Annotated in this window: 43 protein-coding genes, 1 tRNA gene and 1 rRNA gene; 17 read left to right on the top strand and 28 right to left on the bottom strand. The window is 71.9% G+C overall.

The features are described from left to right. Positions 1–95 precede the first annotated feature (95 nt). The 4 genes from Sri02f_RS39495 to Sri02f_RS39510 form a co-directional block, all read right to left on the bottom strand. The gene (locus tag Sri02f_RS39495) at positions 96–830 is read right to left on the bottom strand and encodes a class III extradiol dioxygenase subunit B-like domain-containing protein (RefSeq protein ID WP_109006122.1); all 735 of its coding nucleotides are present in this window, start codon (positions 828–830) and stop codon (positions 96–98) included. A 117-nt stretch (positions 831–947) separates the two neighbouring features. Further along, positions 948–2,477, bottom strand: coding sequence for a tRNA (N6-isopentenyl adenosine(37)-C2)-methylthiotransferase MiaB (miaB, locus tag Sri02f_RS39500; RefSeq protein WP_109006123.1), 1,530 nt, complete (start codon positions 2,475–2,477; stop codon positions 948–950). 65 nt (positions 2,478–2,542) lie between these two features. Then, the gene (locus Sri02f_RS39505) at positions 2,543–3,250 is read right to left on the bottom strand and encodes a response regulator (protein WP_109006124.1); all 708 of its coding nucleotides are present in this window, start codon (positions 3,248–3,250) and stop codon (positions 2,543–2,545) included. Further along, the gene (locus Sri02f_RS39510) at positions 3,247–4,248 is read right to left on the bottom strand and encodes a sensor histidine kinase (protein WP_109006125.1); all 1,002 of its coding nucleotides are present in this window, start codon (positions 4,246–4,248) and stop codon (positions 3,247–3,249) included. The genes Sri02f_RS39505 and Sri02f_RS39510 overlap by 4 nt, the downstream gene beginning before the upstream one ends. A 267-nt stretch (positions 4,249–4,515) precedes the next feature. Between Sri02f_RS39510 and Sri02f_RS39515 the strand changes: the two genes are divergently transcribed. Both Sri02f_RS39515 and Sri02f_RS39520 read left to right on the top strand, forming a co-directional pair. Then, positions 4,516–5,001: a cation:proton antiporter regulatory subunit gene (locus Sri02f_RS39515; protein ID WP_109006126.1), complete on the top strand. Its 486-nt coding sequence runs from the start codon at positions 4,516–4,518 to the stop codon at positions 4,999–5,001. A gap of 4 nt (positions 5,002–5,005) precedes the next feature. Next, entirely contained in the window at positions 5,006–6,232 is a 1,227-nt protein-coding gene (locus Sri02f_RS39520; protein ID WP_245971008.1) for a cation:proton antiporter, read from the top strand. 303 nt (positions 6,233–6,535) lie between these two features. Here the strand turns inward: Sri02f_RS39520 and Sri02f_RS39525 are convergent, their stop codons facing one another. After that, positions 6,536–6,931, bottom strand: a complete 396-nt coding sequence (locus tag Sri02f_RS39525; protein ID WP_109006127.1) for a pyrophosphohydrolase domain-containing protein — start codon at positions 6,929–6,931, stop codon at positions 6,536–6,538. 96 nt (positions 6,932–7,027) lie between these two features. Between Sri02f_RS39525 and Sri02f_RS39530 the strand changes: the two genes are divergently transcribed. Further along, the gene (locus Sri02f_RS39530; RefSeq protein WP_109006128.1) at positions 7,028–8,029 is read left to right on the top strand and encodes a TAXI family TRAP transporter solute-binding subunit; all 1,002 of its coding nucleotides are present in this window, start codon (positions 7,028–7,030) and stop codon (positions 8,027–8,029) included. Positions 8,030–8,044: 15 nt separating this feature from the next. On the opposite strand, the gene Sri02f_RS39535 is transcribed toward Sri02f_RS39530, so the two are convergent. Continuing rightward, positions 8,045–9,454 carry a sensor histidine kinase gene (locus Sri02f_RS39535; RefSeq protein ID WP_109006129.1) on the bottom strand — a complete coding sequence of 470 codons (1,410 nt, stop codon included), beginning with the start codon at positions 9,452–9,454 and terminating at the stop codon, positions 8,045–8,047. Positions 9,455–9,466: 12 nt separating this feature from the next. Continuing rightward, entirely contained in the window at positions 9,467–10,153 is a 687-nt protein-coding gene (locus tag Sri02f_RS39540) for a response regulator transcription factor (RefSeq protein WP_109006130.1), read from the bottom strand. Positions 10,154–10,473: 320 nt separating this feature from the next. On the opposite strand from Sri02f_RS39540, the gene Sri02f_RS39545 reads away from it, so the two are divergent. From Sri02f_RS39545 to Sri02f_RS39575, 8 genes are all read left to right on the top strand, one after another. After that, positions 10,474–11,250, top strand: coding sequence for an amino acid ABC transporter ATP-binding protein (locus tag Sri02f_RS39545; protein ID WP_109006131.1), 777 nt, complete (start codon positions 10,474–10,476; stop codon positions 11,248–11,250). Between the two features lie 64 nt (positions 11,251–11,314). After that, entirely contained in the window at positions 11,315–12,178 is an 864-nt protein-coding gene (locus Sri02f_RS39550) for a glutamate ABC transporter substrate-binding protein (RefSeq protein ID WP_109006132.1), read from the top strand. A 112-nt stretch (positions 12,179–12,290) separates the two neighbouring features. Then, on the top strand, positions 12,291–12,956 hold the full coding sequence (locus Sri02f_RS39555; protein ID WP_109006133.1) for an amino acid ABC transporter permease: 666 nt from the start codon (positions 12,291–12,293) through the stop codon (positions 12,954–12,956). Further along, on the top strand, positions 12,953–13,861 hold the full coding sequence (locus Sri02f_RS39560) for an amino acid ABC transporter permease (RefSeq protein ID WP_109006134.1): 909 nt from the start codon (positions 12,953–12,955) through the stop codon (positions 13,859–13,861). Before Sri02f_RS39555 ends, Sri02f_RS39560 begins: the two co-directional genes overlap by 4 nt. 176 nt (positions 13,862–14,037) lie before the next feature. Next, entirely contained in the window at positions 14,038–15,729 is a 1,692-nt protein-coding gene (locus Sri02f_RS39565; protein ID WP_109006135.1) for an FAD-dependent monooxygenase, read from the top strand. A gap of 255 nt (positions 15,730–15,984) precedes the next feature. After that, positions 15,985–16,056: a putative leader peptide gene (locus Sri02f_RS44310; RefSeq protein WP_309544753.1), complete on the top strand. Its 72-nt coding sequence runs from the start codon at positions 15,985–15,987 to the stop codon at positions 16,054–16,056. 99 nt (positions 16,057–16,155) lie between these two features. Continuing rightward, positions 16,156–16,698: a cupin domain-containing protein gene (locus tag Sri02f_RS39570; RefSeq protein WP_174855803.1), complete on the top strand. Its 543-nt coding sequence runs from the start codon at positions 16,156–16,158 to the stop codon at positions 16,696–16,698. Between the two features lie 137 nt (positions 16,699–16,835). After that, on the top strand, positions 16,836–17,219 hold the full coding sequence (locus tag Sri02f_RS39575; RefSeq protein ID WP_109006160.1) for a rhodanese-like domain-containing protein: 384 nt from the start codon (positions 16,836–16,838) through the stop codon (positions 17,217–17,219). A 159-nt stretch (positions 17,220–17,378) separates the two neighbouring features. Here the strand turns inward: Sri02f_RS39575 and Sri02f_RS39580 are convergent, their stop codons facing one another. From Sri02f_RS39580 to recA, 4 genes are all read right to left on the bottom strand, one after another. Beyond that, positions 17,379–19,925, bottom strand: a complete 2,547-nt coding sequence (locus Sri02f_RS39580) for an ABC transporter permease (protein ID WP_109006137.1) — start codon at positions 19,923–19,925, stop codon at positions 17,379–17,381. Continuing rightward, positions 19,922–20,602 (bottom strand): ArsR/SmtB family transcription factor, encoded by a 681-nt coding sequence (locus Sri02f_RS39585; RefSeq protein WP_109006138.1) that lies wholly within the window; start codon positions 20,600–20,602, stop codon positions 19,922–19,924. Before Sri02f_RS39585 ends, Sri02f_RS39580 begins: the two co-directional genes overlap by 4 nt. Positions 20,603–21,083: 481 nt before the next feature. Beyond that, positions 21,084–21,875, bottom strand: coding sequence for a recombination regulator RecX (gene recX, locus Sri02f_RS39590; RefSeq protein WP_109006139.1), 792 nt, complete (start codon positions 21,873–21,875; stop codon positions 21,084–21,086). Between the two features lie 3 nt (positions 21,876–21,878). After that, positions 21,879–23,009, bottom strand: coding sequence for a recombinase RecA (gene recA / locus Sri02f_RS39595; protein WP_109006140.1), 1,131 nt, complete (start codon positions 23,007–23,009; stop codon positions 21,879–21,881). A 384-nt stretch (positions 23,010–23,393) separates the two neighbouring features. On the opposite strand from recA, the gene Sri02f_RS39600 reads away from it, so the two are divergent. Beyond that, positions 23,394–24,161 carry a hypothetical protein gene (locus Sri02f_RS39600; protein WP_245971010.1) on the top strand — a complete coding sequence of 256 codons (768 nt, stop codon included), beginning with the start codon at positions 23,394–23,396 and terminating at the stop codon, positions 24,159–24,161. Between the two features lie 37 nt (positions 24,162–24,198). Here Sri02f_RS39600 and Sri02f_RS39605 read toward each other — a convergent pair whose 3' ends face one another. Next, a complete protein-coding gene (locus Sri02f_RS39605; protein WP_109006141.1) occupies positions 24,199–25,467 on the bottom strand; it encodes an AI-2E family transporter in 1,269 nt (422 codons plus the stop codon). A 60-nt stretch (positions 25,468–25,527) separates the two neighbouring features. Then, positions 25,528–25,722, bottom strand: coding sequence for a DUF3046 domain-containing protein (locus tag Sri02f_RS39610; RefSeq protein ID WP_109006142.1), 195 nt, complete (start codon positions 25,720–25,722; stop codon positions 25,528–25,530). A gap of 78 nt (positions 25,723–25,800) precedes the next feature. Here Sri02f_RS39610 and Sri02f_RS39615 point away from each other — a divergent pair, with 78 nt between their 5' ends. Further along, positions 25,801–26,745, top strand: coding sequence for a hypothetical protein (locus tag Sri02f_RS39615; protein ID WP_109006143.1), 945 nt, complete (start codon positions 25,801–25,803; stop codon positions 26,743–26,745). A gap of 124 nt (positions 26,746–26,869) precedes the next feature. Here the strand turns inward: Sri02f_RS39615 and Sri02f_RS39620 are convergent, their stop codons facing one another. Genes Sri02f_RS39620 through Sri02f_RS39630 form a run of 3 tightly spaced genes read right to left on the bottom strand, consistent with a single transcriptional unit; the run spans position 26,870 to position 28,859 of the window. Continuing rightward, positions 26,870–27,178 (bottom strand): AzlD domain-containing protein, encoded by a 309-nt coding sequence (locus Sri02f_RS39620; RefSeq protein WP_109006144.1) that lies wholly within the window; start codon positions 27,176–27,178, stop codon positions 26,870–26,872. Then, positions 27,175–27,945, bottom strand: coding sequence for an AzlC family ABC transporter permease (locus Sri02f_RS39625; protein ID WP_109006145.1), 771 nt, complete (start codon positions 27,943–27,945; stop codon positions 27,175–27,177). Before Sri02f_RS39625 ends, Sri02f_RS39620 begins: the two co-directional genes overlap by 4 nt. Then, on the bottom strand, positions 27,867–28,859 hold the full coding sequence (locus Sri02f_RS39630; protein WP_109006146.1) for an AraC family transcriptional regulator: 993 nt from the start codon (positions 28,857–28,859) through the stop codon (positions 27,867–27,869). The genes Sri02f_RS39625 and Sri02f_RS39630 overlap by 79 nt, the downstream gene beginning before the upstream one ends. A 189-nt stretch (positions 28,860–29,048) precedes the next feature. On the opposite strand from Sri02f_RS39630, the gene Sri02f_RS39635 reads away from it, so the two are divergent. The 3 genes from Sri02f_RS39635 (at position 29,049) to Sri02f_RS39645 (ending at position 35,905) form a co-directional block, all read left to right on the top strand. Then, positions 29,049–33,980 (top strand): ATP-dependent helicase, encoded by a 4,932-nt coding sequence (locus Sri02f_RS39635; RefSeq protein WP_109006147.1) that lies wholly within the window; start codon positions 29,049–29,051, stop codon positions 33,978–33,980. A gap of 236 nt (positions 33,981–34,216) precedes the next feature. After that, positions 34,217–35,059, top strand: a complete 843-nt coding sequence (locus Sri02f_RS39640; protein WP_109006148.1) for an Fpg/Nei family DNA glycosylase — start codon at positions 34,217–34,219, stop codon at positions 35,057–35,059. 81 nt (positions 35,060–35,140) lie between these two features. Beyond that, entirely contained in the window at positions 35,141–35,905 is a 765-nt protein-coding gene (locus Sri02f_RS39645; RefSeq protein WP_109006149.1) for an SDR family NAD(P)-dependent oxidoreductase, read from the top strand. Between the two features lie 736 nt (positions 35,906–36,641). Here the strand turns inward: Sri02f_RS39645 and Sri02f_RS39660 are convergent. The 9 genes from Sri02f_RS39660 to Sri02f_RS39700 all read right to left on the bottom strand — a co-directional run bounded on the left by Sri02f_RS39660 (position 36,642) and on the right by Sri02f_RS39700 (position 51,257). After that, positions 36,642–37,112, bottom strand: a complete 471-nt coding sequence (locus tag Sri02f_RS39660) for a Dps family protein (protein ID WP_109006150.1) — start codon at positions 37,110–37,112, stop codon at positions 36,642–36,644. Between the two features lie 310 nt (positions 37,113–37,422). After that, positions 37,423–37,803, bottom strand: coding sequence for a helix-turn-helix domain-containing protein (locus Sri02f_RS39665; protein ID WP_057575292.1), 381 nt, complete (start codon positions 37,801–37,803; stop codon positions 37,423–37,425). Positions 37,804–37,912: 109 nt separating this feature from the next. Then, positions 37,913–38,458, bottom strand: a complete 546-nt coding sequence (locus Sri02f_RS39670; protein ID WP_109006151.1) for a CinA family protein — start codon at positions 38,456–38,458, stop codon at positions 37,913–37,915. Then, the gene (pgsA, locus tag Sri02f_RS39675; RefSeq protein ID WP_109006152.1) at positions 38,455–39,282 is read right to left on the bottom strand and encodes a CDP-diacylglycerol--glycerol-3-phosphate 3-phosphatidyltransferase; all 828 of its coding nucleotides are present in this window, start codon (positions 39,280–39,282) and stop codon (positions 38,455–38,457) included. The genes Sri02f_RS39670 and pgsA overlap by 4 nt, the downstream gene beginning before the upstream one ends. Next, positions 39,279–40,748: a 30S ribosomal protein S12 methylthiotransferase RimO gene (rimO, locus tag Sri02f_RS39680; protein ID WP_109006153.1), complete on the bottom strand. Its 1,470-nt coding sequence runs from the start codon at positions 40,746–40,748 to the stop codon at positions 39,279–39,281. Before rimO ends, pgsA begins: the two co-directional genes overlap by 4 nt. 88 nt (positions 40,749–40,836) lie before the next feature. Continuing rightward, a complete protein-coding gene (locus tag Sri02f_RS39685) occupies positions 40,837–41,676 on the bottom strand; it encodes a helix-turn-helix domain-containing protein (RefSeq protein ID WP_109006154.1) in 840 nt (279 codons plus the stop codon). Positions 41,677–41,932: 256 nt separating this feature from the next. Next, positions 41,933–44,668, bottom strand: a complete 2,736-nt coding sequence (locus Sri02f_RS39690) for a DNA translocase FtsK (RefSeq protein WP_109006155.1) — start codon at positions 44,666–44,668, stop codon at positions 41,933–41,935. A gap of 162 nt (positions 44,669–44,830) precedes the next feature. Beyond that, positions 44,831–45,520: a response regulator gene (locus Sri02f_RS39695; protein WP_109006156.1), complete on the bottom strand. Its 690-nt coding sequence runs from the start codon at positions 45,518–45,520 to the stop codon at positions 44,831–44,833. Positions 45,521–45,794: 274 nt separating this feature from the next. Beyond that, on the bottom strand, positions 45,795–51,257 hold the full coding sequence (locus Sri02f_RS39700; protein WP_109006157.1) for a HAMP domain-containing protein: 5,463 nt from the start codon (positions 51,255–51,257) through the stop codon (positions 45,795–45,797). Between the two features lie 375 nt (positions 51,258–51,632). Here Sri02f_RS39700 and Sri02f_RS39710 point away from each other — a divergent pair, with 375 nt between their 5' ends. Next, on the top strand, positions 51,633–54,374 hold the full coding sequence (locus tag Sri02f_RS39710; RefSeq protein ID WP_109006158.1) for a SpoIIE family protein phosphatase: 2,742 nt from the start codon (positions 51,633–51,635) through the stop codon (positions 54,372–54,374). A 57-nt stretch (positions 54,375–54,431) separates the two neighbouring features. Here the strand turns inward: Sri02f_RS39710 and Sri02f_RS39715 are convergent. The 3 genes from Sri02f_RS39715 to rrf form a co-directional block, all read right to left on the bottom strand. After that, positions 54,432–54,504 (bottom strand) — tRNA-Thr (locus tag Sri02f_RS39715). A 75-nt stretch (positions 54,505–54,579) separates the two neighbouring features. After that, complete coding sequence (locus Sri02f_RS39720; protein ID WP_167467707.1) at positions 54,580–55,242, bottom strand: DegT/DnrJ/EryC1/StrS family aminotransferase; 663 nt, start codon at positions 55,240–55,242, stop codon at positions 54,580–54,582. A gap of 114 nt (positions 55,243–55,356) precedes the next feature. Then, a 5S ribosomal RNA gene (gene rrf / locus Sri02f_RS39725) occupies positions 55,357–55,473 on the bottom strand. Positions 55,474–55,541: the final 68 nt, after the last annotated feature.

A 55,541-nucleotide genomic window follows, 5' to 3' on the forward strand; every position in this document is an offset into this window, starting at 1 on the left:
GCTCGCGGCCGCCCGCCGGTCCACGCCAGGGCCGCTCCACACCCCGGGGCCGGTCCACACCGGGGCCGCCGATCCACGCGCGCGGTGCGGATCGGCTACGTCCAGGTCGCGACCACGTAACCCACGCCGTAGGGCGCGTCCTCGTAGAGCAGCGCGCCCGTCAGCCCGGCGTCCTCGGCGGCGCCCGCGAGTACCTGCCACGGCGCCCGGCCGCAGGCCTTGAGCTCGTACGCCAGCTCCGCGTCCAGCGCCTTGAGCGCCGCCACGTCCGCCGTGCCGAGCGCGCGGACGATCTCCGCGTCGAAGGGCTCGGCGCGCTCGTCGAGATAGCCGGGGGCCTTCAGCGTCCGGCACGCGCTCGCGTCGCCCATCACCAGCAGGGCGACCCGTCCGGGCGCCGCGCCGATCTCCCGGCCCGCCTCGACGCACCGCTCGGCCGCGAGCGGCTCCCCGACACCGAGGCCCTCGACCGGGGCGGCCGACCATCCGGCCCGCTCCAGCAGCCAGGCGCCGACCGCGAGGGACGGCGGCAGATCGCGCGCGGACGACGCGTCCGGTGCGGCCGGGGTGGCCTCGCCGCCGCGGCCGAGGCGTACCCGGACGTCCACGCCGAACGCGCGGAACGACCCCTGCGCGCCTTCGGGGTGGGCGCCTCGTCCGGCCTTCTCGGCGGGACCGACGACGACGAGCCGGTCCGGCCGGGCGGCCGCCAGCACGGCCAGCGCGTCGGAGCAGGCGGTACGCGCCGCGTCCAGCTCGGGCGCGGCGCCTGCGGCGACCTCGGGCACGAGCAGAGGCGGACAGGGGCAGACTGAGGCGGCGACAAGCATGATCGGCAGGGTAACCCCGCAGGCTCACCACGGGGCACCCCGCCGGGGTGTCCTCAGCGGGGTGTCCCCAGCGGGACGCCCCTCGGCCGGCACCGCCTTCCGGGGCCCCTGACGCCGTCAGTCGCAGCCGCAGCCGCTGCCCGTGGCCACCGGAAGCGGAGCGGGCACGCCGATCCCGGGCAGGCCGAGCAGGACGCCCGCCGGCTTGGCCGCCTGCTCCGCGGTGCGCTTCTCCCAGGCGTCACCCGCGCGCGTGCGGCGCACGTCCAGGACGGCGCCCTCGGCCAGGAGGTGGTGCGGGGCGGCGTACGTGATCTCGACCGTCACCACGTCGCCCGGACGCACCTGCTGCTCCGGCTTGGTGAAGTGGACCAGACGGTTGTCGGGGGCGCGGCCGGACAGTCGGTGCGTGGCGCCGTCCTTGCGGCCCTCGCCCTCGGCCACCATCAGCTCCAGGGTGCGGCCGACCTGCTTCTTGTTCTCCTCCCAGGAGATCTCCTCCTGCAGGGCGACGAGACGCTCGTAACGCGCCTGGACGACCGCCTTGGGGATCTGGTCCTCCATGGTCGCGGCCGGGGTGCCGGGGCGCTTGGAGTACTGGAAGGTGAACGCCTGCGCGAAGCGGGCCTCGCGGACAGCGTGCAGGGTCTGCTCGAAGTCCTCCTCGGTCTCGCCGGGGAAGCCCACGATGATGTCGGTGGTGATCGCCGCGTGCGGAATGGCGGCGCGCACCTTCTCGATGATCCCGAGGTAGCGCTCCTGCCGGTAGGAGCGGCGCATCGCCTTCAGGACCGTGTCCGAGCCGGACTGCATCGGCATGTGCAGCTGCGGCATCACGTTGGGCGTCTCGGCCATGGCGGCGATGACGTCGTCGGTGAAGTCCCGCGGATGCGGGGAGGTGAAGCGGACGCGCTCCAGGCCGTCGATCGCGCCGCACGCGCGCAGCAGCTTGCTGAAGGCCTCGCGGTCGCCGATGTCGGAGCCGTAGGCGTTGACGTTCTGGCCGAGCAGGGTGATCTCGGAGACCCCCTCGGACACCAGGGCCTCGATCTCGGCGAGGATGTCGCCGGTGCGGCGGTCCTTCTCCTTGCCGCGCAGCGCCGGGACGATGCAGAACGTGCACGTGTTGTTGCAGCCGACGGAGATCGACACCCAGGCCGCGTAGGCGCTCTCGCGCCGCGTCGGCAAGGTGGACGGGAAGGCCTCCAGCGACTCGGCGATCTCGACCTGGGCCTCTTCCTGCACGCGCGCGCGTTCCAGCAGGACCGGCAGCTTGCCGATGTTGTGCGTGCCGAAGACGACGTCCACCCAGGGCGCCCGCTTCACGATGGTGTCGCGGTCCTTCTGCGCGAGGCAGCCGCCGACCGCGATCTGCATCCCGGGCCGGCTCGCCTTCCGCGGCGCGAGACGGCCGAGGTTGCCGTAGAGCCGGTTGTCGGCGTTCTCGCGCACCGCGCAGGTGTTGAAGACGACGACGTCCGCGTCGCCGTCCGCGCCCTCGGGGGCGCGCACGTACCCGGCCTCTTCGAGCAGCCCGGACAATCGCTCGGAGTCGTGGACGTTCATCTGGCACCCGTAAGTGCGGATCTCGTAGCTCTTGGGGGCTTGGACGTCCACTGCGAGGCTCCGGTCGCTGCTGCTGGTCATGGCTCAAGGGTAGGCGCTCCCCGGAGAGCGCCCGCCGCGCCCGTGTCACCAGGGCCGCACCGGGCTCAGGGGTCGATGAGTCCGGCGCGGATCGCGTAGCGGGTGAGCTCCAGCCGGTCGCGCATGCCGAGCTTGTGCAGGAGGTTGGCGCGGTGCCGTTCGACCGTCTTGGCGCTGATGAAGAGCAGCGCGCCGATCTCCTTGGAGGTGTGCCCCTCGGCCACGAGCTTGAGTATCTCCTCCTCGCGCTCGGTGATGGGCCGCTCGGGCAGGCCGTCGACGTCGCCGCCGCGGTGCAGCCGCTCCAGGTACGAGCGGACGAGCGCACGCTCCGCGCCGGGGTAGATGAACGGCTCGTCGCGCACGACCGCACGGCAGGCCTCGACCAGGTCCCGGTCGGCGACCGACTTCAGCACGTATCCCCCGGCCCCGGCCTTGAGGGCCTCGAAGAAGTACTGCTCGTTGTCGTACATCGTCAGGATGAGGATGGGCAGCGCCGGGAGTCTGCGGGAGAGTTCACGCGCCGCCTGCAGCCCGGTCATCCGGGGCATGGCCACGTCCAGGACGGCCAGATCGACGTCCCCCTCCCGCGCGCGTTCGACCGCCTCGGCCCCGTCGCCGGTCTCGGCGACCACGGTCAGGTCGGGCTCACCGTCCAGGATGAGCCGTACTCCCCGGCGTACGAGCGTGTGGTCGTCGGCGAGCAGGACGCGGATCGGTGCGGACGGCTCAGTGCGTGGAACCGATGCCCGCGAGGGGGTGGAGTGGGTCATCGGAGGCCTCCGGGGGAGGCCTGAGCGGCTGCCTCCCGAGCCGCCGGGGCGGTGCCCGCCGTCGCCCGCAGCCGTACGTCCGTCCCGCCGCCGCTGCCGTCCGCCCTCGACGAGACGGTGAGGGCCGCGCCGACCAGCAGGGCCCGCTCGCGCATCCCGCGGATGCCGGCGCCCTCCCCGGTCTGCGCGCCCAGGCCCGTGCCGTTGTCCCGTACGAGGAGTTCGACGCCGTCGGCGGCGGGGCGCAGACGGAGTTCGGCGCGGTCGGCGCCCGAGTGCCGGGCGGTGTTGGTGAGGGCTTCCTGAGCCACGCGGTAGAGCACCAGTTCCGTCTCCTCGGTCAGCGGGGGCAGCCCGGCGCGAAGGTCGTGGCGCACCGTCAGCCCGTGGGTGGTGAACTCGGCGGCCAGGGAACGCAGGGCGCTGAGCAGGCCCAGTTCGTCGAGGACGCCGGGGCGCAGCCGACGGGCGATGCGGCGGATCTCGTCCAGACCGGCCCGGGTGGCCTCCTGCGCCTGGCCCAGTTCCTCGCGCAGGTCCTTGGGAGCCAGGTCGGCGACACGTTTGAGCTGGAGCAGCACGGCGGTCAGCGTCTGCCCGACCTCGTCGTGGAGCTCGCGGGCGATGCGGTGGCGCTCCCGTTCCTGCGCGGACAGCGCCCCCGCGGCGCTGGCGGCGCGTTCGGCCTCCAGCCGGTCCAGCATGGCGTTGTACGTGGTGATCAGCTCGGCCGTCTCCACCGGCCCCGAGACCACGGCGCGGGCCCCGGGGTGCAGCAGGTCGGCGTCGGCCATGGCCCGGCCCAGCCGTCCCAGCGGCGCCAGGCCGACCCGCAGCACGACCGCGTCGACGGCCAGCAGCGCGGCCAGGCCGGCCACCACGACGAGCACCTCGCCCGGCAGTACCGGCGTGGAGACGGTCACCGGGCCCAGGAGCAGCGCGGCCGCCACGGCCAGGCCGACGGCGTCGAGGACGAAGATCCGCCAGAACAACGACACGTGCGCGGGTCCTCCTCCCCTGCCTCGTCTGCCTCGGCCGTCCCGTCCGCCGCGGCCATCCCGGCCGTCCCGTCCGTCGGCGCCGGAGCCCTCCCGCCCGTGTCTCCATGGCACCGCCGTGACCAGCCTCTCCGCCGGCCGACGGCCCTGTCCATCCGTCACGACACCCATGTCGTCACCGTACGGGCAGGTGGCAGCATGGCGGCTCCGGGCACTCGTCCGTAGACGTCACCGAACCACCGACCACGACCAGCAAGGGGAAGAAACGTGTCTGCTCCACGCCTGCGAACGACTCCGCTGCCAGGCATCGGAGTCCAGTACGACCTCGTGACGCGGGAGCAGCGCCATCTCTCCGTCGTGGCGCACCGCGACGGCGCCCGCACCGTGAACGTGTACCGGACCGACGACCCCGACTCCTGCGCGCAGTCGCTGCGGCTCACCGGCGCCGAGGCGGGCGCGCTGATCGACGCGCTGGTGCCGTCCCACCACAGCGCGAGCCTGCTGTACACGACGGACCTGGGGCTGGTCGCCGAACGCGTGGAGGTGGCGGCGACCTCCCGCTGGAACGGGCGGCTTCTGGGCGACACCCGGATGCGCACGGAGACCGGCGCCTCGATCGTGGCGGTGCTGCGGCGGGCCGAGGCTATACCGTCCCCGACGCCGGACTTCCGTCTCGCGGGCGGTGACACGCTCATCGTCGTCGGCACCCGCGAGGGCGTGGACGCGGCCGCGGCGATCCTCGGCCGGGAGTGATCGGGTGCACTCCGCCGTCCTGCTGATCGAGTTCGGTTCCATCATCCTCGGCCTCGGCCTGCTCGGCCGGTTCGCGGCCCGGTTCCGGTTCTCGCCGATCCCGCTCTATCTGCTGGCCGGGCTGGCCTTCGGCGAGGGCGGGCTGCTGCCGCTCGGCGCGAGCGAGGAGTTCGTGGCGACCGGCGCCGAGATCGGCGTCATCCTGCTGCTGCTGATGCTCGGCCTGGAGTACACGGCGAGCGATCTGGTCTCCAACCTCAAGGCCCACTATCCGTCCGGCCTCGTCGACTGCGCCCTCAACGCCCTGCCGGGCGCTGTCGCCGCGCTGCTGCTGGGCTGGGGGCCGGTGGCGGCCGTGGTGCTGGCGGGCGTCACCTGGATCTCGTCCTCCGGGGTGATCGCCAAGGTGCTGGGCGACCTGGGGCGGGTCGGCAACCGGGAGACGCCGGTGATCCTCAGCGTGCTGGTGCTGGAGGACCTGGCCATGGCCGTGTACCTGCCGATCGTCACCGCTCTCGTGGCCGGGGTGGGGCTGGCGGCCGGCAGCGTGACCCTGGCGATCGCGCTGGGCGTCGCGGGGCTCGTGCTGTTCGCCGCGGTGCGCTACGGCCGGGTCATCTCGCGCTTCGTGTCGAGCGACGACCCGGAGAAGCTCCTACTGGTCGTGCTCGGGCTGACGATCCTGGTCGCCGGCGTGGCACAGCAGTTGCAGGTGTCCGCGGCGGTCGGGGCGTTCCTGGTGGGCATCGCGCTGTCCGGGGAGGTCGCGGAGGGCGCTCACACGCTGCTGAGCCCGCTGCGCGACCTGTTCGCCGCCGTGTTCTTCGTCTTCTTCGGGCTGCACACCGACCCGGCGAGCATCCCTCCCGTCCTCCTGCCGGCTCTCGCGCTGGCCGTCGTCACCGCCGCGACGAAGATCGCCACCGGTTACTGGGCGGCCCGGCGGACCGGAATCTCGGTCAAGGGGCGCTGGCGGGCGGGCGGCGCGCTGGTGGCGCGCGGGGAGTTCTCGATCGTCATCGCCGGACTGGCGGTCACCGCCGGGATCGAGCCGTCCCTGGGGCCGCTGGCCACGGCGTACGTGCTGATCCTGGTCGTGGTGGGCCCGCTCACCGCCCGTTACACGGAGCCGCTCGCGACGCGGTGGACGCGCCGCCGGGGGCCTCGCGGGACGGTCGCGGCAGCGGGGCAGCCGGTCGAGGCTCGACCGCAGACGCCGGTGGGCGACTGAGGCGCGGCACGGCCGGCCCGATCCGAAGGGCCGCACATGCCCTCCCGAGGCCCTCCCCACGCCCTCCCGACGCCCTTCGCGGAGGAGCTCGCGCGATCTCCTCGCCGAGGCGATCGACCACGTCCGGGACGGCGGCCGACAGCAGCGGGCTGAGCTCGGCCAGACCAGGCCAGGCCCGGGTCGGGCGACGCGGCGCGACTCCGCGCGGCGCGGGCAGGGCCTTCCTGCCCCGGTACCCCCAGCATTCTCGGCACCCCCAGCATCCTCGGCGGCCCCGGCGGTCCGCTCGTCGGGGCCGCCCGGTCAGTCGCCATCGGGTGCCCATCCCTGCCGGCGCAGCACCGCGGACACGTCGGGCGCCCGGTAGTGCTCGCCCTTGAGCACCTTGCCGTCGGCGCGACGGGCGACCCGGCCGTCGGGGCCGAGCTTGGTCATGTTCGAGCGGTGGATCTCGGCGAGCACCGCGTCGAGGTCGATCCCGTGCGCCAGGGCCGTGCCGTAGACGACGTCGGCCAGCTCGTGCGCCAGCCGGTCCAGCGGGCCGCTCACCGACACCTCGACGGCCTCCGCCGCCTCCTCGGCGAGCAGCTCTCCGCGCTGCGCGGCGAGACGCGGCGACACCGTGGCCGGGGTGGTGCGGACGTCGAGTCCGAAGGCGCGGTGGAACGCACGGACCAGATCGGCGGGCGAGGAACTCATGCACCGACTGTAACGACGGCCACTGACAGGCCCGTCCGCCCGGCCCTGTAGCCCCGCCCTGGTCAGCACCTCGTGAAGGCTGGCAGGATCGCGGGCATGTCCAAGGTGTTCTCCCGTCCCGGCAGACGCGGCGTCCTGGGGGGCGCGGCCGCCGCCGTCGTCGTCGTCATGGGGCTGCTGCTGTGGTGGCTGCTGCCCCTGGGCGAGAAGCCGCCGAGCGGTTCGATCACCTTCAGCACGGGCACGACGAGCGGCGTCTACTACGAGTACGGCAGCCAGCTGCGGGACGCGCTCGCCAGGGACATGCCCGATCTGGACGTGAACCTGACGACCAGCAACGGGTCGCCGGAGAACGTCGAGCGCGTGGCGAAGGGCGATGCCGACTTCACCATCGCCGCGGCCGACGCCGTGCAGACGTACGAGTCGCAGCACCCGGGCGGGGCCGCCAAACTGCGCGGGGTGGCCCGGCTGTACGACGACTACGTCCAACTCGTGGTGCCACGCGACTCGGCGATCCGCTCCATCACGGACCTCCGCGGCAAGACCGTGGCGACCGGCCTGCCCCGCTCCGGTGTGCGCCTGATCGCGGAGCGCGTGCTCAGGGCGGCGGGCCTGGACCCGGCGAAGGACATCAGGGCCGAATCGGAGGGCATCGACACCGGCCCCGAGAAGCTGAAGCGGGGCAAGATCGACGCCTTCTTCTGGTCCGGCGGGGTGCCGACGGCCGGGCTGGAGAAGCTGGCCGACACCTTCACCTTCCGGTTCGTGCCGATCAGCTCCGAGCTCGTCGCCCGGATGCACGACCAGGACGACTCCACCGGCTACTACCGGGCCACGAACATGCCGGAGTCGGCCTACCCGACCATCCAGAACGGCTCCACCGTGGCGACGATCGCGGTGTCCAACCTGCTCATCACCCGCACGGACATGGCGCCCCGGCTCACCGAATGGCTGACCCGCACCGTGATCAGGAGCCGGGACGGCATCGGCGCGCACGTGCACTCCGCCCAATTGGTCGACCTGCGCACCGCCATCTACACCGACCCGCTCAAGCTGCACGAGGGCGCCCGGCGCTACTACCGCTCGGTCAAGCCCTAGTCGCCCGGGGCGTGATCACGACGTCGGCGACCGGGGCACCGCCACCGTCGCCGTCAGTCCGCTCGGCTTGTGGTGTGCGTATGTCAGGGAGCCGCCGCCGGCCGCGAGCAGGGCTCGGGAGATGGACAGGCCCAACCCCGACCCCTTGACGTTCTGGTGGCGGCCGCTACGCCAGAAACGGTCGCCCACACGCGTGAGTTCCTCGTCCGTCAGACCCGGCCCGTTGTCGGTGACGACGATGGTCGAGGTGTCGCCGTCGGCCGCCACGACGACCTCGACGCTCTCGCCCTGCGGCGTGAACTTCACGGCGTTGTCGATGACGGCGTCCAGGGCGCTGGAGAGCGTCACGGGGTCGGCCCACGCCGTGGTGGGCGGGCAGTCGCCCACCAGCCGGACGCCCTTGGCCTCGGCGGTGGGCGCCCAGGCGGCCACCCGCTCGGCGGTCAGCGCGCCGATGTCGGTGACCCGCAGGTGGGCCTCGGCGTGCTCGGCGAGGGCGAGGTCCAGCAGGTCGTCCAGAACCTGGGCCAGGCGCTTGCCCTCGTTCTGGACGGATGCGATCTCCTCGTTGCCCTCGGGGAGCTCGTAGCCCAGCAGTTCGATGCGCAGCAGCAGGGCGGCGAGCGGGTTGCGCAGTTGGTGCGAGGCGTCGGCGACGAAGGCGCGCTGCTGTTCCAGCACGTTCTCGACGTTGTCCGCCATCTCGTTGAACGCTCCGGCCAGTCGCCTCAGTTCCGGCGGTCCGCCGCCCACCGCGACCCGGGACTTCAGCCGGCCGCTCGCGATCTCGTGGGTGGTGGCGTCCAGGACCCGCACCGGCCGGAGCACCCACCCCGTCAGCCGCAGGGCCGCGCCGATGGCCAGCAGCATCGCGGCGACCTCGCCGGCGCCGATGACCAGCCAGCCGTGCAGGATCCGCGACCTCATCGGCCCGGTGGGCGAGTCGGTGACGACGACCGCGACGACGTCGCCGTCCCGGATGACCGGCGACGCCACGACGAGCCGGTTGCGCTGCCACGGCCACACCTGCCGGGGGTCGTGACTGCGCCGGCTGAGCAGCGCCTCGTCGAAGGCGTCCCGCACCTCGCCCGTTTCGGGGAGGTACCAGTCCCGCGGGGCATGAGCCATGGGAGTGTCGGTGCCGTAGAAGACGCCGGCCCGGATGCCGTAGACGTCGTAGTAGCTGGCGAGTTCCCGGCCGAGCGTCTCGCGCCGCTCGTTGGTGGACGCCGACGCGGAGTCGCCGGCGCCCGCCGAGGCGGTGACGAACTGGGCGAGCGCCGCGAACCGCGCGGTGTCGTCGATGCGGTCGACGACCACCTTCTGCTGCTGGGCGCCGGCCACGCTGATCGCCAGCGGCACCCCCAGGGCCAGCAGCACGGCCGCCATCAGGACGATGAGCAGCGGCAGAAGACGAGTACGCAACCGCGGTCCCCGCTACGCGGCCGGGGCGACGAGCCGGTAACCCACGCCGCGCACGGTCTCGATCAACGCCGGCATGCGCAGCTTGGCGCGCAGCGAGGCCACATGGACCTCCAGAGTGCGCCCGGTCCCCTCCCAGCTGGTGCGCCACACCTCACTGATGATCTGCTCCCGGCGGAAGACCACGCCGGGGCGCTGGGCCAGCAGCGCCAGGAGGTCGAACTCCTTACGGGTCAGCTGGACGGCGGCGCCGTCCACCGTGACGCGACGGGTGGGCAGTTCGATCTGCACGGGTCCCAGGCGCAGCGCGCTGTCCTGGCCGGTGGCCGGGTCCTCATGGACGGTACGGCGGCTGACGGCGTGGATACGGGCGAGCAGTTCCCCGGTGTCGTAGGGCTTCACCACGTAGTCGTCGGCGCCCATGTTGAGGCCGTGGATGCGCGAGCGCACGTCGGAGCGGGCCGTCACCATGATCACCGGCGTGGCGGTGCGCTTGCGGATCTTGCCGCAGACCTCGTACCCGTCCTGGTCGGGCAGGCCCAGGTCGAGCAGGACGACCCCGAAGCCGGATCCCTCCGGGACGAGCGCCTGCAGGGCTTCCTCGCCGCTGCGCGCGTGGGTGACGTCGAAACCGTGCCGTTTGAGGACGGCGGACAGCGCGGCGGCGACATGGTTGTCGTCCTCGACGAGCAGCAGTCTCATTCCGGCCTCCTCCGGTTCGGTTCCTCGGGCATACGGTCCGGCCCACTCCGGCAGGCGTGCGGTGTCGCGACGCACGGAAAAGGCGGGCACACGCGTGTGTGCATCATGGCAGTGACGCTGATGGACGGGACGCAGTCAAGCGAGTTCCGGTTGCACGCGCCTTCCGTTATCCGGCCGATACGCCCGCAGGTCGCAAGTGCTACGACATGTGTCCGATTGCTATCGGATCGTGATGCTCAGATTCCCCTCAGATGTAATGACGCTGGTCGCGGCGGGTCACTACTGTCCTGCGAAACCGAGGAGGACGGAGCCCCAGAGCGATGACCGAAGTATCGGTGACCAAGGAGGACGCGGTCACGAGCGGTGACCTGGTCGTCCTGAAGAGCGTCAACAAGCACTTCGGCGCGTTGCACGTTCTCCAGGACATCGACCTGACGATCGCCCGCGGAGAGGTCGTCGTGGTCATCGGCCCCTCCGGGTCCGGGAAGTCGACGCTGTGCCGCACCATCAACCGCCTGGAGACGATCGACGAGGGCGCGATCACGATCGACGGCAAGCCGCTGCCCCAGGAGGGCAAGGCGCTGGCCCGGCTGCGCGCCGACGTCGGCATGGTCTTCCAGTCGTTCAACCTGTTCGCGCACAAGACCGTGCTCGAGAACGTGATGCTCGGCCAGATCAAGGTCCGCAAGGTGGACAAGGCGAAGGCCGAGGAGAAGGCACGCGCGCTTCTCGACCGGGTCGGTGTGGGCAGCCAGGCGGAGAAGTACCCCGCGCAGCTCTCCGGCGGTCAGCAGCAGCGCGTCGCCATCGCCCGCGCGCTGGCGATGGACCCGAAGGTCATGCTCTTCGACGAGCCGACGTCGGCCCTGGACCCCGAGATGATCAACGAGGTCCTGGAGGTCATGCAGCAGCTGGCCCGGGACGGCATGACGATGATCGTCGTCACCCATGAGATGGGTTTCGCACGATCGGCTGCAAACCGCGTGGTGTTCATGGCGGACGGACGCATCGTCGAAGAGGCTGCGCCCGACCAGTTCTTCAGCAATCCGCGCAGCGACCGTGCCAAGGACTTCCTGTCGAAGATCCTGCATCACTGACCCGCAGCCCTGACGGACCCCGCACCGCCCGCCGTACTTAAACACTCTTCTAAGGACGCTCTCCATGAAGCTTCGCAAGGTCACCGCCGCCTCGGCCGCAGCCCTCGTCCTGGCCCTGGCCGCCACCGCGTGCGGCGGCGACAACAAGAACGACAGCGGCAGCGGCTCCAGCGCCGGCAGCGGCGGCGGCGGCAAGATCAAGGTCGGCATCAAGTTCGACCAGCCCGGCCTCGGCCTGAAGAAGCCCGACGGGTCCTTCGCCGGTTTCGACGTGGACGTCGCCACGTACATCGCCAAGCAGCTCGGCTACCAGCCGAACCAGATCGAGTTCGTCGAGACCAAGAGCGCCGACCGCGAGAACGCCCTCTCGCGCGGCGACGTCAAGTTCATCACGGCCACCTACTCGATCAACGACGAGCGCAAGAAGAAGGTCGACTTCGCCGGCCCGTACCTGCTGGCCCACCAGGACCTGCTGATCAAGTCCAATTCGGACATCTCCAAGGGCACGGACCTCAACGGCAAGAAGCTGTGTTCCGTGACCGGTTCGACGTCGGCGCAGAACGTGCAGAAGTCGATCGCTCCGGACGCGAAGCTCAAGGAGGTGAGCTCCTACTCGGAGTGCATCGCCGGCCTGCAGAGCGGCGCTGTGGACGCGGTCACCACCGACGACTCGATCCTCGCCGGCTTCGCGTCGCAGGAGCAGTACAAGGGCAAGTTCAAGCTCGCGGGCCTGAAGCTCAGCAACGAGAACTACGGCGTCGGCGTCAAGAAGGGCGACACGGCGACCGTCGACAAGATCAACAAGGCGCTTGAGCAGATGGTCAGCGACGGCTCGTGGGAGAAGGCCGTCAAGGCCAACTTCGGCCCCGCCGACTACAAGAACGAGCCCGCCCCGAAGATCGGCGTCATCGTCCCGAACGCCTCGTAACCACAGCTCAGCCACAGCGGGGTTCCCTGCGGTGCGCCGCCGTCCGTCGCGATCCAGGCGGCGGCGCACCGCACCCTTCCCATACGCCACCCAGCCGGAAGCGCGGGAGATCGTGTTCGACTTTCTTGATGGTTACGACGTCCTAGGGGCGTTCTGGATGACGGTGAAACTCACCGCCGTCTCCGCCGTGGGCTCCCTGATCTGGGGCACCCTGTTGGCCGCCATGCGGGTCAGCCCGGTCCCGCTGATGCGCGGGTTCGGCACCGTGTACGTCAACATCGTCCGGAACATCCCCCTGACGGTCATCATTCTGTTCAGCTCGCTCGGTCTGGCCGATATCTTCGGCATGACCATGGGCAGCGACGACTTCGACGTCCAGGGTTTCCGGCTGGCCGTGCTCGGGCTGGTCGGCTACACCGCGGCCTTCGTCTGCGAGGCGATCCGCTCCGGCATCAACACCGTGCCCATGGGCCAGGCCGAGGCGGCCCGGGCCATCGGCCTGAGCTTCACGCAGACCCTGACGCTGGTCGTTCTCCCCCAGGCCTTCCGCTCGGTCATCGGCCCGCTGGCCAACGTCCTGATCGCGCTGACCAAGAACACCACGGTGGCGGCCGCCATCGGCGTCGCCGAAGCCGCCTACCTCATGAAGACGATGATCGAGAACGAGGCACAGACGCTGCTCATCGGCGCGGTCTTCGCCTTCGGGTTCGTGGTACTGACCCTGCCCACCGGCCTCATCCTGGGCTGGCTCAGCAAGCGACTGGCGGTGAAGCGATGAGCTCGGTCCTCTACGACACTCCCGGCCCTCGCGCCAAGCGGCGCAACGTCCTGTTCTCGGTGGTCTTCACCGTCCTGCTCGCCCTGCTCCTATGGTGGATGTGGCAGAAGATGGACGACAAGGACCAGCTCGAATCCGCGCTCTGGAAGCCGTTCGTCGAGTCCGAGGCGTGGACGACGTACCTGCTGCCCGGCCTCGCCAACACGCTGAAGGCCGCGTCGCTCGCCATGGTCATCGCCCTCCCGCTGGGCGCGGTCTTCGGCATCGCCCGGCTGTCCGACCATCGCTGGGTGCGCGGCGTGTCCGGCACGGTGGTCGAGTTCTTCCGGGCCATCCCGGTGCTGCTGCTGATGCTCTTCGCCAACGAGTTCTACGCCCGCTCCACGAACGTCGGCAGCGCGGACCGGCCTCTCTACGCCGTCGTCACCGGACTGGTGCTCTACAACGCGGCCGTCCTCGCCGAGGTCGTCCGGGCAGGCATCCTCTCCCTGCCCAGGGGGCAGACGGAGGCGGCGTACGCCATCGGTCTGCGCAAGGGCCAGACGATGAGCAGCATCCTTCTCCCGCAGGCGGTCACCGCGATGCTCCCGGCGATCGTCAGCCAACTCGTCGTCATCGTGAAGGACACCGCACTCGGCGGTGTGATGATCGGATTCGCCGAGTTGCTCAACTCGCGCGGCACGCTCGCGGCCAACTACGCGAACGTCGTCCAGAGCTTCATCGTCGTCGCGATCATCTTCATCCTTCTGAACTTCATCCTGACCACCTTCGCGAGCTGGCTGGAGCGCCGTCTGCGGCGCAGCAAGCGCAGCACGGGGGCGGTGCTCGGCGCGGAGGACATGGAGGAACTCAATCCGGCGGCGGTCGGCGGCACCTTCGGGACCGGCGCGGGCGGCACCATCTGACGCCCGCTCAAGCATGGTGACCGGAACGGAGGCAGTGGCGTGCGCGCCACTGCCTTTCGTCGCTTGACGCAAACAACGACAATGGGTTGCATACGTTCTGTGATCGTGCACCCTGCTCCAACCCGTTGTTCACTCAAGCCCGCGAGGACACCGTCGAAGGCAGGGGGCGGCACGCCGTGGATCCGGTGATCATCGTCGGAGCCGGACCGGTGGGGCTCACGCTCGCTCTGGCTCTGGCCCGTCAGCAGGTGCCGTCCGTGGTGCTCGACGAGGGCTCCGGCAAGGACGAGCCGCGGCTCGCGCGCACCGTCGTGCTGCGTGAGGACACCGCGGCCCTGGTGCAGCGGCTGACCGGAGCGGACCTAGACCGGGCCGGGCTCCGTTGGGCCGGATGGCGCTCGATGCGGCGCAAGCAGGTGATCCGCGAGGTCGCTTTCGACGACACCGCCGACCCGGTCCCCCTGCACAGCGCCGACCCCGCTCCGCTGCACATCGCCCAGCATGTGCTGACGGGCGCGCTGCGCGCCGCGCTGGAGGGCGAGCGGCTGGTGAAGGTCGTCGTGGACAGCCGGCTGGACGGCGTCGAGCAGGAAGCCTCCGGCGTCACGGCCCACACCCGCGGCCCCCGGGGCACCTGGTGGCGCGGCAGCCACCTGGTCGGCTGCGACGGTCCGCGCTCCACCGTCCGCAAGCTGCTCGACGTCCGTTTCCCCGGCCGCACCGCGGTCGAGCGACACGCCGTGGCCGCCCTGCGCGTGGAACTTCCCTGGGCCGACGAGGCGTTGCTCCATCGGACGCCGCCGTGGCGGACGTCCGGCCCCTCCGCCGGCGAGGTCACCGGACGCCCGCTGCCCGACGGCGTCTGGCGCCTGGACTGGCTGCTGCCGCCTGGCAAGGACCTCGTCACGCCCGAACTGCTCGTGGCGCGCATCCGCGAGACCCTGGCCGGCTGGAGCGGCGGCTCCACGCCCCCCTACGAGCTGCTGGACACCGGCGTCCACACCGTGCACCACCGGCTGGCCCGCCGCTGGCGCGTGGGGCGGGTCTTCCTCGCCGGGGACGCCGCGCACCTGCTCGGCGCGTTCGGCGCGCAGGGTCTGGACGAGGGGCTGCGCGACGCCGACAACCTGGCCTGGAAGCTCGCCCTGGCCTGGCACCACGGGCCGCGCGAGGCACTGCTCGACAGCTACCAGGCGGAGCGGCGCGCGGTCGTCTCCGCCCGGCTGCGCGCCGCCGACCAGGCGCTGCCGCTGCTGCGCGGCGGCGGTGGCATAAGGGCGTACGTGCCCGGTGCGGCCCGCGGCCACGACGTGCTGCTCACCGATGGCCACCTGGGACGCGGCCCGCTGGGCGCGGTCGGCGGCTACGAGGAGTCCCCGCTGGCGCCCCGGCATCTGGAGGCGGAGGTTCCGGTCGGCACGGCCCCGGGCGCACAGGTCCAGGACGTCCGCGTGACGGCGGAGGACGGCTCGTTCGTACAGCTGCGGGACCGGCTCGGCCGGGGCGCGCTGCTCGTCCTGCTGATCGCGCCGGGCACCGGCGTGTGGGAGCGCCGCCACTGGGTGAGCGCCGGGATCATGCCCCGCCTGGCCGCCGCGGTGACGGCCCTGCCGAGCCCGGCCGAGCTGCTCGTGGCGGAGGGCTACCCGGGCGCGGCCGCCCACACCGTCCTGCTGATCCGGCCCGACGGCCATCTCGTCGCCGCGCTCAACGGGGTGCGCGCGGCCGACCTGTACGCGGCGGCGGAAGCGGCCCTGGGCGGTCCGGCGACGCCCCAAAGCCTGCAAGGGGCTCAGGGAAGTCAGGAGACCAAGGGGGCTCAGGAGGCGTCCGCGGCCGGCGCCGCGGCGGGCAGCTCGGCCAAGTGACGTCCGGCGCGGGTCCCGCCGGTCGCGGGTCCCGTCGGTCACGGGTCCCCTCGGTCGTGGGTCCCGCCGGTCGCGGGGTCCCGTCGGTCGCTCGTCCGGCCGGGCCTGGGCGGCTCCCGTGGCGCGTGTCGCCGCCGGCCGACGCCGGCGCCGGTCGTGCGGCTGCACGCGCTGTCACCGTGAGGTCCACATGGTGACAGTGAGTTGACCGGGGTCCACCGGCATGGTCTACTCCGGATCGTGACCGACACCGATGTGCGCCTGTGGCGGAGGGTCCATATGGACCTCGTCCGCTATGCGGGCTGCGTGTGTCGTCCGTCCTGCTGAATTCGCACCCCCTTTTCCACCGGCGCGCCCCGCCGCAGCGCATCCGCGCTCGTGCGCCTGGCCGCGCGCCTCCCCGCGAACCTTCACAGGACGGTGCCCGTGTCTGTCTCCCCCTCCTTGTCCGCCGTCGCCGCTGACGCCTCCACCGCAGCTCCCACGCAGGCGGATCTCCTCGACTTCGTCCGGCGCACGGCCGCCGACGCCGAACTGATCTCCTCGCTCCCCCTCGACCCCGAGGGCCGCACCTGGGTGCGCCTGGAGGGCCCCGGCGGCAGCGAGGCCTGGCTGATCGGCTGGCCGCCCGGCACGGGCACCGGCTGGCACGACCACGCGGAGTCGGTGGGCGCCTTCCTCACCGCCCGGGGCGCGCTGAAGGAGTACTCGCTCGCCGCGCGGCTGCCCACCGACGGCTGGAAGACCCTGGAACTGGCCGACGGCATCGACCGGGAACGCTCCCTCACCGCCGGTCGAGGCCGCGCCTTCGGCCGCCACCACGTTCACGAGGTGCTCAACGAGTCGACCGAGGAACACGCCGTCTCCGTCCACGCCTACTACCCGCCGCTGCCCGGCATTCGCCGCTACAGCCGCACCGGACGTGTGCTGCGGCTGGAGCAGGTCGAGCGTCCCGAGGACTGGCAGTGACCGGCGCGGACATCCCCCAGGACGGACCACCGCACGGGCGGCGGGAAGAACGGCGGGAACAACGGTGGGACGGACGGCCGGACGGACAGGCGGACGGCCGACCTGACGACCGGGCGGACGAGCGAGCGGACGACCGACTGCCGCTCGGCATAGACGAGTTGCTCGAACGAGTACGTTCCGGGTACGCGCGCGTGGAGGCGCGGGAGGCCTACGAAGCGGCCCGCGCGGGTGAGGCGCTGCTCGTCGACATCCGTTACGCGGCCCTGCGCGAGCGGGACGGGCTGATCCCCGGCGCGCTGGTCGTCGAGCGCAACGAACTGGAGTGGCGTCTCGACCCTCGGGGCAGCCACCGCCTCCCCGAGGCCACGAGCCACGACGTGCGCGCGATCGTGATCTGCAACGAGGGCTACGCGTCGAGCCTCGCCGCGGCCTCACTGCACCAGCTGGGGCTGCACCGGGCCACCGACCTGGTCGGCGGTTTCCAGGCGTGGAAGGCGGCGGGCCTCCCGGTGACCTCGTAGGCGGGACGGCGCCCGGACGCCGACGGCTCTCCAACCCCCCAGCCCTCCAGCCCTCCAGCCCTCCAGCCCTCCAGCCCTCCAGCCCTCCAGCCCTCCAGCCCTCCAGCCCTCCAGCCCTCCAGCCCTCCAGCCCTCCAGCCCTTGCGAGCATGCCCGCCTTCAGTCCTTCGCCGTCGCGACCGTCACCGCCCGCACCCTCAGCGCCACCCGTCCCGGCACGGCGGTGGCGACGAGGGCGAGCAGTCCGGCCCCGGCCACCACCGTGGCGTACGCCAGGGGTACGACCGCCGGGGCCGCCCGCCCGGTCATGCCGACGCTGAACGCGGTCAGGACCGCAAGGGCGATGCCGCTGCCCAGACCGACGGCGAGGAGGAGCACCGACAGCGCCTCGGTGCGCAGCATGCGCAGCACCTGACGGCGGGTCGCCCCCGCCAGACGCAGCAGCGCGAACTCCCGGACGCGCTCGGAGACGGACATGGCCAGTGTGTTGACCACGGCGATCGCCGTGAACGCCAGGACGAGGCCCATGGCCAGGAGGTTGACCTCGGCGTTCGCCTGTTGCCGTTCGGCCTGCAGCGAGTCGGCGTCGGCCGGCGAGATCACCGCCAGTTCCGGGAACTCACGCAGCGTGGTCGAGAGTTGTGTCTGTGTACGGGCCGTGCTGACGAGGAGGGAGGAGGAGAGCGGGTTGTCGACGTGGCGGGCGACCAGGTCATGCGCGAGGGTGAGGTCGCCGAAGCCGAGGCCTCTGGCGTAGACGGCGGCGACGGTCAGCGTGGCGGGCGTGCCGTCGCCCAGCGTGAGTTTCAGCGTGCTTCCCGGTGTCAGGTGCAGCTGGTCCGCGGCCAGTTCGCTCACGGCGACGGTGCGCTCGCCGAGCCTGCCGAGCGAACCCGCGGTGACGTCCGGGTCCCAGGTGCGGGCCAGCCCCGCCGGGGTGACGCCCTGGGCCGCGTACTTGTCCAGCCCTACCCGGACGGTCGTGCGGACCACTTCGGTGACGACGGCGTGCTGTCTACGGAGCCGTCGCGCCGCCTCGCCCGGAACGCCGGGTCCCCGCGAGGCGACGACCCAGTCGGCCCGGACGCCTTCGCGAGCCTGGGCACGGGCAGCGTCGCCGAACGTGGGCTGCACGAACAGCACCGTGCAGGCCATGCCGACGAGCAGGGTGAGAGGGGTGACGACGGAAGCCATGCGGGCGGCGTTCCCGCGGAGGTTGGCGGTGGCGAGCCGGCCGCCGGGACCGGTCAGGCGCAGCGGACCGGCGAGGACGAGGACGGCCGCCCTGACCAGAAGCGGTCCGAGCAGAGCGACGGAGGTGGACAGCACGACCACGGCGAGGAACGTCACGGGTGTCGAGGCGGGCTCGGTGCGCAGGACGCTCAGCAGGGCGACGAGGGCTGCGCCGCCGGCGAGCAGCAGCAGACCGGCGAGGAGACGGCCCCCGCCGGGCCGGGTGCGCTCCGTGCGGGCCTCGGCGAGCGCCTCCGCCGGGCGGATCCGGGCCACTCGACGGGAGGCGATCCGGGCGGACGCCCAGGCGCCGAACAGCGTCGCTGCGACGGCGGCGAGCGGCGCCAGCACACTCACCGTGTGCTGCAGCGTGGCGGGCACGGCGCCCAGGGCGACGAACCTGCCGTGCAGCCAACCGCCCAGGGGTATCCCCAGGAGCGCGCCGGCCGTGCCCGCGGCCAGCCCCACGATCAGGGCCTCACGTCCGAGGAGCCTGCGGATCTGCCCCGGGGTGGCGGCGACGGCGCGCAGCAGTGCGAGCTCGCGGTGGCGCTGCTGGACCGAGAGCGCGAAGGTTCCGACGACCACCAGGACCGCCACGAGCAGCGAGGTGCCGCCCATGGCTCCGCCCATGCTGACCAGCTTGGTGCGAGCCGCGGCGGCGTCCAGGAACTCGACCGGTCCTCGGGCGTCCCCGACGCTGACCTGGGCGCCGGTGCCCTGCACGGCCGCGACGACGGCGGTCCTGAGCCGGCCGGGGCCGACGCCCGGCTTCGCGAAGACGCCGAACGCCGTGACCTGCCCGGGGCGTGCGGCGAGACGGCGGGCCTCCGCGGTGGAGAAGAAGAGGGACGTCTGATGGCGTACGGCGCTCTCGGGGGCGGCGACACCGGAGACGCGGTAGGTGCGCGGCGCGCGCGTCGACTGGACGGTGAGCCGGTCGCCGGGTGCGAGGTGGGCTCGTTCGGCGAGGGCGGCGTCGACGACCACGTCGGTGGCGGCCACCGGAGCGGCGCCGGCGGCGATCCGGTACGGCGTCAGCCCGGCGGACTCCCAGGCGTGCCCGTAGGCGGACCCACCGTTCACCGGTGCGTCGAAGGGCTGGCCTTCGGCGTTCAACGGCTCTGCCACGAAGGTGAGTTCGGGGACGATGCGAGCGACCCCGGGGGCGGCGGCCAGCCTGCCCTCGAGGTCGGCGGGCAGCCACGCGCGTTCGGCGATGGGCTTGGCCTTGTGCTTGACCTTGGTCTTGCCCTTCTTGTGCTGGACGGTGGTCCGGTGGACGTTCTGGTCGGCGGAGACCACCACCGGCGCCGCGGCATATCGCTCGGGGCGGATGGTCCCCCTCAGCCCCGTCTCGAGGAGCGTGCCGCAGGCGGTGATCAGGGCGGCCGCGCACATCAGGGCGAGAAAGGCGCCGAGGAACCCCGCCTTGCGGGCGCGGACGGTCTTGAGGGCGTAGCGCAGCATCATGACGGATCCGTCTCTCCTGTGTCGTCCGGGGCAGCGAGGTGTGCGGGCGTGTCCGGACGCTCGGGTGCGGGGTGGGCGAAGAACCGGGTGAGGACGGTGCGCGCGCCGGGCGGAGTCTCGGATGCGGGGCGCTTGTGGCGGTTGAGGAGGGCGATGTACTCCTCGAAGAACTGCCTCAGTTCGGGCAGGGTGAGCCGGACCGCGGCACGGGAGTAGGGAAAGGCGTCGCCCCAGGGGTCGCCGTGCGCCGCGTCCCGCTGAAGCCGTTCGAAGAGGTCGACGTCGGCGGCGTAGACGTGATGGTTGAGCTCGTCCATCACCTGCCGCATCTCGGGACTCTGGCGGCTTCGCGGCGGGAAACGGCGGTCACCGGGTACGGCCCGCCACCAGCGCTCGCGATGAGCGGACGACTCGGCGCCCCCCTCCGGTCGCGGCTCGCCGGCCGTCTCCTCCACGAAGCCGTGTCTGGCCAGTTCACGCAAGTGATAGCTGGTGGACCCGGTGTTCAGGCCGAGGCCCCGGGCGAGCATCGCCGATGTGGCGGGTCCGTGCTGTGTGAGATGTTCGAGGATGCGCTGGCGACGAGGCTGCGCGAGCGCCTTGAGCGTGGCGAGGTCGCTCAGTTCGATGGGCGCCGCGGGTTCGGGGGCGCCGGGTTCCTGAGGCGTTCGGGGCATGGCTACACACTCGCCTGTGCACAGACACCTGTGCACTGCGGCGATCCGGCGTCCTCAGCGGGGGGTTATCCCCACCCTGTGACTGCGGCCCGCGGGCGGCGGGCGGGGTTCCGCGGTCTGCGGTCGGCCGTCCGGGGGCGGCGTTCCACGGGCGGCCGTCGGCGATCCGAGCGTGTGGGGGACGGCGTGCGCGATGAGGGGTCTGCGGGAGTTTCGGCTTCGGGGAGCGCCCCACATCCACATCTGGGGCGCGGAGCCGGAAGGCGCGGCCGGGGAGCTTCGCCGCATGACGTCGGTGTGACTCTGGGACGGAGGTGCGTGGTGCCCCGGGGACGGAGGTGCGTGGTGCCCCGGGGAAGGAGGTGCGGGGTGACCCGGGGACGGAGGTGCGGTCGGCGTAGTAAGAGGGCTGTGACCGGGGCCTATTGCCGGGAGCCTCTCCCCCCTCCCCTCCCCCCCACCCGCCCCGCCCTCGTCGGGTTCAGAACCCGTCGCTCTCCAGGAACTCCGTGTCCTCGCCCTCTTCTTCCAACGCCTGCCGGACCACCCGTAGGGCCATGCCCTCGGGGTAGCCCTTGCGCGCGAGCATGCCGGCCAGGCGACGGAGCCGTTTGTCGCGGTCGAGTCCACGGGTCGACCGCAGTTTGCGGGCGACGAGTTCGCGCGCCGTCTCCTCCTCCTGTTCGGAGTCGAGTTGGCCGACGGCCTCGTCGATCAGCGCCGAGTCGACGCCCTTGGTCCGTAGCTCCCGGGCGAGGGCGCGCCGGGCCAGTCCCCTGCCGTGGTGGCGGGACTCCACCCAGGCGTCCGCGAAGGCGCTGTCGTTGATCAGCCCGACCTCCTCGAACCGTGAGAGCACCTCCTCTGCCACATCGTCCGGGATCTCTCTTTTGCGCAGCGCGTCAGCGAGTTGCTTGCGCGTGCGCGGGGTCCCGGTGAGCAGGCGCAGACAGATTGCCCGCGCCCGCTCAGCCGGGTCCCCTGAAGACGCCCCCTGCTCGGCCCTCGACGAGGAGGAGTCGCCTTCGTCCTCGGCGGACGGTTCTCCGAAGCCGCGCCTACGGCGCCCACGCCCGCCACGTGGCCCGCCTTCGCCGCCGCGTCGCGTCCGGTCTCCCTGGGGCCGGTCGCCGCTGTCCGCCCCCTCGCTTCGACGCCGGTCGCCTAGGGGCCGGTCGCCGCCGTCCTGGGCAAGGCCGCCGTCGACCCCGCTCTCCTCCTCACGGGGGATGTCGGGGTGGACGTACTCGGCCCAGTCGGTTCGTCGTGTCACGGATCAGCTCTTGGCAGCCGCGGCCTTGGTCTTGGCGGTCTTGGCGGCGGCAGCCGGCACCGCCTTGGCGGCGTCGTCCGACGTGCCGGCAGCCACCGCGGCGGCGTCCGGGCCCGGTTCGGCGGCGGGCTCCTCGGGACGCACGCCGACGCCCAGCTTCTCCTTGATCTTCTTCTCGATCTCGTTGGCGAGATCGGGGTTGTCCTTCAGGAAGTTACGGGCGTTCTCCTTGCCCTGACCGAGCTGGTCGCCCTCGTACGTGTACCAGGCGCCGGCCTTGCGGACGAAGCCGTTCTCCACGCCCATGTCGATCAGACCGCCCTCGCGGCTGATGCCCTGCCCGTAGAGGATGTCGAACTCGGCCTGCTTGAAGGGCGGCGCGACCTTGTTCTTGACGACCTTGACGCGGGTGCGGTTACCGACCGCGTCCGTGCCGTCCTTCAGGGTCTCGATGCGGCGGATGTCGAGTCGCACCGAGGCGTAGAACTTCAGCGCCCGGCCACCGGTCGTGGTCTCCGGGGAGCCGAACATCACGCCGATCTTCTCGCGGAGCTGGTTGATGAAGATCGCGGTGGTCTTGGACTGGTTGAGCGCGCTGGTGATCTTCCGCAGCGCCTGGCTCATCAGACGGGCCTGGAGACCGACGTGGCTGTCGCCCATCTCGCCCTCGATCTCCGCGCGCGGCACGAGTGCGGCGACGGAGTCGATGACGATCAGGTCGAGGGCGCCGGAGCGGACCAGCATGTCCACGATCTCGAGGGCCTGCTCGCCGTTGTCGGGCTGGGAGAGGATCAGGTTGTCGATGTCGACGCCGAGCTTCTTCGCGTACTCGGGGTCGAGGGCGTGCTCCGCGTCCACGAAGGCGACCTGGCCGCCGGCCTTCTGCGCGTTCGCCACGGCGTGCAGCGTCAGCGTCGTCTTACCGGAGGACTCCGGGCCGTACACCTCGACCACGCGGCCACGCGGCAGGCCGCCGACGCCGAGGGCGACGTCGAGCGCGGTCGATCCGGTGGGGATGACCTCGATGGGCTCGTTCGGCCGCTCGCCGAGCCGCATCACGGCGCCCTTGCCGAACTGCCGTTCAATCTGTGCGAGTGCGGCATCCAGGGCCTTCTCGCGGTCGGTTCCTGCCATGGGTTCCACCCGATTTGCTTGAGTCGATCGCTTCACGTCAAAGACGCTAACGCCTGCCACTGACAATGCGCCTCGACGCCGGTTCGGCCTGTGGATAACTCATGCGCTTACCGTCCCAAAAAGGGACAGAACACTCGCCGTGAGCCTTGCCGGAGCTTCCATCAGAATGGATGTTCGATTTTCGTGTCAAGCGCACCGCGCGGCACTTCCGAGGCTACGTTCACCGGCCGCCCGGGCCCCGGACCCGCCCGGCTGCTTCCCCGGTCGTACCGCGGATGTCTCCGCCCGGACGACGACGGCGCTCGAAGCGGCCGGGAGGCTCGGCGCATGGACCTGGACGAGCAGAACCACAGGCCGCCCCTCGGCGGGACCGGCCCCGGGGGCATGAACCGGCCACCGGGCCCGGTGGACGGGTACGCGCACTCCCGCTACCGCCTCTACAGGGCGACCGCGCTTCTGCTGATCCTCTCCGGTCTCTTCCATCTCGTGGTGTTCGCCGTCGACGGCGAACCGTGGAACGGCCCCGTGTCCTGGCGCAAGCCCGTCACCTTCGGACTGTCCTTCGGGGTGACGCTCCTGGCCGTCGTCCAGGTCACGTCATATCTGCGGACGGGGCGGCGGCTGCGTACCGCGCTGCTCGGGATCTTCGCCGCCGACTGCGTCGTGGAGGTCGGGGGCATCACCCTCCAGGCGTGGCGCGGAGTGCCCTCGCACCTGGACATGGAGACGCCCTTCGACACGGCGGTGTCCATGACGCTCGCGGTCGGCGGCGGCGTCCTGGCGGTGCTGCTCGCCGTGTTCGCCGCGATCTCCTTCCGGCGCCGGCCGACGGGCCCGGCCGGGATGGCGCTCGCGGTGCGCTCCGGCTTCGCGATCCTCCTCGTCGCGCTCGCCTCGGGAGCGGCGATGATCGCACGCGGTGTCGTGCTCACCCGCACCGGGCATCAGGAGGCCGCGTACAGCTCGACGGCGCCGCTCAAGCCCTTGCACGGGGTCAGCCTGCATGCCGTCGTGGTGCTGCCCGCGCTGGCCTGGCTGCTGTCCCGCACGTCCTGGAGCGAGAGGGCGCGATGGCGGATCGTGGCCGCCTCGGTGGGCTGCTACGCGGTCGCGGTGGCCGCGGCCGGGGTATGGGCCGTCCGCACGTACTGAGATGACCGAGGTACCCGGGCCCTCACGTACGTGCTCCTCAGCCGGGCCCTCCGGGCCCCCGTCGCGGGCCCCTCGTCCGGTCCTGGCCCCGTGACCACAGCCCCCGCGCGCGGGTGAGCGGTCCCGGCCCCTCGCCGCGGTCCCGGTGGCCGTGGACACGGGGATCGTCCATGACGGCGTAGCGCTTGACGTAGGCGCCCAGGAACGCCTGCAGCGTGGCCACCGCAGGGATGGAGATCAGCGCCCCTATGGCGCCCAGGAGGGCGGTGCCGGCGATGACGGAGCCGAAGGCGACGGCGGGATGGATGTCGACGGTCTTCGACGTCAGCTTGGGCTGCACCATGTAGTTCTCGAACTGCTGGTAGACCACGACGAAGATCAGCACCCAGAGCGCGTACAGAGGGGAGACCGTGAAGGCGATCAGCAGAGGCAGGGCGCCCGCGAGATAGGTCCCGATGGTGGGGATGAACTGCGAGACCACGCCCACCCACACGGCGAGCACGGGCGCGTACGGAATGCCGAGGGCCTGCAGCAGCACGTAGTGCGCCACGCCGGAGATCAACGCCATCAGTCCGCGCGAGTAGAGGTAGCCGCCGGTCTTGTCGACGGCGATCTCCCAGGCGCGCAGCACCTCCGCCTGCTTGGCCGGCGGCAGGACGGAGCACAGTGCGCGGCGCAGCCGCGGTCCGTCGGCGGCGAAATAGAACGAGAACAGGGCGATCGTCAGCAGCTGGAAGAGACCGCCGAGGACCTGGGTGGAGACGTCCAGGACGCCCGCGGCGCTGTTCTGGGCGTACTTCTTCAGCCAGTTGGAGTGGAGCAGGCCCTCCTGGATGTCCACGCGCCTGAGTTCGGTGTGGAACGTGGTGTTGACCCAGTGGATCACCGAGTCCAGGTACTCCGGGAAGCCCTCGATCATCTTGATGATCTGTCCGGCGAGCATCGAGCCGAGCAGCGTGAAGAAGCCGGCCACGGCGATCAGCAGGCCGAAGAAGACCAGGAAGGTGGCGAGCCCCCTCCGCATCCCCCGGGCGGACATCCGGCTGACCGCCGGTTCTATCGCGAGGGCCAGGAAGAACGCGATGAGGATGTTGAGCAGCAGGCCTACGAGTTGGTGGAAGGCCCAGGTGCCCAGTTGGAACGCGCCGATGAGGGCGAGAGCGAGCACCATGGCGCGCGGAAGCCAGCGCGGCATGCGCGCCGCGTGCCCGGCGTCACCCTGGTTCGGGAGCGGTTCCGGGGGCGGCATGGTGCCGGGCGGGGATGCGTTCCGGGCGGTCTGCCCGGTCTCGTCAGTGGGTGCCACGGAGCAAGTCTCGCCTACGCCACCGACAACCGGGGAACCGCATGCGGTCTTCGCCCGGGGTCAGCGCATCTCCTGGGGAACGTTCATCACCAGGCACACCACCCGCCACACGTCCTTGGCGTCCCAGCCGTCCGCCAGCGCCTGGTGCACCGTTCTCCCGCCGAGCTCCGCCATCACGTGATCGCGCGCGAAGGTTTCGGCGTATCCCGTGCCGAAGTGCTCGTCCATCCGCTGCCAGAAGACCGTCAACCGCATGCCACCAGTATCCCGCGCGCGGGGGTGGCCCTCGCCGGGACCGCCTGCCGAGACCGCTTTCCGCCCTACGGTCTGACCATGGCCGAAACCGGAGCATCCCCACTCCCCCCGACGCCCCTGGCGCACTCCCCGCTCTTCCGCGCCGAGCACTTCGTCTGGCTGACCGCGCGCGTGCTGGAACAGCGCATCTTCGCGCACGACTTCCTCCACGGCGGCGCCGATCCCGTCGAGACCGCCCTCGACGCCTACCGCAACGAGGACGGTGGATACGGCCACGCGCTGGAACCCGATCTGCGCGGTCCCGTCAGCCAGCCGCTGCACACCGCGCGCGCACTGGCGGTCCTGGACTCCATCGGGCGGCTGAGCGGGCGGCGCGTGGAGCGGGTCTGCGGCTATCTGACGTCCGTCTCCACGGGCGACGGCGCGCTGCCGGCGATCCATCCCAGCCAGCGCGGGTACCCGGCGGCGCCCTTCATCCCGATCGTGGACGACCCGCCCAGCGATCTCCTGTCCACCGGGCCCGTGGTGGGTCTGCTGCACCGCAACGAGGTGTGGCACGCCTGGCTGTTCAGGGCCACGGACTTCTGCTGGCAGGCGGTGGACTCCATGGAGCGGTCCCATCCCTACGAGGTCGAGGCGGCCGTGGCCTTCCTGGACTCCGCTCCCGACCGCGCCCGCGCGCAGGCGGCCGCCGACCGACTGGGGCGCCTGGTGCGCGACCACCGACTCGTCGCGCTGGATCCGGACCGCCTCGACGCGTATCCGGTCGCCCCCGGCTACGCCCCGGGCGAGCACCACTTCCCGTACGACTTCGCGCGGACTCCACAGTCGCTCGCGCGCGCGTGGTTCACCGACGAGGAGATGACACGCTCCCTGGACCACCTCGCCGAGACACAGGAGAAGGACGGCGGCTGGCCCATCCGCTGGCGCCGCTGGGCGCCCGGTACGGCGCTGGAGGCACGTCCCATGGTGACGATCGAGGCGCTTCGCACCCTGCGGGCCTACGGCCGCGGCATCGGCTGACCGCAGGCCCGTCGAGACCGTCTCACCACGTCGTCGCCGCACTCACCGCTGTCACTGCTCTCACCGCTATCGCGGCTTTCGCGGCTATCGCTGCCTTCGCGGCTGTTCCCTCTCCGTTTCCGGGTCACCCGCCCAGGGCCCGGGCCCCCGCCGTGACCGCCACGGCGGCCGCGACCACCAGCAGGAAGGGAGCCCGCAGCACGAGGGCGACGACGGCCGCGGCGAGCCCCGCGGCCCGTGCGTCCAGGACGAGGGCGCGCCCGTCGGCGAAGGTCTGCTGGGCCGTGAGGGCGGCGAGCAGGGCGACGGGGAGCAGGGCGGCGAAGCGCCTGACGAGCGGCCGTTCCAGTAGCCCCGCCGGAACGAGCAGTCCGGCGAGTTTGACGGCGTAGCAGCCCAGCGCGGTCGCACCGATCGCGATCCAGGTGTTCAACGTTCCTCCTCCTGTCCCGAGTCGTCCCGGCCGGCCGCCTCCCGGCCGGCCGCCTCCCGGCCGGCCGCCTCCCGGCCGGCCGCGCGCCGGCCCTCGACGTACAGCATGGCCGGCGCGGCCAGCGCGGCCGCCAGCACGGGCACTCCGGCGGGCAGAACCGGCAGCAGGCCGAGTCCCAGAAGCACCGCGAGTCCGGCGACGGCCCGCTCGACGGCGGTCTTCAGCATGGGCGCGAGCAGCGCCAGGAAGACGGCGGGCCCGGCCACGTCGAGTCCCCACGCATCGGTGTCGCCGATGGCCTCGGCGCCGAGCGCGCCGAGCAGTGTGGTGAGGTTCCACAGCAGGTACAGGGTCAGTCCGGTGACGGCGAAGCCGATGCGGGCGGCGCGGCGTCCCCGCTGGGCCAGTGAGACCGCCGTCGTCTCGTCGATCACCCAGTGGGCGGCGAAGGGGCGCACCGCGCGCGGGAGGGCCAGCGACTGCGACAGACGCAGCCCGTAGAACGCGTTGCGCACGCCCAGGAAGAAGGCTCCCGCGGCCGCCGTCAGCGGATTGCCGCCCGCCGCCAGCGCCCCGACCAGCGCGAACTGGGACGCGCCGGTGAACACCATGAGGCTGAGCGCGCAGGTCTGCCACACCGTGAGTCCGCTGCCCGCCGAGGTCACCCCGAAGGCGAACCCGGAGAGCCCTACGGCGACCCCGACCGCCAGGGCGTCCCGTACGACGGCGCGGTCCGGTCTTCCCTCGGCGTCGGCCCGGATGTCCATGTGAGCTGCGTCCGTGTGAGCTGCGTCCGTGTGAGCTGTCTGTTCTGCCACGACCCCGACGCTAGGGGTGCCGGCCCGGTCGGGTCTTGTACGTTCTTGCGCTCGCGCTGGTAGGCCCCCGGAGGGACTCCCACGATCCGGGCGAAGTGGCGGTTGAGGTGGGGCTGGTCGGTGAAGCCCACGGCGACGGCCGCGTCGGCGGGCGCCGTGCCCGCGTCCAGCAGCCGCCGGGCCCGGCGCACCCGGGCGTCGGTCAGCCAGGCATGGGGCGGCAGCCCGTAGGTGTCCCGGAAGGCCCGCAACAGGGCGAACGAGCCGGTGCCCAGGTCCGCTGCCAGCTGCTCCAGCGTCGGCGGATCGACCAGACGCTCCTCCAGCGCAGCACGCGCGCGTGCTGCGATCCGGGCCCCGGCCGACCGGATCTCCCGCTGCGGCAGCGGTCCGCCGTTGAGCCGCAGCAGCCGTGTCACCGCCACCCGCAGCAGGGTGTCGGCGGCCAGCGCGTTGCCCTCCTCGGCGGCCCGGAGCACCTGATGCACGAGTGTGACGGCACAGGGATCGTCGAGCACGGGACGGACGAAGCCCGGGGCTCGGCGCAAGGTCGTGGTCTCGGCCGCGATCTCGGTCACGACGTCGGGCGACGGGTACACGGCCCCGTAGCGCCAGCCCTCCGGCACTCCGGCCCGCCCGGTGTGCGGGGTGTCCGGGTTCACCAGCGCGAGCGCTCCCGCCCCGGCGTACTGGTCGGATCCGCGGTGGGCGAAGACCTCCACCCCTTCGGCGATGGCGGCGATCACGAAGTGCTCGTGGGTGTGCCGTACGAAGGTCTTGCGGACGTACCGGGCGCGCAGCAGGTCGACGCCGGGCAGCTCGGCGTACCGCCAGTGCCGTGCCAGCTCACCCGAATCCGCCATGACCCCATTCTCCGCGACGGCCGGGAATCCCCGCTCGCCGTCCCTCCCCGACACCTCCCCCCTGCCCCCCTGCCCCCCTGCCCTCTGCCCCTGCCCTGGCCCGCCGCGGCCACCCCGACACGTCCCCCACCCCGCCGGCGAAAGCCGCAGCTCAGCGCCATTGTCAGTGGTCGGGTGCAGGATGGACGCATGGTCAGCTCCGCACACCGAGCCCTCGACGGCTTCTCCCCCGCGACCCGCGGCTGGTTCACGGGGGCGTTCTCCGCGCCCACTGCGGCCCAGGCGGGCGCGTGGCAGGCCATCGGCGAGGGCTCGGACGTGCTGGTGGTGGCCCCGACCGGGTCCGGCAAGACCCTGGCAGCCTTCCTGGCGGCGCTGGACCAGCTCGCCTCGACGCCTCCGCCCGCCGATCCGAAGAAGCGCTGCCGGGTTCTCTACGTCTCCCCCCTCAAGGCCCTGGCCGTCGACGTCGAGCGCAACCTGCGCAGCCCTCTGACAGGCATCCGCCAGGAGTCGGTGCGCCTGGGACTGACCGAGCCCGAGGTCAGGGTGGGCATCCGCTCCGGCGACACCCCGCCGGCCGAGCGCCGAGCCCTGTCCACCCGCCCCCCGGACATCCTGATCACGACTCCCGAGTCGCTGTTCCTGATGCTGACGTCGGCGGCCCGCGACGCGCTGACGGGCATCGAGACGGTGATCCTGGACGAGGTGCACGCCGTGGCGGGCACCAAGCGCGGCGCCCACCTCGCGCTGTCCCTGGAGCGGCTCGACGAGCTGCTGCCGAGGCCGGCCCGCCGCATCGGCCTGTCGGCCACCGTCCGCCCGGTCGACGAGGTGGCGCGCTACCTGTCCCCGCAGCGCAAGGTGGAGATCGTCCAGCCGAAGTCCGGCAAGGAGTTCGACCTCTCGGTCGTCGTCCCGGTGGAGGACCTGGCGGAGCTGGGCGGCTCACCCGTCGCCGACGGCTCCGAGGGCGCGGAGCGCCCGTCGATCTGGCCGCACGTCGAGGAGCGGATCACCGACCTCGTCCAGGCCCATCGCTCCACGATCGTGTTCGCCAATTCCCGTCGCCTCGCCGAGCGCCTGTGCAACCGGCTCAACGAGATCGCCTACGAGCGGGCGACCGGCGAGTCCCTGGACGAGCACCACTCCCCCGCACAGCTCATGGGCGGCTCGGGCGCGGCTCAGGGAGCCCCGACCGTCATCGCGCGCGCCCACCACGGCTCCGTCTCCAAGGAGCAGCGCGCGCTCGTGGAGGAGGACCTGAAGGCGGGCCGGCTGCCCGCGGTGGTGGCCACCTCCAGCCTCGAACTCGGCATCGACATGGGCGCGGTGGACCTCGTCATCCAGGTGGAGTCGCCGCCTTCGGTGGCCTCCGGCCTGCAGCGCGTCGGGCGCGCGGGGCACCAGGTGGGCGCGGTGTCCACCGGCGTGGTCTTCCCGAAGTACCGCGGCGACCTGGTCCAGGCGGCCGTGGTCACCGAGCGGATGCGCACGGGCTCCATCGAGTCGTTGCGGGTCCCCGCCAATCCGCTGGACGTCCTGGCGCAGCAACTCGTCGCGATGACGGCCCTCGACACCTGGCAGGCGGACGACCTGCTGGCGACGGTCCGCCGCGCCGCGCCCTTCGCGTCGCTCCCGGAATCGGCGTTCACGGCCGTGCTGGACATGCTGGCCGGCCGTTACCCGTCCGACGCGTTCGCCGAGCTGCGCCCGCGCGTGGTGTGGGACCGGGTCACCGGTACGGTCACCGGCCGTCCCGGCGCCCAGCGTCTGGCGGTCACCTCCGGGGGCACGATCCCCGACCGGGGCCTGTTCGGCGTCTTCCTCGCGGGCTCCGACCCCAAGAAGGGCGGGGGCCGGGTCGGCGAGCTCGACGAGGAGATGGTCTACGAGTCCCGCGTGGGCGACGTCTTCACGCTCGGCACCAGCTCCTGGCGGATCGAGGACATCACCCGCGACCGCGTCCTGGTGTCGCCCGCCCCCGGCGTCCCGGGCCGACTGCCCTTCTGGAAGGGCGACCAGCTGGGCCGGCCGCTGGAACTGGGCCGCGCGGTGGGCGCGTTCCTGCGCGAGGTGGGCTCCCTGCCCAAGGACGACGCCCGGCTCCGGCTGCTCACCGCGGGTCTGGACGCGTGGGCGGCCGACAACGTGCTGTCCTACCTGGAGGAGCAGCGCCAGGCCTGCGGCCATGTCCCGGACGACCGGACGATCGTCGTGGAGCGCTTCCGGGACGAACTGGGCGACTGGCGGGTCGTCGTCCACTCCCCGTTCGGCGCCCAGGTCCACGCCCCGTGGGCGCTCGCCCTCGGGGCCAAGCTCTCCGAGCGGTACGGCATGGACGCCCAGGTCATGCATGCCGACGACGGCATCGTGCTGCGGCTGCCCGACGCCGACCTCATGGGCCTGGACCTCCTCGACCACGAGCCCGTGAAGGCGGGCGCCGAATACGACGCGGAGCAGGCTCCGGTCGGCGCGGCGGACGTCGTCTTCGACAAGGGCGAGGTCGATCAGATCGTCACCGACCAGGTGGGCGGATCGGCGTTGTTCGCGGCCCGCTTCCGCGAATGCGCCGCCCGCGCGCTGCTGCTGCCGCGCCGCACACCCGGCCGGCGCACACCGCTGTGGCAACAGCGCCAGCGCGCCGCTCAGCTGCTGCAGGTGGCCAGTGAGTTCGGCTCGTTCCCGATCGTCCTGGAAGCGGTCCGCGAGTGCCTCCAGGACGTCTTCGACGTGCCCGGCCTCGTGGAGCTGATGGGTGATCTGGAGTCCCGCAAGGTGCGCCTGGTCGAGGTCACCACCCCGGAGCCCTCCCCCTTCGCCCGCTCCCTCCTGTTCGGCTATGTCGCCCAGTTCCTCTACGAGGGAGACTCTCCGCTCGCCGAGCGACGGGCCGCCGCCCTCTCCCTGGACTCCCGGCTGCTGGCCGAGCTGCTGGGCCAGGCCGAACTGCGCGAGCTGCTCGACGCCGATGTCCTCGCCGAGCTGGAGCAGGAGCTCCAGTGGCTCACCGAGGACCGCCGCGTGAAGGACGCCGAGGGCGTCGCCGACCTCTTGCGGCTCCTCGGCCCGCTGACCGACGCCGAACTCGCCGAGCGCGGCGCCGAACCGCACTGGGCGCAGGAGCTGGCCGCCGCCCGCCGCGCCATCCGGGTCCGCATCGCCGGCGCCGAGCACTGGGCCGCGATCGAGGACGCGGGCCGCTTGCGTGACGCACTGGGCACGGCTCTGCCGGTCGGCGTTCCGGAAGCGTTCACCGAGCCGGTCAAGGATCCCCTCGGCGACCTGCTCGCCCGCTACGCCCGCACCCACGGCCCCTTCACCTCCACCGCGGCGGCCGCCCGCTTCGGCCTCGGCGTGGCGGTCACCGAGGGCGCCCTCCAGCGGCTCGCGGCGGGCGGGCGCGTCGTCCAGGGCGAGTTCCACCCGGCGGGCATCGGCCAGGAATGGTGCGACGCGACGGTCCTGCGCCGGCTGCGCCGCCGCTCCCTGGCCGCTCTGCGGCACGAACTGGAGCCGGTCCCGCCTCCCGCGCTCGCCCAGTTCCTGCCCCAGTGGCAGCACATCGGGAAGGGCCATTCGCTGCGCGGCGTCGACGGGCTGGTGCGCGCCGTCGAACAGTTGCAGGGGGCGTCGGTGCCCGCCTCGGCCCTGGAAAAACTCGTCCTGCCCTCCCGGGTACGCGACTACACCCCGGCGATGCTCGACGAACTGACCGCGGCCGGAGAGATCGTCTGGTCCGGGGCCGGCGCCCTCCCCGGCAAGGACGGCTGGGTCTCGCTGTACGTGGCCGACGCCGCGCCCCTGCTCCTCCCGCCGCCGCACCCCCTGGAGCTGACGGCGCTGCACCAGTGCGTCCTGGACGCGCTGTCCGGCGGCTACGGCCTGTTCTTCCGTCAGATCGCCGACCGGGTCCGGGCCACCACCCACCCCGAGGCCACAGATCCCCAACTCGCCGACGCCGTCTGGGATCTGGCCTGGTCCGGCCGGCTCACCAACGACACGCTCGCGCCCATGCGCTCCCTCCTGGGCTCGGGCCGTACGGCCGGCTCCACGGCCCACCGCGCCAAGCGCACGATCCCGCGCGGGCGCTACGGCTCCCTGACGGCCGCGGCCCGACCGGCGTCCCGCAGCGGTCCTCCGACGGTCGCGGGCCGTTGGTCGCTCCTCCCCGTCCTCGAGTCCGACCCCACGGTGCGGGCCCACGCGCTCGCCCGCACGCTCCTCGACCGGCACGGCGTGGTCACCCGGGGCGCGGTCGCCGCCGAAGGCGTGGAGGGCGGCTTCTCGGCGACGTACCGCATTCTGTCCGTCTTCGAGGAGAGCGGTCAGGCACGGCGGGGGTACGTCGTCGAGGGGCTCGGCGCCGCGCAGTTCGCCATGGACGGCGCCGTGGACCGGCTGCGTGCGGTGGCCAACGCCCGGGACCGCGGCGAGCCCCTGCCCGCTCCGAGCCTTCCGACCGGCGATCCGGACGGCTTCGTCTTCCCCGACGGCTCCCCGTCGGACGACGTCTGGGACGTCGTCGACCCCGACGGCCCCCTCGCCTCGCCCCTGGGCAGCCGAGGAGCCCCGGCCTCGCGCGACGAGTACGCCTCGCCCCTGGACTTCGCCTCTCCGGGCGCGGGCGGTCCGCGCGGCGGCAGCGCCTTCTCCGACGGGGGTCCGCCCGATCGTTTCCACCGCGGCCACACCCAGAGCCGCAACCGCGGCGGAGGCAACGTCTCCCGGGCCGTCGTCCTCGCAGCCGCCGACCCGGCGAACGCCTACGGCGCGGCCCTGGGCTGGCCCGAGCCGCCCAGCGGCGCCGGGCACAAGCCGGGCCGCAAGGCCGGCTCCCTGGTGGTGCTCGTGGACGGCGAGCTGACGCTCTACATGGAGCGCGGCGGCAAGACGCTGCTGGCCTGGCCCTCCGCCCCGGAGTCCGAGGACACGCCCGCCGACGATCCGCGTCTGCACACCGCAGCCGAAGCCCTGGCCGAGGCCGCGCGCGCGGGTTCCCTCGGCACGGTCACGGTGGAGCGGGTCAACGGGGTCTCCGCCCTCACCTCCCCCATCGGCAGCCTCCTGGAAGGAGCGGGCTTCATCGCGACCCCCCGAGGCCTGCGCCTGCGCGCATGACAGCAGACGCCCACGCCCCGGAGCCCACGGCGCCGAAACGCACCCGCCCGCAGCGGCACGGCCGCAATGCCCGCCCCGCCGTCCCGCCCCGACCCCCGCCCAGAGCCCGCCCGGGCATCCGCCCACGGCCCGTCCCGGCATCCGCCTGGAGCCCGCCCGGGCACCTGTCCAGAGCCCGCCCGACGCCCGCAGGCGCTCCTCCGCGCGCTTCCGTCCCCGCGTGTCACCCTTGACCCATGCCCGAAGGTGACACGATCTGGCAGGCCGCGAGGCGCCTCCACGACGCCCTCGCGGGAAAGGTGCTGACCCGCTCCGATCTGCGCGTCCCCAAGTACGCGACAGCCGATCTCACCGGCCGCACCGTCCTGGATGTCACCGCGCGCGGCAAGCACCTCCTCACTCGTGTCGAAGGCGGCCTGACGCTCCATTCGCACCTGCGGATGGACGGCGCCTGGAAGATCTACACGCACGACCAGCGCTGGACCGGCGGTCCGGCGCACCAGATCCGGGCGATCCTCGGCGTCCACGACCGCACCGCCGTCGGTTACCGACTCCCCGTCCTCGAACTGCTGCGCACCGCCGACGAGCAACAGGCCGTCGGCCACCTCGGCCCCGACCTGCTGGGCCCCGACTGGGATGCGGAGCGGGCCCTGGCCAACCTCGCCGCCGCCCCCGACCGCCCCCTCGGCGAGGCCCTCCTCGACCAGCGCAATCTGGCCGGTCTCGGCAACGTCTACAAGAGCGAGCTCTGCTTCCTCCTGGGCGTCACCCCGTGGCTCCCGGTCGGCGCGCTCCCCGCCGACCGCGCCGAGAAGCTGCCCGTGCTCGCGAAGAAGCTGCTGGAGGCCAACCGCGACCGCCTGGTCCGCAACACCACGGGCCGCCGCGCCCCGGACCTGTTCGTCTACGGCCGCACACCCCGCCCCTGTCTGCGCTGCGGCACACGGATCCGGGTGGCCGACCAGGGCGACGGCTCCCGCGAACGCCCGACCTACTGGTGCCCCACCTGCCAGACGGGGCCTGCTCCGGCACCGGGCTCCCCACCGACCCACCGGTCCCGTTCCCGCACCCTCCCGTGACGGCACGCCCAGGGCGGCGCCCATGACCGGCCGACGTCCCGGTAATTGACGGACCATCAGAAACCCTCGTACCGTCCCCTCATGGCCGTGAAGGCGTACGACCTCACCGGACGCACCGCATTCGTCACCGGCGCCGCGAGCGGAATCGGCCGCGCCTGCGCCGTACTGCTCGCCCGGGCGGGCGCCACCGTGCACGGCGCGGACCGCGACGCGCAGGGCCTGCACGAGACGGCGACGCTGATCAGGGACCACGGCGGAAGCGCCCGTACGCACCACCTCGACGTCACCGACCGCGTCCAGGTCCGTCAGGCCGTGGAGTCCTGCGAGCAGCTGGACGTCATGGCCGCGGTGGCCGGGATCATGCACAGCAGCCCCGTCCTGGAGACCCTGGACGAGGACCTGGACCGGGTCCTCGCCGTCAACTTCAAGGGCGTCCTGTACGCCTGCCAGGAGGCGGCCCGTCTGATGCTGGCGCGCGGCGCCGGCGGCAGCATCGTCACCATGGCCTCGGGCGCCGTGGACACCGGCGGCCCCGGCCTGCTCTGTTACGGTGTGGCCAAGGCGGCCGTGGTCCAGCTGACGAAGACGCTGGCGACGGAGGTCGGGCGGCACGGCATCCGGGTCAACGCGGTCGCGCCGGGCTGGATCCGCACCCCGATGACCGATCGCCACGACGCGGACGCGCAGGCGCACACCGAGGCGCTCATGGCGCGCAGGTCGCCGCTCGGCCGGGTCGGCGAACCGGAGGACATCGCCCACGCGGTCCTCCACCTGGCCTCGGACGCATCGGCGTTCACCACGGGCCAGATCCTCCGCCCGAACGGCGGCGTGGCCATGCCCTGGTGACCTCACCCCCGACCCACGCCTCCCACCCCACGTCACCTCGACCCACACCCCCGACCCACGCCTCCCACCCCACGTCACCTCGACCCACACCCCCGACCCACGCCTCCCACCCCTCGTCACCTCGACCCACACCCCCGACCCACGCCTCCCACCCCTCGTCACCTCGAGCCACGCCTCCCACCCGCCCACCCATCACTCCACCTCGCACCTCGCACCTTCCTCCGCCCTCCCCCTGGCTCCGCCCCACTCACGCCGCCCCCACTCACTCCGCCCTTTCCCCGTCCGCCGCACCTCGCTCCCCGCCCAGCTCCTGCGGCGGCTCCGGCCCCCTCCCCCTCCCCCGCGGCCGCCCAGCCCCCCCGCCAAGCAGCCCGCCACCGCCCCTGCGCCACGACCCCCACCGCCCGCGCCTTCGCCACACAGTGCACCGGCAGCAGGCTCAGCCCCCAGCCCCCCGCGGCCACCGTTCCCTCCAGCGCGCCGGCACCGGGCGTGACGGCGAGCCTCACCACGGCCCACCACCACAGCACGCCCAGCCCGAGGCTCAGCACCACGCCCGGCGCGGAGACGGCCGTGCGCCCCGCTATTCGCCCCGCCATGGCCGTCACCTCCAGCTGAGCCTCACGCGGATCACGCGGTGTCCGTCCACGACGTCAGAAAACCGAGCCCCTCGTCTCCGGCGGGACCGCCGCCGCACGCCCGCACCCGCGCGGGGCGCCGCAGCCGCCCCGAGGACTCACGCGTTCTCCGCCTGGAACATCCAGTGATGCTTCTCCAGATCCGCGGTGATGCCGATGAAGATGTCCTGGCTCACGGGGTCCGGGTCGCCCGTCGCCGCGACCCGTTCCCGCATCCGGGTGATGACCGCCCCGAGGGCGGCGACCAGCGCCCCGACGGCGTCGGAGTCCTTCACCCAGCCCGCCGGCACCGGGCTGATCCCGCTGCCCGCGGCCACCGTCGACGCCCGCCCGTCCGGTGAGACGCCGAGCGCGGAGGCGCGCTCCGCCACCGTGTCGGAGTGCGTGCGGGCGACGTCCACGACCTCGTCGAGCTGGAGGTGGACGGAGCGGAAGCGGGGCCCGACGACGTTCCAGTGGACCTGCTTGGCGACGAGCGACAGGTCGACGAGGTCGACGAGCGCGCCCTGCAACGCCTCCGAGACGGTCCGCAGGTCGGTGTCGGACAAGGGGCTCTTCACGACGTACATCCGTACCTCCGGTGTCTTGGCTCCCGCCGTGCTCCTCCACGATGGCCTCGGCGACCGGCACCGGCAAACGGACCCGGCCGCGGCCCGGGTCCCGAGATGGAACAAGCCCGCCACGCACCCTGCCACGCAGCCGGGACACCCCCGGGGCATGCCCGGAATGCGCCCAGGACGCGAAAAAACCCCGACCGCACCTCTCCGGGTCTTCCCGGAGAAGCCCCGGCCGGGGCCTCACACTGCCTGTGCACGTACCTTGGCGAACGAACGTACCTGCCCGGCCCGCCCGGGCCTCAGGGGCCCACGCGGACGGATCTCACGCGGCGACCACGTCCACCGCCTCGGCGGGCGCCTTGATGGTCACCCGCTCCGGTGGCACACCGGTCACCGACACGGAACCCAGCATCGGGCGAACCGACGTGGGCACAGGCTGGCTGGGGGTGGCCGCTGCCGACTGTGCCAGCTCGGCGAGGGCGAGCTCGTCGCTCACTTCCCGCATGAGCTCGGACATCCGTACGTCCAGCGCGTCGCAGATGGCGGAGAGCAGCTCGGAGGAAGCCTCCTTCTGCCCCCGCTCCACCTCGGAGAGATAGCCGAGTGAGACTCGGGCGGACGAGGAGACTTCGCGCAGAGTACGGCCCTGGCGCTGGCGCTGCCGACGCAGCACGTCACCCAGCAGGCGACGGAGCAGAATCATCGGTGGCTCCCTCCTCGGACCGCGTAGCCGCATCCTTCACGCCCCACCGTACCGCCTTGCGCTGCGGCCGTGCGGGGAGCGATGTCGTGTTCACTCAGGGCTGCAAACATCAAAACCCCCCGTTCTGTTCCGTATCCTGTGCCCGCTCATTCCCGGTGTGTTCGCCCGCAAGCTCTGTCAGGAGCAGTGCGAGTACGCTCCGTACACTCTCTCTACGAATTTCCGCCCGGTCGCCGTTCAACCGCAGGGCCTCCACTTTTCCGCCGCCGGCGGAACCGGAATCCGGCCCGGCCGGCCCGTCCACCGCCACGAATACCGTCCCCACGGGCTGTCCGTCCTGGGGGTCGGGGCCGGCGACGCCGGTGGTCGCGACGCCCCAGTCGGCCCCGAGCGCCTTGCGGGCGCCGGCCGCCATCTGGGCCGCGACCTGCGCGTCCACCGCCCCCCGGGCTTCCAGGAGGCCGGCGTCGACACCGAGCAGCCGGTGCTTGAGGTCGGTGGCGTACGCCGTGACCGAGCCGCGGAAGACCCTGGACGCCCCGGGGACCGCTGTGATCTCCGCCGCGACCAGGCCACCGGTCAGCGACTCGGCGACAGCGAGCGTCTCCCGCCTCACTGTGAGTAGTCGCACCACGTCGGCGGCCGTGGAATTCACGCTCCGGTCTCCTCCGACGCGGCCTGGCGGTCCGCGATTCCCTGGCGGCGCAGCACAATGGCCTGTCTCACATAGTCGAGTCCGGTCAGCACGGTCAGGACGACCGCCGCGCCCATCACCCAGAACCTCAGAGTGGCCAGCCACCCCGTCAGCGCCAGGACGTACATCCCGACGGCGATGCCCTGGACGAGCGTCTTCAGCTTGCCGCCCCGGCTGGCCGGGATGACGCCGTACCGGATGACGACGAAACGCAGCAGGGTGATGCCGAGTTCCCGGCCGAGGATCACGATCGTCACCCACCACGGCAGGTCGCCGAGCGAGGAGAGGCAGATCAGCGCCGCTCCCATGATCGCCTTGTCGGCGATGGGGTCGGCGATCTTCCCGAAGTCGGTGACGAGGTCGTACGTCCGCGCCAGATGCCCGTCGAACAGGTCGGTGATCATGGCCACCGCGAAGGCGGCCCAGGCGAACGAGCGCCATGCCGGGTCGTAGCCGCCGTCGGCCAGCATCAGCGCGACGAAGCCGGGCACCAGAATCAGCCGAAGCATCGTCAGGAAGTTGGCGATGTTCCACACGCTCGCCTGGTTGACGGCGGCGGCCGCGATCTTCGCGCCCCGCGGCGGCCTGGCCGCCCCCGGCGCAACGGCGCTCCCCTCGACGTCCGCGACGGCGGTCGCGCCCACCGGCTCAGCGGCGATGACCTCCGCCTGCGCGGCCTGGGGGGCGTTCGAGGCCTGGGGAGCCGTCGAAGCCTGGGGGGCCGAAGGCTGCGCAGCCGGGGCCCGGGAGGAGCCGTCGGCGGCCGACGCCGGAACACCCGTCATCTGCCCGCCTCCTCACTACACCCGAACGAGCCCGGCAGAGGCTCGGCGACGAGGTCGACGCCTTCCGTGCCGACCACCTTCGCCTCGACCATACGACCGACGCTCAGGCCTTCGCCCGACGTGAGCAGCACCTGGCCGTCCGTCTCCGGCGCCTGGTGGGCGCCACGGCCGTGCACGCCCTCGTCGTCCACCGACTCCACGAGCACGTGCACGGTCTCGCCCACGCGTTCCTCGGCCCGTTGCGAGACGAGTTCCTCGGCGAGCCGGGAGACCCGGGCCAGCCGCTCGGCCACCACGTCGGCGTCGAGCTTGTCGTCGTACGTCGCGGCCTCGGTGCCTTCCTCGTCGGAATAGCCGAAGACGCCGATCGCGTCCAGCCGCGCGCCGTCGAGGAAGCGCTCCAGCTCGGCCAGGTCGGCCTCGGACTCGCCGGGGAAGCCCACGATGAAGTTGGAGCGCACACCTGCCTGGGGTGCCTTGCTCCGGATGGTGTCGAGCAGTTCCAGGAAGCGGTCGGTGTCGCCGAAGCGGCGCATCGCCCGCAGCACGCCGGGCGCGGAGTGCTGGAAGGACAGGTCGAAGTAGGGCGCGATCTTCGGCGTGGAAGTGAGCACGTCGATGAGGCCGGGCCGCATCTCGGCCGGCTGGAGGTAACTGACGCGCACCCGCTCCAGCCCGTCGACCTCGGCGAGCTCGGGCAGCAGCGACTCCAGCAGCCGGATGTCGCCGAGGTCCTTGCCGTAGGAGGTGTTGTTCTCGGAGACCAGCATGATCTCCTTCACGCCCTGCTCGGCGAGCCAGCGCGTCTCGTTCAGCACGTCGCTGGGCCGGCGCGAGATGAAGGAGCCGCGGAAGGACGGGATGGCGCAGAAGGTGCAGCGCCGGTCGCAGCCGGAGGCGAGCTTGACGGAGGCGACTGGGGCGCCGTCCAGCCGCCGGCGCAGGGGCGCGCGGGGGCCGGACTGCGGGGCCAGGCCCTCGGGCAGGTCCGTGGGCGCGCCGTGGCCGGGAAGGGCCACGTCCCCCGCCGACTGGCGCTCGGCCGGACTGACCGGCAGCAGCTTGCGCCGGTCGCGCGGGGTGTGGGAGGCGTGGATGCCGCCGTTCAGGATGGTCTGGAGGCGGTCGGAGATGTCGGCGTAGTCGTCGAAGCCGAGCACGCCGTCCGCCTCGGGCAGGGCCTCGGCGAGTTCCTTGCCGTACCGCTCGGCCATACAGCCCACGGCCACGACGGCCTGGGTTCTGCCGTGGCCCTTGAGGTCGTTGGCCTCCAGCAGGGCGTCGACGGAGTCCTTCTTGGCGGCGTCGACGAAGCCGCAGGTGTTGACGACGGCGACGTCCGCTTCCTCGGCGTCCTCCACGAGCTGCCAGCCGTCCGCCTCCAAACGGCCTGCGAGCTCCTCCGAGTCCACCTCGTTACGGGCGCAGCCAAGGGTGACGAGTGCGACGGTACGGCGTTCAGGCATGGGCTCAAGACTACTTCGTCTCACGGACAGCCCACGTCGACGGGGTTGACGATCTTCGCCGGCCCCGTCGCGTACGGGCACACCGGGCTCATCCCGTCTGCGGGTCGCCCTTCGTATACGTCAGCCGCTCCACCGATCCGGGCTGGAAGTCGTCGTTGAGCTTCTTGCCGTTGACGAACAGATCGATCGCGCCGGCGTCGCCGAGCACGAGGTTGATCTTCTCGCTGTCCTGGAAGGTCTTGGAGTCGCCCTGCTTGAGCAGTCCGTCGAAGAGCAGCCGGCCGTTGTGGTCCTTGGCGGCGACCCAGCTGCGGCCGTCCGCGGCGCTGACCTGGACGGTCACCTTGTCCTGGGGGGCCGCGGCGATGGCGCTGTCGGACGGCTCCGGTTTCCGGTCGACGGGCTTGTCGGTCTTCGGCGTGGGCGAGGCGGTCTTTCCGGCGGTGGGGGTGGCGCCCTCGGCGACCTGCTCCTTCGCCCCGCCGCCGTCGCCGCCCTTGAACGCGGTGAAGCCGACGAAGCCCACGACGGCGACGATCGCGGCGACCATGGCCGCGGTCCAGTTCGGACCGCGCCGCTCGGGGCGGATGCGTTCCGCCTCGAAGAGGGGCGCGGCCGGGGTCGGCGCGGGACGGCCGCCGTGGGTGTCGTCGTATCGCTCGATCAGCGGGGCGGGGTCGAGGTGGACGGCCCTGGCCAGCGTCCGGATGTGCCCGCGCGCGTAGACGTCTCCGCCGCAGGGGGCGAAGTCGTCCGCCTCGATGGCGTGGACGATGGCGATGCGGACACGGGTGGCGGTGCTGACGTCGTCGACCGTCAGCCCGGCCTCGATGCGCGCCTGACGCAGGGCGTGGCCGATGGAGACGGGGGCTTCCTCGGACGGGTCTTCGAAGGGACGCTCGTCTTCAGGGGAGTTGCCGATGGACACGGGGGCGCCTTTCGAGCGTTTAGCCACCTGTGCTGGAGGTTCAGTCTAGGGGGGGTGCCGGAGGGAGGGGCAACCGGGCGGTACGACTTTGTACGCCATCGGTATGGCCGGTCACACCGATGACGGGCCGGTTACGGCCCCGCCGGGGAGCCGCACCTGTCCTCTCGCTCAACTGGACGTACGACAAAGGGAAACGGTTGCCCACTGCTCTCTAACGGGTGAGTCACGGCCGGTCGCCGCTCCCCTCGCCTGACGTCTACCCCTCAGACTGCCCCCGGATCACGGCGAGGACGCCGTCCAACTCGTCCGGCTTCACGAGAACGTCACGCGCCTTCGACCCTTCGCTCGGTCCGACGATGTTGCGCGACTCCATGAGGTCCATCAGCCGGCCGGCCTTGGCGAAGCCCACGCGCAGCTTGCGCTGGAGCATGGACGTCGACCCGAACTGGGTGGAGACGACCAGTTCGGCCGCCTGGCACAGCAGGTCGAGGTCGTCGCCGATGTCCTCGTCGATCTCCTTCTTCTGCTTGGCCCCGACGGTGACGTCGTCGCGGAAGACGGGCGCCATCTGGTCCTTGCAGTGCTGGACGACCGCCGCGACCTCGGCCTCGGTCACGAAGGCGCCCTGCATACGGGTGGGCTTGTTGGCGCCCATCGGCAGGAACAGCCCGTCGCCCTTGCCGATCAGCTTCTCGGCGCCCGGCTGGTCGAGGATGACGCGCGAGTCGGCGAGCGAGGAGGTGGCGAAGGCGAGCCGCGAGGGCACGTTCGCCTTGATCAGGCCGGTGACGACGTCGACCGAGGGACGCTGGGTGGCGAGCACCAGGTGGATGCCGGCCGCGCGCGCGAGCTGCGTGATGCGCACGATGGAGTCCTCCACGTCCCGCGGCGCGACCATCATCAGGTCGGCGAGCTCGTCGACGATCACCAGCAGGTACGGGTACGGCTGGAGCTCGCGCTCGCTGCCCTCGGGCGGCTTGACGGTCCCTTCGCGCACGGCGCGGTTGAAGTCGTCGATGTGCCGGTAGCCGTAGGCGGCGAGGTCGTCGTAGCGCAGGTCCATCTCGCGGACGACCCACTGGAGCGCCTCGGCGGCCCGCTTGGGGTTGGTGATGATCGGTGTGATCAGGTGCGGGATGCCCTCGTAGGCGGTCAGCTCGACGCGCTTGGGGTCGACGAGGATCATCCGGACGTCCTCGGGGGTGGCCCGGATCATGACGGAGGTGATCAGGCAGTTGATGCAGGACGACTTGCCCGATCCGGTGGCGCCGGCGACCAGTATGTGCGGCATCTTCGCCAGCGAGTGCATGACGTAGCCGCCCTCGACGTCCTTGCCGAAGGCGACCAGCATCGGGTCGTCGTCCTCGGCGGACTCGGCGAGCCGCAGCACGTCGCCGAGGTTGACCATCTCCCGGTCGGTGTTCGGGATCTCGATGCCGACCGCGGACTTCCCCGGGATCGGGCTGATGATCCGCACGTCGGGGCTGGCCACGGCGTACGCGATGTTCTTCGCCAGCGCGGTGATCCGCTCGACCTTCACGGCGGGCCCGAGCTCGACCTCGTAGCGCGTGACCGTCGGCCCGCGGGTGAAGCCGGTGACGGCGGCGTCCACCTTGAACTCGGTGAAGACGTTCGTCAGCGAGGCGACGACGGCGTCGTTGGCGGCGCTGCGCGCCTTGCCGGGGCCGCCGCGCTCCAGGAGGTCGAGCGAGGGCAGGGCGTAGGTGATGTCGCCGGACAGCTGGAGCTGCTCGGCGCGCGCCGGCAGCTCACGCGGCGCCTCGGGGGCCGCCTTGGTCAGATCCGGAACCGCTCCCCCGGTCTTGAGCTTCTCCTGCCGGGGGCGGGGGGCCGGCGCCGGGACGGGCGTCGGCACCGGGGTCGGCGTGGTCGGCTCCCCTTCGCCCTGGCTCACGCCCTGGGTGAGGTCGGCGACGACCCGCGAGGGCGGCATGCCGTGCAGGACGGCGCCGTCGAGGTCGGCCGCCGCGGCTGCGGCGATGTCCACGGCGTCCATCTGCCGGTCCATCGCCGGCTGGGGCACGGCGGAGCGCCGGGGGCGGCCGCGTCGCCGGGTCAGCGCCTCCTGCTCGGCGCCGTCGGGGTCGTACGGCCCGGAAGCGCCCGTGCGCCGTCGGGGGCGCCCGGGCAGCGCCTCGCGCCACTGCTCGTCGTAGCGGGCCTCGTCGTCGCCGAACTCGTCGTACTCGTCCTCCGCCGGGTCGCGCAGCAGGCCGAGGCCGACCCCGAGCTGCCGCAGCCGCTGCGGGACGGCGTTGACCGGCGTGGCCGTGACGACCAGCAGCCCGAAGATCGTGAGCAGCACCAGCATCGGTACGGCGAGGACGTCGCCCATCGTGTACGTGAGCGGGGTCGCCGCGCTCCAGCCGATGAGACCGCCGGCGTCCCTTATGGCCTGCATGCCGGCGCTGCGGGCGGGCGCGCCGCAGGCGATGTGGACCTGCCCGAGCACGCCGATGACGAGGGCCGACAGACCGATCACGATCCGGCCGTTGGCCTCGGGCTTCTCGGGGTGGCGGATGAAGCGCACGGCGACGACGGCGAACAGGATCGGCACGAGCAGATCGAGTCGGCCGAAAGCGCCGGTCACCAGGATCTCGACGAGGTCGCCCACCGGGCCGCGCAGGTCCGCCCAGGTGCCCGCGGCGACGATGAGCGCGACGCCGAACAGCAGCAGCGCGACGCCGTCCTTGCGGTGGGCCGGGTCGAGGTTCTTCGCGCCGTTCCCTATGCCGCGGAACACGGCGCCGACGGCGTGCGCCAGGCCCAGCCACACGGCGCGCACGAGCCGGTAGACGCCCCCGGTGGGGCTGGGGGCCGGCGCGGGTGCGGGCCTTCTGGCCGCGACTTTCCTGGCGGGCGCCTTCTTCGCCGGGACCTTCCTCGCGGCGGCCTTCTTCGCCGGAGCCTTCGCCGGAGCAGCCGCCTTCCTGGCGGGCTGCTTCTTGGCTGCGGAGGGACGTGAGGCCATGGTGTGAGGTTACCGGTGCAGACCACTGGGGACACGTGTGCCCGGTGCTTCACCCGTTCGTGTCGCCCGCGGCGCGGCGCGGGACTGACGCGTCCGGTCCGCGGAAACAGGGAACTGACGCGCCCTCACGCACAACTTCTGCGTCGCACGCGTCAGTTCCGTTCAGTTCGGCGAGGGCAGCGAGGCGGCCCCGCCTCCGGCGCCCGGCTCCAGAGCGTCCAGCGCGCGGCGCAGACCGGTGAGTTTGCGCTCCAGGTGCGCCGCCGTGGCCACCGCCGCCGCGTCCGCCGACTCGTCGTCCAGTTGCTTGGACAGCGCCTCCGCCTGCTCCTCGACGGCCGCGAGCCTCGCGGAGAGCTCCGCGAGCAGCCCGGCCGGCTCCTTGGCGTCGCCGCCCGCCGCGGCCTTGCCGCCGCCGCCCTCCAACTGCAGCCTCAGCAGCGCCGCCTGCTCGCGCAGCTGGCAGTTCTTCATGTACAGCTCGACGAACACCGAGACCTTCGCGCGCAGCACCCACGGGTCGAACGGCTTGGAGATGTAGTCCACCGCGCCGGCCGCGTACCCGCGGAAGGTGTGGTGCGGCCCGTGGTTGATCGCGGTGAGGAAGATGATCGGGATGTCCCTGGTCCGCTCCCGCCGCTTGATGTGCGCGGCCGTCTCGAAGCCGTCCATTCCCGGCATCTGGACGTCCAGCAGGATGACCGCGAAGTCGTCCGTCAGCAGTGCTTTGAGCGCCTCTTCCCCGGACGATGCCCGCACCAGCGTCTGATCGAGCGCAGAGAGGATCGCCTCCAGCGCCAGCAGATTCTCCGGCCGGTCATCGACCAGGAGGATCTTGGCCTTCTGCACCATGGCCCGCCCTCCTCGCCCCGGCAGTGCACCGGGCGCCGCCCCTGGGGACGACTCCTTTGCGCCGCCCTTCCCTGTGCCGGTCATGGTAGCCGCACCCCGACCGTCGCCACACCCTGTCACCGTGATGTCACTGTGCACGTAGCAGGAACGCAGCAGGAGACCAGAAGGTTCCCCGAATCGCGCCTCGCTACACGGCGACGGCCACCCTGAGTCAGCAACTCCCGGCCTGCCCCGAAGGTTCCCGTCATGCCCAGGGTTCCCTTCGGGTGACGCCTCACTCGTCCCTCATCCACTGCTGCATCACCGACAGCAGGTGATCGGGGTCGACCGGCTTCGTCACGTAGTCGGAGGCGCCCGACTCGATCGCCTTCTCCCGGTCGCCCTTCATCGCCTTCGCGGTGAGCGCGATGATCGGCAGCCCGGAGAACTGCGGCATCCGCCGGATCGCCGTCGTCGTCGCGTAGCCGTCCATCTCGGGCATCATGATGTCCATCAGGACGACCGCCACGTCGTCGTGCTGCTCCAGGACCTCGATGCCCTCCCGGCCGTTCTCCGCGTACAGCACCGACAGGCCGTGCTGTTCCAGGACGCTGGTCAGCGCGAACACGTTGCGGATGTCGTCGTCGACGATGAGCACCTTCTCCCCGCCGAACTTGATGCCCGCGCGCGCCGGCGTCCCCGGCTGCTGGGTGCGGGCCGGCCACTGGTCGGGCCGGCCGACCTGCTCGCCGCCGCTCACCAGCCGCCGCCGTCGCCTGAAGAGCGCCGCCGGACCGTTCTGCGCGTCCTGGTACGACCGCACCTCGGCCGGGGTCCGGATCTCCGCCGGGGACAGCTCCGACAGCTCCCTCACCCCGTTCTCCGAGGCCACCAGGTCGCCGGCCTCCAGGGCGGGCACCACCTGCTGGTAGCCCTGCGGAGGCAGCTCGCTGGGGTGCAGCGGCAGGTACAGCGTGAACGTGGAGCCGCGTCCCGGCTCGCTCTGCGCGTGGATCTCGCCGCCGAGCAGTTGCGCGATCTCCCGCGAGATCGACAGTCCGAGGCCCGTGCCGCCGTACTTGCGGCTGGTGGTGCCGTCCGCCTGCTTGAACGCCTCGAAGATCACCCGCATCTTGCTGGCCGCGATCCCGATGCCGGTGTCGGTCACCGAGAACGCGATCAGCGGGGCGTCCGGGTCGGCCAGCGAACCGGCCTCCAGCAGCTGCTCCCGGATCGCCACCGGGACCTCCGCCCCGGCCGGCCGGATCACCAGCTCGACCGACCCGGAGTCGGTGAACTTCACCGCGTTGGACAGCAGGTTGCGCAGCACCTGCAGCAGCCGCTGCTCGTCCGTGTGCAGCGTGGCCGGCAGCTCCGGCGACACCCGCACGGACAGGTCGAGGCCCTTCTCCGCGGTGAGCGGGCGGAAGGTGGCCTCCACGTAGTCGACCAGCTGGACGAGCGCGATGCGCGTCGGCGAGACGTCCATCTTGCCCGCCTCGACCTTCGACAGGTCCAGGATGTCGTTGATCAGCTGGAGCAGGTCGGAGCCGGCCCCGTGGATCGTCTCGGCGAACTCGACCTGCTTGGGCGAGAGGTTGCCCTCCGCGTTGTCCGCGAGCAGCTTCGCCAGGATCAGCAGCGAGTTGAGCGGCGTGCGCAGCTCGTGCGACATGTTGGCGAGGAACTCGCTCTTGTAGCGCATCGACACCGCGAGCTGCTCGGCCCGCTCCTCCAGGACCTGCCGCGCCTCCTCGATCTCGGTGTTCTTCACCTCGATGTCGCGGTTCTGCTGGGCCAGCAGCTCGGCCTTCTCCTCCAGTTCGGCGTTGGACGCCTGCAGGGCCTTCTGCCGCTGCTCCAACTCGGCCGACCGCTCGCGCAGTTGCTCGGTCAGCTCCTGCGACTGCTTCAGCAGCTGCTCCGTCTTGGTGTTCACGGAGATGGTGTTGACGCTGGTCGCGATCATCTCGGCGAGCTGGTTGAGGAAGTCCTTCTGGATCTGCGTGAACGGCGTGAACGACGCCAGCTCGATCACCCCGAGTACCTGGCCCTCGAACAGCACCGGCAAGACGATCACCTGAGCGGGCGGCGCCTCGCCGAGCCCCGAGGCGATCTTCAGATAGCCGCTCGGGGCGTTCGCGACGAGGATCGTGCGCTTCTCCTCGGCGGCCGTCCCCACCAGCGCCTCACCCGGCCGGAACGACGACGGCATGGAGCCCATCGAGTAGCCGTACGAGCCGAGCATCCGCAGCTCGTACAGGTCCGCGTCACCGTCGGCCGTCGGCATCGCCAGGAAGAACGCGCCGTGCTGCGCGGCCACCAGGGGCGGCAGCTCGCTCATGATCAGCGAGGCCACGTCCTGCAGGTCCCGGCGGCCCTGCATCAGGGCCGACACGCGCGCGAGGTTGCCCTTGAGCCAGTCCTGCTCCTTGTTCGCGATCGTGGTGTCCCGCAGGTTCGCGATCATCTTGTTGATGTAGTCCTGGAGCTCCTGGATCTCCCCGGACGCGTCCACGTCGATCTTCAGGTTCAGGTCGCCGCGGGTCACCGCGGTCGCCACGCGCGCGATGGCCCGCACCTGCCGGGTCAGGTTCCCGGCCATCTCGTTCACCGACTCGGTGAGGTCGCGCCAGGTGCCGTCGACGTCCCGCACGCGTGCCTGGCCGCCCAGCTGCCCCTCGGTGCCCACCTCGCGGGCCACCCGGGTGACCTCCTCGGCGAACGACGACAGCTGGTCCACCATCGTGTTGATCGTCGTCTTCAGCTCGAGGATCTCCCCGCGCGCGTCGATGTCGATCTTCTTCGTCAGGTCGCCCTTGGCGATGGCCGTCGTGACCATGGCGATGTTGCGCACCTGACCGGTCAGGTTAGACGCCATGCCGTTCACCGAGTCGGTGAGGTCCTTCCAGGTGCCCGCCACACCCGGCACATGCGCCTGACCGCCCAGGATGCCGTCCGTGCCCACCTCACGGGCCACCTTGGTGACCTGCTCGGCGAACGAGCTCAGCGTCTTCACCATGGTGTTGAAGGTGTCGGCGAGCTGCTGGACCTCGCCGCGCGCCTCGATCGTCACCGTACGCGTCAGGTCGCCGTTGGCGACGGCCGCCGCGACCTGGGAGATGTTGCGCACCTGCATGGTCAGGTTCTTGGCCATCAGGTTGACGTTGTCGGTGAGGTCCTTCCAGATGCCCGTGACGCCCGAGGCGTACGCCTGGCCGCCCAGGATGCCCTCGGTGCCCACCTCGCGGGCCACCCGGGTCACCTGCTCGGCGAAGGAGGACAGCTGGTCGACCATCGTGTTCACGGTGGTGACGAGCTCGAGGATCTCGCCCTTGGCGTCGACGGTGATCTTCTTCGACAGATCGCCCTTGGCGACCGCGGTCGTGACGTCGGCGATCTGACGCACCTGGATGGTCAGGTTGTTCGCCATGAAGTTCACGGACTGCGTGAGGTCCTTCCAGGTGCCGGAGACGCCCTGCACCTCGGCCTGTCCGCCGAGCTGCCCCTCCGTACCCACCTCACGGGCCACCCGCGTGACCTCCTGGGCGAACGACGACAGCTGGTCGACCATCGTGTTCAGGGTGTTCTTCAGCTCCAGGATCTCCCCGCGCGCGTCCACGGTGATCTTCTGGGAGAGGTCACCGCGGGCCACCGCGGTGGCGACCTGGGCGATGTTGCGCACCTGGGCGGTGAGGTTGCCGGCCATGCCGTTCACCGAGTCGGTCAGATCGCGCCACACCCCGGCCACTCCGGGCACCTGGGCCTGCCCGCCCAGCCGCCCCTCGGTGCCCACGTCCCGCGCGACCCGGGTCACCTGGTCGGCGAAGGCGGAGAGCTGGTCGACCATCGTGTTGATGGTGTTCTTCAGCTCCAGGATCTCCCCGCGCGCGTCCACGTCGATCTTCTGCGACAGGTCGCCGCGCGCCACCGCCGTCGTCACCTGGGCGATGTTGCGCACCTGGGACGTCAGGTTCCCGGCCATCGAGTTGACGGAGTCGGTCAGCTCCTTCCAGGTGCCCGACACCCCGTCCACCCGCGCCTGACCGCCCAGCCGGCCCTCGGTGCCCACGTCCCGGGCCATCCGCGTCACCTGGTCGGCGAACGACGACAGCTGGTCCACCATCGTGTTCACGGTGTTCTTCAGCTGCGCCATCTCACCGGAGACGTCCACGGTGACCTTCTGCGACAGGTCGCCGTTGGCCACCGCCGTGGTGACCTGCGCGATGTTCCTCACCTGTCCGGTGAGATTCCTGAACGCCGTGTTGACGGAGTCCGTCAGGTCCTTCCAGGTGCCGGCCGCGCCCGACACCTGCGCCTGACCGCCCAGCTCACCCTCGACGCCGATCTCCCGCGCCACCCGCGTGACCTCGGCGCCGAAGGCCGACAGCTGGTCGACCATCCCGTTGACGGTGTTCTTCAGCTCCAGCATCTCGCCGGCCACGTCCACCGTGACCTTCTGCGACAGATCGCCGCTGGCCACCGCCGTGGTCACGGCCGCGATGTCACGCACCTGCGTGGTCAGGTTGCGGAACACCGTGTTGACGGAGTCCGTCAGGTCCTTCCAGGTGCCGGCCGCACCCGGCACGTTCGCCTGGCCGCCCAGCTGCCCCGCGGCCCCCACCTCGTTGGCCACCCGTGTGACCTCGTCGGCGAAGGTCCGCAGCGTCTCCGTCATCTGGTTGATCGTGTCGGCGAGCTGCGCGACCTCGCCGCGCGCCGACACCGTCACCTTCTGCGACAGGTCGCCGTTGGCGACCGCCGTCGTCACCTCCGCGATCCCGCGCACCTGGGCCGTCAGGTTCCCGGCCATGGTGTTCACCGAATCGGTGAGTTCCTTCCACACGCCGTCCACGCCGGACACCTGGGCCTGGCCGCCGAGGATGCCCTCGGTGCCCACCTCACGGGCCACCCGGGTCACCTCGGACGAGAACGCCGAGAGCTGGTCCACCATCGTGTTGACGGTGTTCTTCAGCTCGAGCATCTCGCCCTCGACGTGAACCGTCACCTTCCGCGACAGATCACCCTTGGCCACCGCCGTCGTCACCAGCGCGATGTCGCGCACCTGCGCCGTCAGCCGGTACGCCATCGTGTTGACGGACTCCGTGAGGTCCTTCCACGAACCCGACATACCGCGCACCTGGGCCTGACCGCCCAGCTTGCCCTCGGTGCCCACCTCGCTGGCCACGCGCGTGACCTCGTCGGTGAACGTCGACAGCTGGTCGACCAGGTTGTTGACCGTCCGCCCGACCTTCAGGAACTCCCCGCGCAGCGGATGCCCGGTCCCCTCCGGGGTGTGCGTCCGCAGCTCCATCCGCGACGACAGATCGCCCTCGGCCACCGCCGACAGCACCCGTCCCACCTCGGAGACCGGGCGTACGAGGTCGTCGACCAGCGCGTTCGAGTTGTCGATGGCGGTCGCCCAGGAGCCCTCGCAGGCCCCCGTCTCCAGCCGCTCGGTGAGCTTCCCCTCGCGCCCCACCATGCGCCGCACACGCGACAGCTCACCCGTGAGATGCAGATTACGGTCCGCCACCTCGTTGAACACGGCGGCGATCTCCGACATCACACCGTCGCCGGAGACCGTGAGCCGCTTGCGGAAGTTCCCGTCCCGCATGGACACCAAGGCCACGAGCAAACGGTCCAAAGCTGCCGTGTCCACGACAGTGGTGCCCCCGCGTGGGGTGCGTGGCCTGCTCAGAGACTGTCCGCCTTTCGCGCGCGTCTTAGTGCCCCGCGTCGCTGCGCCAGACTCCACGTTGTCCCTCCCGCAGGGGTCGACCGATACCACTGTGCCCGGGTGCCGCTCGTCGCCGCTCCTGGTGCCACCCGGGTGTCGCCCCGATGGGACCAGGCGGGCCCGGAGGGCTGCTGCCCGCTGAGCCCGGACGACACTCGCTCTGCCCGGACCTTCACAAGAAGCTTGCCCAGTGTTTCACCCTTGCCGAACCAGGCCATAACAGTTCGGCAGCTTCGCACACGGTCCGCACACCCTCGGGCGGAAACACCGGCGACCGGCATCCGCACGGCCCCGGAAGGTAAGTAACCTTGCATGCGGCTGTCCAGCCACACCGGTCCGACGGTCTGGGCGGTGGCACGAGCACGAGCGGGCATCGGAGGGGCGGCCGCACACATGACCACCGGACTGATCCCGGGGGGACATCCCCCGGACCCCCGGCCCTCAGGAGCGCGCCCGCCCCACCAGCGGCGCGACCCGGACGGCGGGGGAGCCCTGTCCGCAGACAACCGGCCGAGGAGTTCTGTGATCACCGCGCGCGCGGCCGCCAGCTTCGAGCCCGTAGGGCGATCGGTGGCGACCGCCCGGTCCTTCGTCCGCGACACCCTCCAGGGCTGGGGCTTCGCCGACATCATCGACGACGCCGTCGTCCTCACCAGCGAGCTGGTGACCAACGCGGTCGTCCACGCCGGCACCCACGCCGACGTCCTTTGCCTGCGCAGCGACGACGGCGTCCGCGTCGAGGTGGCCGACCGGTATCCCGAGCGGGAGATCCCCCTCCAGGGCTCCCTCGCCACCATGGGCAACCCCGACCGCGAAGGCGGCCGCGGACTCCAGCTGTGCGCCGCCATCGCCGCCCGCTGGGGCGTCGAGTACACCCCCACCCACAAGCAGGTCTGGTTCCGGCTCGACCTCCCCGACCGCCCGGTGGGCACCCGCGCGGCCGGCCCCTCCCTCCCGGCCGACCTCCTCCCGCTCGCCGACAGCCGGGTACGCGTCGCGGTCGTCCAGATCGACCGCACGGGCGCCATCTCCGCCTGGAACGAGGACGCCGAGGAACTCTTCGGCTACCCCGCCGACCAGGTCACCGGCAAGCCCCTCACCGACCTCGCCGCCTGGCCGCACACCCCCGGCACCAGCACCGGCATCGTGGAAGCCCTCCAGCTCTCCCGCTGGGAGGGCAGCTACGGCATCCGCGGCGCCGACGGCCGCGTGACCCCCGTCTACGCCTCCCACCTCCGCGTCCGCGACACCGACGGCGAGCCCTCCACCGTCTGCCTGCTCGTCCGCGACCACGAACGCGCGGTCCTGCAGACCCCGTTGCGCGTCCCGGCCTCCGACACGAACACCGGCTCCGACGGCCAGAGCACGGACCCCTTCGAGGTGTTCATCGGCTCCCCCGCGCCGGACGACCTCGACGGCCTCCTCCAGCGCACCGTGGAGCGGGCCCGCGACATGCTCGACGCCGACTCCGCCTTCCTCCTCCTGGCCACCGACGACGAGACGGAGTTGGAGGTCCGCGCCTCCACCGGCCTGCCCTCGGCCCGCCAGCGCTTCGCGCGCGTGCCCGTCGAGGCGGGCCCCGGCCGCTACGGCTCGGCCAGGATGCCGGCCGTCCACGAGGACCTGCTCGCCGTACCCGGCGCCGTCCCCCTGTTGAGCGGCACGGGCATGCGCTCCGTCGTCACCGTCCCGCTCAAGGTGGAAGGCCGTCTCACGGGCTCCCTCGGCGTGGCCGCGGAGGCCGCGGGCCGTTACTCGAACGAGGAGGCTCTGCGCCTGCAGTTCGCGGCCGACCGCATCGCGCTGGCGGTGGAGTCCGCCCGCCTGGGCGAGCTGGAACGCCTGCGCAGGGGCTCCCTCAGCTTCCTCGTCGAAGCCTCCGACCTCCTCGCGGGCACCCTGGACCGTGACCAGACCCTGGCCCTGATGGCCCAGATGACGGTGCCGACGCTGGCCACCTGGTGCGCGGTCTACACGATCGCCGACCAGGCGTCCGACCCCTACCTGTCGTACGTCCTGCACGAGGACGAGGAACTCATCGACGGCATCAAGTCGTTGCTCTCGAAGGTCCCGCCCCCGGACCCGGTCCCCACCCCCGGCGCGCGGGTCTGGGCGGCCCCCGCCGAGGCCGCGCACGACGCGGCCCTGCGCAGCTCCATGCGCAGCCTCGGCCTGAACGGCGGCCCCACCCACCAGGTGGCCTCGGGCATCGGCCCCACGCTCGCCACGGCCTCCGCGGTCGGCGGCGAGACCGTGGTCCTCCCCCTGGTCGCCCGCAACCGCGTGATCGGCATGCTGACCCTCGGCAAGCCCACCGACGAGCACTTCCGCCAGGAGATCCTCGAACTGGCCGAGGACCTGAGCCGCAGAGCGGCCCTCGCCCTCGACAACGCCCGCCTCTACTCCGAGCGCACGGCCATCAGCCAGGCCCTCCAGCGCAGCCTCCTGCCCCCGGAACTCCCCTCGATCGACGGCGTCGAGGTCGAGGTCATCTACCGCGCGGCCGGCGAGGGCAACGAGGTCGGCGGCGACTTCTACGACGTCTTCCCGATCAGCGACGGCGCGTACGGCTTCGCCATCGGCGACGTCTGCGGCACGGGCCCGAACGCCGCCGCGGTGACGGGCCTGGCCCGACACGCGCTCAGGCTCCTGGCCCGTGAGGGCCTCAGCGGCCCGGCCGTACTCGAACGCCTGAACTCCGCCATCCTCGACGAGGGAGCGCGCAGCCGCTTCCTCACCCTCCTCTACGGCGAGATGCGCCCCCAGGAGGACGGCAGCGCCGAGCTGAAGGTGGTCTGCGCGGGCCACCCGCTCCCCCTGCGCCTCCGCCAGGACGGCACGGTCGAGCCGGCCGCCGAACCCCAGCCGCTCCTGGGCGTCATGGAGGACCTGGAGCTCTACGAGCAGGCGGTCACCCTCGACCCGGGCGACGTCCTGCTCTGCGTCACGGACGGCGTCACCGAACGCCGCGAAGGCACCCGCATGCTGGGCGACGACGGCCTCGCCGACGTCCTCACCACCTGCACGGGCCTCACGGCCGGCGCGGTCGCCGCGCGCATCATGCGCGCCGTGGAGCGCTTCGCCTCCGACGCGCCTTCCGACGACATGGCGATCCTGGCGATGCGCGTGGCATGAGGAGGCGCCGGACATGAGAAAAGCCCCCGCCCGAAAGGGCGGAGGCTTTTTTCGTAGAGCCCCCTAACGGAATCGAACCGTTGACCTTCTCCTTACCATGGAGACGCTCTGCCGACTGAGCTAAGGGGGCTGGTCACTTTTCGAGGTTTCCCTCGCGGCAACGGAATAGATCATACCCCGAACGAGCCGGTGTTCCCAAACCCGTTCAGGAGGCGGCCTCGAGCAGCCCACCGAGCGCGTTGCAGGCCGACACGATCCGCTGCATGTCCCGTTTCGTCAACGAGGCGTCCACCGGCAGCGCGAGCGTTTCGTCGGCCGCCCGCTCGGTCTCCGGGAGAGCGACGCACTGCCGGAACTCGGCCAGCCGGTGCGACGGAGCCCGCACCGGCACCCGGCACTCGATCCCCCTGCTCCGCAACGCCCTCGCGAACGCGTCCCGGTCGGGCCGGCCGTTCCCCGGCACCCGCACGACGTACTGCTGGTAGGTGTGCCCGACACCGCCCTCCGGCGTCCGCACCCCACGCAACCGCCCGTCCAGAAAGGCAGCCCGCTCCCGACGCTGCGCGATCTCGTCGTACGGCGCTTCGGACTCCGCCTGCTCCACCACCAGCAGCCCGTGCCTGCGCCCCACTTCGTGCAGCCGCCGGACCTCTGCCGGCCGCCCGAAACGGTGGACGACGACAACGGCCGCGGTACGTGCCGTGGCGACCGCTTCGACGGCGGTCGCGTCGAGGCAGTACGTCGTCGGGTCGACGTCCGCGAAGACCGGCTGCGCACCCGCCAGGGCGACCGCGCCCGCGACTTCCACGTTGCCGAAGGCCGGCACGACGACCTCGTCGCCGACTCCGACGCCGGCGGCCCTGAGCAGTGCAGCAGTACCCATGCCGTGGATGCTGGATCCGGAACATGAACGCCAAGTGGCCGAAAACAAAAAAGGGTTGGGACCCGAACCGAAGTTCAGATCCCAACCCTTTGAATGATTGTTCGGCGGTGTCCTACTCTCCCACAGGGTCCCCCCTGCAGTACCATCGGCGCTGTAAGGCTTAGCTTCCGGGTTCGGAATGTAACCGGGCGTTTCCCTCACGCTATGACCACCGAAACACTATGAAACTGTCCAGCCGCACCACACCGTGACCATGGCATGGGGCTGTTCGTGGTTTCAGAACC

This window comes from Streptomyces rishiriensis (assembly GCF_003112535.1).
Classification (GTDB): Bacteria; Actinomycetota; Actinomycetes; order Streptomycetales; family Streptomycetaceae; genus Streptomyces; species Streptomyces rishiriensis.

Coding starts and splice junctions, on each gene's coding strand:
- Sri02f_RS39495 (WP_109006122.1), bottom strand. CDS start 830: ATGCTTGTCGCCGCCTCAGTCTGCCCCTGTCCGCCTCTGCTCGTGCCC.
- miaB (WP_109006123.1), bottom strand. CDS start 2,477: ATGACCAGCAGCAGCGACCGGAGCCTCGCAGTGGACGTCCAAGCCCCC.
- Sri02f_RS39505 (WP_109006124.1), bottom strand. CDS start 3,250: ATGACCCACTCCACCCCCTCGCGGGCATCGGTTCCACGCACTGAGCCG.
- Sri02f_RS39525 (WP_109006127.1), bottom strand. CDS start 6,931: ATGAGTTCCTCGCCCGCCGATCTGGTCCGTGCGTTCCACCGCGCCTTC.
- Sri02f_RS39530 (WP_109006128.1), top strand. CDS start 7,028: ATGTCCAAGGTGTTCTCCCGTCCCGGCAGACGCGGCGTCCTGGGGGGC.
- Sri02f_RS39540 (WP_109006130.1), bottom strand. CDS start 10,153: ATGAGACTGCTGCTCGTCGAGGACGACAACCATGTCGCCGCCGCGCTG.
- Sri02f_RS39545 (WP_109006131.1), top strand. CDS start 10,474: ATGACCGAAGTATCGGTGACCAAGGAGGACGCGGTCACGAGCGGTGAC.
- Sri02f_RS39550 (WP_109006132.1), top strand. CDS start 11,315: ATGAAGCTTCGCAAGGTCACCGCCGCCTCGGCCGCAGCCCTCGTCCTG.
- Sri02f_RS39560 (WP_109006134.1), top strand. CDS start 12,953: ATGAGCTCGGTCCTCTACGACACTCCCGGCCCTCGCGCCAAGCGGCGC.
- Sri02f_RS39580 (WP_109006137.1), bottom strand. CDS start 19,925: ATGATGCTGCGCTACGCCCTCAAGACCGTCCGCGCCCGCAAGGCGGGG.
- Sri02f_RS39585 (WP_109006138.1), bottom strand. CDS start 20,602: ATGCCCCGAACGCCTCAGGAACCCGGCGCCCCCGAACCCGCGGCGCCC.
- recA (WP_109006140.1), bottom strand. CDS start 23,009: ATGGCAGGAACCGACCGCGAGAAGGCCCTGGATGCCGCACTCGCACAG.
- Sri02f_RS39600 (WP_245971010.1), top strand. CDS start 23,394: ATGAACCGGCCACCGGGCCCGGTGGACGGGTACGCGCACTCCCGCTAC.
- Sri02f_RS39610 (WP_109006142.1), bottom strand. CDS start 25,722: ATGCGGTTGACGGTCTTCTGGCAGCGGATGGACGAGCACTTCGGCACG.
- Sri02f_RS39615 (WP_109006143.1), top strand. CDS start 25,801: ATGGCCGAAACCGGAGCATCCCCACTCCCCCCGACGCCCCTGGCGCAC.
- Sri02f_RS39625 (WP_109006145.1), bottom strand. CDS start 27,945: ATGGACATCCGGGCCGACGCCGAGGGAAGACCGGACCGCGCCGTCGTA.
- Sri02f_RS39630 (WP_109006146.1), bottom strand. CDS start 28,859: ATGGCGGATTCGGGTGAGCTGGCACGGCACTGGCGGTACGCCGAGCTG.
- Sri02f_RS39635 (WP_109006147.1), top strand. CDS start 29,049: ATGGTCAGCTCCGCACACCGAGCCCTCGACGGCTTCTCCCCCGCGACC.
- Sri02f_RS39640 (WP_109006148.1), top strand. CDS start 34,217: ATGCCCGAAGGTGACACGATCTGGCAGGCCGCGAGGCGCCTCCACGAC.
- Sri02f_RS39645 (WP_109006149.1), top strand. CDS start 35,141: ATGGCCGTGAAGGCGTACGACCTCACCGGACGCACCGCATTCGTCACC.
- Sri02f_RS39660 (WP_109006150.1), bottom strand. CDS start 37,112: ATGTACGTCGTGAAGAGCCCCTTGTCCGACACCGACCTGCGGACCGTC.
- Sri02f_RS39665 (WP_057575292.1), bottom strand. CDS start 37,803: ATGATTCTGCTCCGTCGCCTGCTGGGTGACGTGCTGCGTCGGCAGCGC.
- pgsA (WP_109006152.1), bottom strand. CDS start 39,282: ATGACGGGTGTTCCGGCGTCGGCCGCCGACGGCTCCTCCCGGGCCCCG.
- rimO (WP_109006153.1), bottom strand. CDS start 40,748: ATGCCTGAACGCCGTACCGTCGCACTCGTCACCCTTGGCTGCGCCCGT.
- Sri02f_RS39690 (WP_109006155.1), bottom strand. CDS start 44,668: ATGGCCTCACGTCCCTCCGCAGCCAAGAAGCAGCCCGCCAGGAAGGCG.
- Sri02f_RS39695 (WP_109006156.1), bottom strand. CDS start 45,520: ATGGTGCAGAAGGCCAAGATCCTCCTGGTCGATGACCGGCCGGAGAAT.
- Sri02f_RS39710 (WP_109006158.1), top strand. CDS start 51,633: ATGACCACCGGACTGATCCCGGGGGGACATCCCCCGGACCCCCGGCCC.